The sequence below is a fragment of the Shewanella sp. 8A genome (genome assembly GCF_023475945.1).
Taxonomy (GTDB): domain Bacteria; phylum Pseudomonadota; class Gammaproteobacteria; order Enterobacterales; family Shewanellaceae; genus Shewanella; species Shewanella xiamenensis.
Window position 1 is genome coordinate 1 of sequence record NZ_JAMDJP010000032.1, and the last position, 49,238, is coordinate 49,238.

Sequence of the window (49,238 nt, forward strand, 5' to 3'; positions counted from 1 at the left end):
CCTTGCCATTCGCTAGTAGTTAACGTTTAATAACAGGATGTTATTGAACGGTGACCTTCCTACAGAGGACTTTCACCTCATTAGTTCATGCCCATGCTGGGCGTACACAAGCAAAGGCAGCATCGCCCTGCGGGCTGGACGCGCTAACGCGCGCCGCTGCTTTGGTAGTTAAACCCATAGAATTTTTAATCCGAAACTCAAAAATTAGAGTTGGGGATCTAACACGCTTTTGTCCCAAAGCGTGTTTCGTATTTCTTTAAAACTTACAGATTACGCTAATGCTAAAAAGGCTAGCCATGGTGATTAGCGAGACGGCCGTCCACCACATGGACGGGGCGGTCGAGCATCCACGGATTGACTTGCTGCGTGTCGGTGAGTGAACACCATGGCAAGCCTATGTTAGTGGATATCAGCCAACGAATCTAATCAGGTTGCCATAAGTTTGATAATGCTATGACTCACCTTTAGTGCATTAAATCTAACGCGCTTTAATGTCCCAAAGCGAGTTGCCTGAGTATGAGACTTTATTACTCTTCCACAATTGCACCTTTATCGGCCAAAGGATACACTGCGCCTCCGCGACATAATGGCACACCTTGTGTACTGCCTTTTAAAACGAGTTTGATTGAGAATTGGTTGCTATGGCTCTTGCCCCACACGCTGTACATCGCTTATATGAATATCGCAAATCCATTTCGACTAAGCCTTTTGGCGCTCGCGGCAAAAAACTCATCCGTTGTCCTTTGTGTTTATTAGGTGCGCAATTTTGTACTTGTTCGCTGCGCAGGCAGTTAACCACTCAGGCTAGCTTTCTGCTGATCATGTATAACGACGAGGTCATCAAGCCAACCAATAGTGGCCGCTTAATTGCGGATCTTATCCCTGATACCTATGCGTTTCTGTGGTCGCGCACCGAGCCAGCAGCTGAGATGCTAGCACTGTTAAGCAATGAGCATTATCAGCCGTTTTTAGTGTTTCCCGCCCAATATGCTAACCCTGGCCAAACCGTATTAAGCCAAGTACCCATGGCTACGCTGGCGAACGGCAAACGCCCTTTACTGATTATGCTTGATGGCAGTTGGCGAGAAGCCATTAAAATGTTTCGTAAAAGCGCTTATCTGCAAGATTTACCTATCTTGTCTTTTGATCCTAATACGTTAGCGACTTACGCACTACGTAAGGGCAGTCACGATTTTCAATTGGGGACGGCAGAAGTTGCTTCACTGGCATTGGCTGCGATGGGTGAAGAGGCAAATGGTAAAGCATTAACCGCATGGTTCGATCTGTTTGTCGAGTCATCTTTACTTGGGCGCAACCGTCGCTGCCGTGAAGATATTCTACCGATCAGCGAGTTTACCGATGCCTTTGAAGCGGCTTATCGCGCTGCGACGTTGGAGTTGTGATTTACAGAAAATCCCCTCGAGTGAGGGGATTGATGTGCTTTATCTGATGCTTTAGTCGATAAATTAAACGGCGACTTCTTTGCCATCGAGTTTACGGATCACCACAGTGGCCGCGCGAGGGCGAAGCACGACACCTGTAGGCGTGACTTCAGCAGCGTTGTTTGAATAAGGCCAGTTTCCCGGATGCTGGATGTTGGCAAATACCGAGGTATAATCAGGGCTTATAGCAAAACCTGTGACTTCACAATCGTTGGGACCTACAAAAAAGCGTTTTAACTCCATTTGGTTATTGCTCGTTAAACTCGCTTGCTTATTGGCACTATCAAGCAGCGTCGAAGGGACAATCGCCAGCATTTGATCGTTCGTTTCTTCGGCGACTTCTTCAGCACCATTATCGGTTTGTACCCATAAGATCCCGCGTTTATCAAAGGCAAGACCATCTGGGCTGGCAAACTGGTTTAGATCTGTTAAGCCAGATAAATTAGTCTCGGCATTACCATCACTTGGTGAGCCAAAGACAAAAATATCCCAGGTAAATTCAGTCTCTTTCTCAGCTTCATCCCAACGAATAATATGTCCAAAGTTATTTTTCAATCTTGGATTTGCGGGGTTTGCTTCGGTACGTTTCGAGTTATTTGTCAGTGTTAAATAGGCTGAACCTGTGAAAGGATCGACTGCGCACCACTCTGGACGATCCATCGGTGTCGCGCCCAGTAAGTCTGCTGCTCCAGCGGTATTGAGAATAATCTCAGCCAGACTAGCAAAGGTGTCACCTAAGGTTTTGCCATCAGTCGTTTGGCTAGCTAAGGTCAACGGTAGCCAAACACCAACGCCATTTTCACTAAACTTAGCCGCATATAATGTGCCTTCATTCATATATTTATCGCCAACTTCAAGGCGATTGCTGCTGTTGGCATCTTGTGGGTCCCAAGGTGCTGCCGACACGAATTTATAGAGGTACTCAAAACGCGCATCATGACCAGAATAAAATACCACGGGTTTACCTTCGCTCAACTTACCAAAAGTACAACCTTCGTGACGAAAACGCCCTAAGGCAGTGCGCTTAATTGCGCGGGATGTGGGATTGTATGGATCTATTTCGACGATATAGCCATGGCCATTGGCTTCATTGCGATAATCGTCCTGAGCGCTCGTTCCCTTTGGGGTCACATCAAAGCGGCTAAATTCATCAAGGCGTTCTTCATCTTGGCCGGCAAGATCATCCCAGCCATAACGACTGGAGGTTTTACTGATCCCTATGCGAATTTGATCTGGAGTGAGAGAGCCACGGTTAACAAAATATTCAGGCCAATTTTCCTCACATGTGAGGTAAGTGCCCCAAGGGGTATAACCATTACCACAGTTATTTAAAGTACCACGAGCTTGGCTACCATCGGGGGAGTATCGGGTTTCAAGCAGTGAAGAATAAGCTAGAGGACCGGCGATATCCATCACTGTCGCGCCGGTAAAACGGCGATTATGGCGATCGTTATAAATTACTTCCCATTGATTATTCGTCAATTTGATTCTAACCACTGACACTCCATGGGCATTAATTTCCTTGCGAACTTCATCGACAATGGTTCGTAATCCCGTTGTTGCATCGACCGTTGGACCATTGGGATGTAGGGCTATTTCATCAATATATTCATGGTTAATACACAATAAACCATCATCACCAGCGTCATTCAGTGGGAAAAAATGCATTCCGTCATGGTGCATACCGACAGCATTTGCTTGGTCATCTGCGGTATTACTGCCATCCGCTTTCCAAGGTGCAGCTTTAGAATTTAATGGTGTCCCCCAAGGTGCAAGGACTTGGGCGGTATACCCCTCAGGTACGACTACAGCATCTAAACGTGCGCCTTTGACTGAGGTAAAGTTAAGCTTAGCGCTACTTTTGCTAGGTGGTATTGGTGGCACGGGATCAACTGGGGTGGGGGAGGAGGAATTGCCAGAACCACATCCCGTCAATCCCATACCTGCAAAGGCGGTCATTGCCCCAAGACCTAATCCACTTTTGACAAAATTACGACGAGATAAATGTTTATCCAACACTTGGTTAAAAGGTTCGTTATTACTTTTATTATAGCGTGTAGGATCAAAGGTAGCCTTGCTCATATTTTACTCCAGCTAGTACGGATAATTAATTTCGTGACTAAGCCTAAAGTACTTATATGACACCAAAACGGCATTTATATTACAGGAATACTGCAATGACTAACCATAAACATTTGCAAGACTTAACTTAAAAATATCTTAAATACAGTATTGTGAATTATGGACTAATAAAATGGTTAATCTTCTTTCGGTTTTAGATAATGGCGCAATGAACGCGGATCCGTATGACCAGTTCGTGCCATGATATATAGTGTATCCTTATTGTTTTCATGTAGTTGTGTTACGCATCCGCTGCGTAAACTATGTGCGCCGTAGTATTGAGCGGGTAATCCTGCTTTTACGCAATATTGTTTAATAATTCGATAAATATCGTCTCCATTTAAGAATCCACTATTTCGGTTAAATGTGGTATTGGACTTGTTATTATCTTTCACTTGATAAGGTCTTAAGGTTTTTCCATCACGAGAGATAGAGCGAAATAAATGCCCATCACTAATCTGACTTTCATGTAACCATGCTTTTACTGCATGAAAAGCGGCGAAAGGTTCAGAATCAGGTAAATTTTTCCATTCTCTTAATCCTTGCTGATTACTTTTAGAAAATGGCAGGCGTACTTTTAATTTATCCCGCATAAAACTTAAATATTGCACCTTCAAATTCGCTAACTCAGAACGGCGAAATCCTCCTTGTAAACCGAGTTGAATAATAGCCTTATCCCTTGAACGCAGCAGAGGATGAGGTTGTTGCTCAACCGCTTGGAGCAGTAACTCTACTTCATCGTACATTATCGGTTGTTGATCATAATCTTGCACTCGGCGATTGTGATTACGACTCAAACCGCGCATGACTCGGAGCACCAGCGGGTGCTCAGTGGGTGACGGAAAACCCGCTTGTATGTGATAGTAACGAATCGCGGCTAACCGTGTGGTTAAGGTTTGCTTAGAAAGCTGCATCCCTGTGTCGGCCATTAGCAATTCTTTTTGATGACCAATAAAAGAAATTACGCTTCTGGGATCAGTCGGTAATGATTGTAATCTGTGTTCTAAGCAATATTGTGCAAATAGACTGAAGCTCGTTTGGTATACACGGCGAGTATTGCTGGATATTTCAAATTCAGTTTCGGCTGCTGCATTATAAAAGTCATTATGCACAGATTGGGGAAGTGCACTTTCTTCAAAAAATGCATTATCAGCTTGTGTAAGTTTTTTTGTTAAATGAGTATTTACCCCTACGGGTTGCTGATTAACATCTATTGGATAAAATCGATTCGTTTTTGACATTAGAGCGATTTTCACTGCCGATAAAACTGGCGCAATTATACGTAAATCTTTGCTATTACTACCAGTGATAATCGTCATTATCACTGGTAGTCGAGTTATATGAGGTTAAAATGCACAAATAGGTTATAAATAAAACAGTTTAGAGAGGGCTAGGGCAAAATAGAGTGAAATTTATTTTTATATGAAAATTCAACCATCATTTACCGTGATTCACATTATTGCTTAAATATTATTCCATAAATGGTGTTGAACTTAGTGTTGGCGATAAAACACTCTATTTGATATTTAATGCTTGCCATAAAGTAGTAAGGATTAATTAAAATATTTAAATATGGTTACACCATTTTATTGATTATTAATGTTGACTAAATTTAAGACAGAATGATTGTTGGTGCTGAGCTGGTTAAAATTTAGTCTTGTAAAAACATAATATTAGCCATGATTACCAAGATGAACCTTAGCCTTAACCGTACAGCTTTTAAGCGAGAAGAAGGTTATAGCAAAAACGATTGATAAAATGGTGTAACCATTCTTTTATTTTATGGTGTTTATCGTTATCATGGGCTTATCCGTTAACAACACGTTTTGCATAAATGACGACAGCCTATTTTTGGGAATATCATCAAGAAGCACCAACCTCGGGGCGAAAATTACGGTTATTGGATAAAGCAGAATTAGTATTTGCCTTACCGTTAATTTATCGTATGGTTCATCCTGATGTGGTTGGGGAAAAGGCTGGATGGTTTAACTTATTGATGCATTCACCTGCAAGTTATACTGAGCTAATCGCTAACATAAATATACTGGTTCAATTACGTAAGAAAAATCAAACGGTAGATGTTCAATTACAGCAAGTGAATCGAATGCTGAATCAATATTTTAGTGATTTAGGATGGCGCATGGTTCGCAAAGAACTTTCCCAGATAAAAAAGCGTCAGAAAAAGTCCCACATCGAAGTTAGTAAGGATATTATTCTACGCTTAAAGCGTTATATGGAACTTGAGCGTTTAGATAGTTTTGATCAAGCACTTGATACGTTATTATCAGAACATGCCGCTACTGTTTCTGCCGCAAATGAAGAAGAAACCTTTTAAATAATGTTCATATCAACCAACGGCTATGTTTACCATCTTCAATACGTGACTTTTTGGTTTAGTGACGTAAACTAAACTGAAGTTAGCGATGACGCTGGCGTTAATCGCACAACGTTGGACAATGCTTCTAGCAGAAGTTTGTGACATAGGGAAATCATATGCCAAAAAAGCTATCAGTACTTTGCCGAGTTGAACCTGGTTGTCTCGGGCCAGATGGCCGCGAACATATTGAAGCTTTTTGTACCTTAGCACAGCAGGCCATGAAGCATTTTGCTGTTGATTTAGTGACGTGGACCTTAGTGCCTCGTTACGATAAAACCATGCCAGAAATGGAATACACGGTTGATCATAAAAATTTGTCACGTTCTCAAGTTTCCCTATACTTCAATACATTAGGTCAAGATCTCGATACATTTGAAGAGGTCTTTAACGATAAGCTCACCGCATTTATCAATTTATATTTAGCCAGAAAGTCATAGCGACAAGGTCTAATCGTTCTCAGCATTTCTTCAGTCGCAGACCCTGTCTATATGATAGGGTACAAGGATTTTTCAATGTCTTATTCAGCACCTCAACCCGATGATGTATCAACCTTGATACCACTATTACAGCAACAATTTGGCTTTGCAGGATTTAGACAGGGTCAAGGTGAGGTTATCTCTCAGCTATTAGCTGGTCAGTCGAGTCTGGCGATTTTTCCTACTGGCTCAGGAAAATCGCTCTGCTATCAATTTACCGCGCTACAACTTCCCCATTTAACCTTAGTGGTTTCGCCATTGTTGGCTTTGATTAAAGATCAATTAAGTTTTTTACAACAGAAGGGCATTAAAGCGGCGAGTATTGATTCGACCTTAACACCAGAAATGACTCAACAGGTAATGCGTGAGGCTCGCTCAGGCGAGTTAAAATTGCTAATGGTTTCGGTGGAGCGATTTAAAAATGAGCGATTTAGGCAATTTATTCAATCAATTCCGATCTCTATGCTAGTTGTTGATGAAGCACACTGTATCTCAGAATGGGGACATAATTTTCGCCCCGATTATTTAAAACTCCCCGATTATCGGCGCGAACTAGCGATTCCATTGGTGCTGTTACTCACTGCTACTGCAACACGTAAAGTAAAGCTTGATATGGCGGCGCGTTTTGATATTAAGCCACAACACATTGTTCAAACAGGCTTTTATCGTGCTAACCTCGACTTGACAGTACTACCTGTAGCAAGTCAACACAAGTTGGCTGCACTACAACAGCAGTTACAACATGTTATCGGTGCAGGAATTGTCTATGTGACTTTGCAGCATACAGCAGAGGAGGTGGCCGCTGAACTTTGCCGTATGGGATTTGAAGCAAGCGCCTATCATGCTGGGTTTGAGGATGAGAAACGCCAGCAAATTCAGCAGGACTTTATGCAGGGCAATATCAACATCGTTGTTGCGACCATCGCCTTTGGAATGGGGATTGATAAAAGCAATATTCGTTTTGTGATCCACTATGACTTACCAAAATCTATTGAAAATTACTGCCAAGAAATTGGCCGCGCAGGGCGTGATGGACAACTTTCCCATTGCGTCACTTTAGCCAATTTGGATGGGATCAACACTGTCGAAAACTTTGTTTATGGCGATACGCCTGAACTGGCAAGTATTAAGGCTGTAATTAATAACATTCGCGAAGAAACCCACAATGGACGTTGGGAACTGCAACTTCATCAACTGTCAAATGTGAGTAATATTAGACAACTCCCTCTGAAAACGTTACTCGTGCAGCTTGAAATGCAAGGCATCATCAAACCACTTTATGCCTATTACGCCGATATTCGTTACCGTTTTATTGTGCCGCAAGAGCAATTTTTGCATCAGTTTTCACCCGAACGGCAGGCATTTTTAACCGATATTTTCGCCCACACTCAAATGAAGCGCATTTGGGGCAGTTTGGATTTTTCTTCACTGTATCAGGCTACGGGGGCTGAACGGACTCGAGTAATGGCTGCGTTAGAATATCTTGCGAGTCAGCAACTCATTGAATTAGAAGCAAAGCAAGTCACCGATGTCTATCAAGTCGATGAAAAAGGTTTATTACAGGAAAACCGAGCAGAGCGGCTCTATCAATACTTTGCTGATAAAGAAGTAAAAGAAATTGCTCGCATTGCACAGTTAGTACGATTTTTTGAGCTAACGACTTGCTTAAATTACAATTTAGCTCGCTATTTTGACGATAATGCAGCACCTCAATCCTGTGGTCATTGCAGTGTTTGTCGTGGCCATGTGGCTAAATTGACCTATTCTGAAGAGCCAATATGGCCTGATGATACGCAAATTCGTGCCGATTTAAACGAGTTAAAACTCGCAGCAGAAGCCAAAGGCTTAGCACCTTTGTCCTTAGATACCCAATGCCAGTTTTTAGCAGGCCTGACTCAACCTATCTTGACTCGTTTGCAATCTCGCAAACTCCAAGGCTTCGGACGTTTGGAAAAATGTAGATACGCCGATATCAAGCAAAGGCTACAAAAAGCGGGTACTTAAGGGGTAATGATTGAAGGCATATATGCTATATGCCTTTCGTGATCAGATGCATTTAGCTGGTTTAGGCAATCCTGCGATTTTTGTCGCCTGTTTAGCTGGGCCAACGGGAAACAGCGTATAGAGGTATTTGGAATTGCCTTTATCTGGGCCTAAGGTTTGGCCAATGGCTTTAACTAACACCCTAATCGCAGGGCTGGTTTTATATTCCAGATAAAAATCCCGAACAAAATTGACCACTTCCCAGTGAGCACTGGTCAGTTCAATTTGTTCTTCATGAGCGAGCAGCGGCGCCATATCCGGGTGCCAGTCGGCGATATTCTTCAAATAGCCTTGATGGTCGCGCTCAATTTCGACGCCGTTAAATATAAGCGGATTTACCACGTGATCACCTTATCGTGCTGTAGAGCTTGAGTGACAAACTCGTTGTAATCAATTTGACTAATGTTATTAAGACGTTCCGTTAAGCCGCGGGCGATGACATCGTCTTTCAGCACCATCACCTTAAAGGGGGATAGCGCCATGGCCCATTGGCGCAGTAATAATGCATTTACGCCATCACTCGAGAGTAAAATCGCATCCTCTTTACATGCATAACGCAGGCAAAGTTTGAGGGCATTGTCTCGGCTGGGCGAGGTTTGAATATGATGTAAAATCATTAGAATACTAAGACCTCATCGACGGCTTTTAAGTGAGCTGAAATCGCTTCATCGTTTAAGATAGTCACCGGAATCGACAGCAAACCATGGCTTAAGCCGTAGTCACCTAAGGACTGTTTGCAGGCAAACACCGATTCGATGTCGTACAACGGGAGCGCTTTTAACGCTGCAAGGTAATCTTTACCACCGATAAGTTCGGGTTGTTGGTCTTTAAGCAGATGAAGCACGCCTTCATCGACAAACACTAAACTCACTTCTTGCTCAAAACTGGCGCTTAACAGGGCAAAGTCTAGGGCTTCGCGGCCTTTAGTGGTGCCATGGGGCGCGCTTCGGAACAATATACAGATTTTTTTCATAACATTTCCGAAGCTTAAAAGCAGATCAAATGATCGGCTGATTCAATTCCCGTGACCAGTTCTCCCAGTCCACCCATAATAAAAGAACGTTCCACATTCCAGTGGCTTAGCCCGTTTTCCTGCGCCTCTTGCTGCGAGACGATGCCGCGCCGTAATGCCGCAGAAACACAGTTCACTAACGAGACTTGATGCTCGGCCGCCAGTTGTTTCCAGCCTTTAACCACATCATATTCATCGGATGCGGGTAAGTTAAAGTCCGTGGAGTTATACACGCCATCCTGATAGAAAAACACACAGACAATCTCATGTCCGCTTTGCAGGGAGGCTTGGGTGAAACGTAGGGCATTCACACTTGCCGACGTGCCATAGGCTGGCCCGTTTACTTGGATAATAAATTTGCTCATCATAAAAAAAATGGCCCTAAAAGTAGGGCCATTTTAGCGTAAGTTTCCCGAAAAGGGGATTAATCATTAATCATCGTTACCAATGCCAAGCAAATGCAAAATGGCGATGAATAGGTTTAAAAAGTCCAGATACAAGGAGATAGTGGCGCGGATATAGTTAGTCTCGCCACCATTCACGATACGGCTAGTGTCGAACAGGATAAAGCCGGTCATTAACAGCGCAAGACCCGCGTTAATCGCCATAAAGGCCACACTGTTACCCACGAAAATGTTAATCAGTGCAGCGGCGATCACCACAATCAATCCGGCGAACAGGAAACCACGTAGGAAAGAGAAATCTTTCTTAGTAGTGACTGCATAGGCCGAGAGCGCAATAAAGATAACCGAGGTTAATCCTAAAGCTTGCATGATAAGCTCAGAGCCATTGGTCATGCCAGCGTAGTGGTTAAGCATGTAACCTAATGAGGCGCCTTCCATACCAGTGAAGGCAAATACCCAGAAGATGCCCGCAGCCGAGTCAGCTTTGCGTAGGGTAACAAACAACAGCACTAAACCACCGATAGATAAACCGAGTGACATCAGTGGGCTGATGTTGAGCGCCATCGCTAAGCCTGCACACAATGCAGAAAAGGCGAGGGTCATGGCCAGTAACAGATAAGTGTTTTTAAGAAGTTTATTCACTTCTAAGGTGGATGCACTCGTTGAGTACAGGGTTTGCTGAGTCATATCTTTCTCCATTAGCTTTTGAATCCAAACTGATCATTTTGATTTTTAACGGGCACGAGAGTTCCCATTAATCTCGCAAATCCAGTAATCCTGTTTGCATAGTAACTAAAACAGCGCTTGGCTTAAAGGATTCACGCCACAAATAACAAGTTGTAAAGGCTGATTTTTCTGTGTTGTCTGATGATTCAGCCGTATTTCGTTACAACAGTGCAACACAAAGACTTTAAAACAAGCTTAATCCTGTGATCATACGGCAATATTACGCCAGCCATTCACGGTGTAATTTATCGGTATCGCCTAAATAATCCAGCACCCAGGCGAGGGCAGGCGACATTTTGTCGGCATTCCAAGCCAGACAGCAGGGGCTGGTTAGCTTAGGATTTTCAAGCTGTTTTTCGACCAAGGCGCCAGCTTTGATAAAGACGCTGGCCAAATGAACTGGCATATAGCCAATGCCGAGGCCCTCTCTAAAACAGTTAATCGCGCGGATCCAATCCGGCACCACGAGTCTGCGCTGATTCTCCAATAACCAGGTCATGCGCTTAGGAATTTCCCGCGAGGTATCTTCCAAACAAATAGAGGGGAAGGGACGCAATTCATCATCGGTCAATGGCCGGTCAATACTGGCTAAGGGATGGTTTTTACTCACCAAAAACGCCCATTGAATATCGCCCATGTCTTTATATTGGTATACGCCACCTACGGGAATGGCGGTGGTTGCACCAATGGCGATATCACTTCGACCGGTCGCAAGCGCCTCCCACACCCCGTTAAAGACCTCGATGCGGATGATAAGCTCAATATCATGGAAATGACGGTAAAAGTCGGCGATTAATACGCTAATTCTGTCCGCGCGGACTATGTTATCTAAGGCGATAGACAGTGTGGGTTGCCAACCATTTGCCACACGTTGAGTGCCACGTTTCATCTCATCCATTTGAGTCAGCAAGTTTCTGGCTTGCTTAACAAAATGCTCTCCCGCAGGGGTTAAGGTCACGCTGCGGTGGTGGCGCTCAAATAACACTACGCCAAGTTCTTCTTCGATTTGCTTAACGGCATAACTGACCGCTGAAGGGACCTTGTGCAGTCGATTGGCTGCCGCCGTAAAACTCCCCACCCGGGCCACGATATCAATGAGTTCTAACGCTTGTTCCGAGAGCATAGCTGACATCCATTGCAATGAAAATAATTGATAGCATCTGTCAAAAATAAACGTTTCCAATCAAATTAACAAGTATTTAGACTGCACGCCTTAAGTCTTTTGACATGATTATTTTATGAAAACATCTAGTAATATCTTTGTAAATATGAAGTTTTTTATATTCTTATTCTATTTAGCCTTGTTAAGCATGTTAGGCTTTATTGCCACAGACATGTATTTACCTGCTTTCAAAGCAATTGAAAGTTCGTTCAATTCTTCACCTTCACAAGTGGCGATGTCGCTCACCTGTTTCTTGGCTGGTTTAGCCTTAGGGCAGCTGATTTATGGCCCTTTGGTCAGTAAACTCGGCAAACGTTATGCCCTGATCTTCGGCCTTGGCATTTTTGCCGCGTCCAGTGTTGCAATTGCCAATAGCGACTCGATACTGATGTTGAATATCGCTCGATTCTTCCAAGCCATTGGCGCCTGTAGTGCTGGCGTTATTTGGCAAGCGATTGTGGTCGAACAGTATGATGCCGAAAAAGCTCAGGGGATCTTCAGCAATATTATGCCGTTAGTGGCATTGTCACCCGCATTAGCCCCAATCCTTGGCGCTTATATTCTGAACGATTTTGGATGGCGTGCAATCTTTATCTCATTGTGTGTGATTGCCTTTTTATTGGTGCTGATGACCTTATACTTCGTGCCGAGCCATGCAGCGCATCAGGATGCTAAGCCAAGCGCAGTTTCCTACAAGCAGATTTTGAAAAATACCCGTTATTTAGGTAACGTAGTGATTTTTGGTGCGTGTTCAGGTGCGTTCTTTGCCTACTTGACGGTATGGCCGATTGTGATGGAGCAGCATGGCTATCAAGCAACCGAAATTGGCCTTAGCTTTATTCCGCAAACCATCATGTTTATTGTGGGCGGATACGCGAGTAAGTTATTGATAAAACGTATTGGTGCCGACCGTACACTCAACGTATTATTGGCAATGTTTGGACTCTGTGTTATCTCAATTGTATTTTTCACCTTATTAATGAAGATGGAAACTATTTTCCCACTGCTGATTTCGTTCTCGATACTTGCAGCGGCGAACGGGGCGATTTATCCCATCGTCGTGAACAGCGCCTTGCAACAATTTACCCAAAATGCGGCTAAAGCGGCAGGATTACAGAACTTTTTGCAAATCACTATCGCATTTGGCGCCTCAAGCTTAGTCGCGCTCTGGGCAAGCTCAGGAGAAGTTGCCATAGGTTGGGCCATTTTGAGCTGTTCATTAGTGGTGATCTTGGGTTACCTGTTAAAAACTGAACAAACATGGGCCGATTTTGCCAAACACTTTACTGCGCCGGATCCAGCTCGCCTTGGGATCAATGTGGATAAGAAGCAAAATCAAGCAGATTGAATGTAATACGAGCAGTTAGCGCAAAATTATCAGTTAGTGCTTTACAGTCAGTAAACTAACTTATATTATGCGCATCGTTCGGAGGGGTGGCAGAGTGGTTTAATGCACCGGTCTTGAAAACCGGCGTGGGTTTATAGCCCACCCAGGGTTCAAATCCCTGCTCCTCCGCCATATTCTACGGAAAAGCCATCAGCAATGATGGCTTTTTTGTTTTTGGAATTTCGGGAGTTGAACCCTAGGGTTCCTAATTCTAAGCGCAGCTCCTTGGCAATATTCCACAGATAAACCATTAGTAATGATAGCTTTTCTGTTTTGGAATTTCGGGAGTTGAACCCTAGGATTCCTCATGCTAATCGCAGCTCCTCCGCGAGATCCCACGGAAAATCCATCAACAATGATGGATTTTTTTATTTATGGAATTTGACGCGGCCTTTTTCTTTCGCAATAGATTTAATTTCCCATTAGCTAGGGCGTGTTGACGTTTCGGGATTAGATTTTGTTCGTTCTGGCAAGCTCGTGCTCGCGAAACGAGGAATGATGTGTAGTTATTCTACTCAAATGACGAGTGACAAAGAGCAAGGGCTTGCCAGACGAACCCTTCGGGCAGCATTTGGCTGGCTTTTCTGCCGCGTTATCGTCCGTTTATGTAGAATAACTACACTGCACGGACGTTGCCTTGCATAAAAGCCAGCCTAATTGCTGCAAAAATAACCATGAAACGTCAACACGCCCTAGGATTTTCAAATAGCAAAGCAGCTTAGGATAAGTAAGGCTAGGCTAAGTGAGCTTATGCCTGATAAGACTTAGCGCAAAAGCTTCATAGGCAGGAACCGTTTCATTCCCCACCCATGTACTGTAGATGCAGGCGGGTTCACTCAATATGAGTCCAAGAGCATCAACATAGTCGGCGCCGTTGACCACCAAGAACTGCTTTTTATAGGGCAACAACACCATCTGCGGTGATTGCTTTAAAAAAGTCAGTGCCTCATCAAAACCGCTGAACCAGTGATTGAGCAAGGTATCGCAGCGCCTGCTATGGAATAGGGTACCTAAGTCTTCACCGATGTGTGCTTGCCCAGATAACACTCTTTGGCAGTGATTAAAATCAGTAAAACCGATTTCACGAGCCAATAGGCTTTGGCAATGCTTAAGCTGAATATCCTGCTGCGTAAAACCTTGCTTATTCATCAAGGGGGCGAATTTATCCAGCGCCATTGCATCACCAGCGTGGCAGGCTTTAAGGCGCTTTTTAGCGTGGATTTTGACTTCAGTTAAGGCGCGTGGTGCTGGGGTAATTTGTTGTATCACAAACAATTCTCCTAAGTTTTATTGGCATTTCCGCTAAGCCAAACCTAATCAATTGTTGTGTCATACATGTGATGCGTACATCGAGATATGAGTCAGAGTGATGTCATCTTCTGCGGATAGGTGTCTCTGCAACCTAGCGCCATTATTCGACTTCTTACCGTTTGAGTCAAGCTAAGCGCAGCTTAGTTTTCCACACTCTTCCTCACCTAATCGTTACATGCTCAGCCTTAATGTTAAAAATTTTATCACCCAACAACTAAAATCATATTGTATTACTATTAACTCGTAGTAATATTGTAGTATGAAATGATATTCACTCTACCTGCGTAAACCGAATAGGGCGCAGACAAAATGAATGGGGATGCAAATGTCGAATGTTTTAGGGGCTTACGCGTTAGGGCTTGATTACGGCTCTGATTCAGTACGCGCGTTATTGGTGGATACCCAAACGGGCGCAGAAGTAGCAACCAATGTGGTGTACTACCCACGTTGGAAGAAGGGGCTGTTTTGTGAGCCCGCGAAGAATCAATTTAGACAACATCCCCTCGATTACATCGAAAGTCTTATCGAGGTAGTGCAAGGATTATGGACAAAAGCCCCCAGTGGCGCCGCGCAAAGAGTCTGCGGGTTGAGTGTTGATACCACAGGTTCAACTCCCATTGCCGTCGACGAATCTGGCGTTGCCTTAGCCTTAAAACCAGAGTTTGCGAATAACCCCAATGCCATGTTTTTGCTTTGGAAAGATCACAGCGCCATCCTCGAAGCTCAGCAAATTACCGCCGCGGCAAATAATGCAAACGAAAATTACCTGAAATATGAAGGGGGAATTTACTCCTCCGAATGGTTTTGGGCCAAAGCGCTATTCGTACTGCGCCACGACACAGAAGTCAGACAAGCTGCCTATAGCTGGGTCGAGCACTGTGATTGGATCACCGCATTAATGACGGGCACCACACATCCAAAAGTCTTTAAGGCTGGGCGCTGCGCCGCCGGTCATAAAGTGATGTGGCACGAGTCATGGAATGGCTATCCACCGAATGACTTTTTCGTTGGCATCGACCCTTTACTCGATGGTTTAAGAGACAAATTACCCCTTGAAACCTGCACATCCGACACGGTTTGTGGCCTGCTAACACCAGAGTGGGCGCAGCATTTAGGACTATCGACCGAGGTTATCGTGTCTTTTGGCTCATTCGACTGCCACGCAGGCGCCGTTGGGGCCAATGTTAAGCCCGGCGTATTAACCAAGGTGATGGGGACCTCTACCTGCGACATTACCGTCGCCAGTTATGAAGATATTGGTGAGCGTTGTATCAAAGGGATTTGCGGTCAGGTCGATGGTTCCGTATTACCCGGCATGATTGGCCTTGAAGCGGGTCAGTCCGCCTTTGGCGATCTCTACGCTTGGTTTAGGGAACTCACCGCATGGCCGATGCAACAGCTCGACACTTCAGCGCTGTTTGATGACGACACCAGAGCCAAACTTATTCAGCAACTCGAGGCTGAAACCTTAACCGTGCTGGGCAATGCGGCCGCGAAACTCCCCGTTGGCGAGACGGGTATTGTCGCGCTGGATTGGATTAATGGACGTCGCACGCCCGATGCTGATCAATCCGTTGCCATGGCTATCACAGGCTTAACCATGGGCAGCCAAGCACCGCAAGTCTTCAAAGCCTTAGTGGAAGCCAGCGCCTATGGCGCACGGGCCATTATCGAGCGCTTCAAACAAGAAGGCGTTTGCATTGACCATGTGGTCACTATAGGTGGGATCTCGAAAAAATCCGACTTCATTATGCAAACCTGCGCCGATGTGTGGAATTGCAATATCGACGTACTCGAGAGCGAACAAAGCTGTGCCCTCGGCGCCGCCATTTATGCCGCAACCGCAGCCGGGGTTTATCCCGATGTGTTGAGTGCCCAAGCCGCAATGGCCTCAAGCGTTGCGAAAACCTATCAACCGAATCCTGAAAACGCACAGAAATATCAAGCGCTTTATCAAGCGTACTTAGCCCTTGGCCACTATGTTGATGGAGCAAAATAAGATGTCTTTTTTAGAGCTAAAACGCGAAGTCTACGAAGCCAACATGGAGCTTGAGAAACGCAAACTGGTGACTTACACCTTTGGCAACGTTTCACAAATTGACCGTCAACTGGGCGTGATTGGTATCAAGCCCAGCGGCGTGCCCTATGAAGATTTGAAGGTTGAAGACATTGTGATTGTTGACCTTGAGAATCAAATCGTCGAAGGGCGCATGCGTCCTTCATCCGATACCAAGACGCACACCTATTTGTATCGTCAGTGGCAGAGTATTGGTGGCATTACCCATACCCATTCAACCTATGCCACCGCGTGGGCGCAGGCGCAGATCGCGATTCCCTGCTTAGGCACGACACAGGCCGATTATGTGTACGGTGAAATTCCATGCACAGCAGTGATGCGCAATGATCAGATCAGCCGCGACTACGAAGAAGAAACCGGCGTGCAGATCCTCGATTGTTTCGCCGACCGAGATCCCAACGAGTCGCCCATGGTGATAGTGGCAGGGCATGCTCCGTTCACTTGGGGCGCGAATGCAGCTAAATCTGTGTACCACGCCGTGTTGCTCGAAGAAATCGCTCGGATGGCGTATCTCACCAAAACCTTATCACCAGGTATCAGTCAGTTAAAACAAGAGCTTATTGATAAGCATTATTTGCGTAAGCATGGAAAAGACGCTTATTACGGCCAAAGCAAGTAATTGCCAGTCGGGTCTCATTTCAAACTAGAGAGAGTAATATGAAAGCCTTCAAACAAAAACAAGTGTGGTTTATCACAGGGTCACAGGATTTATACGGCCCGAAGGTATTAGAGCAAGTCGCTAAAAACAGTGAGCAAATTGTTCATGGCTTTAATGAATCTTCCGCTATTTCGATAGAAGTGGTGTATAAGCCAACCGTAAAATCTCCACGGGAAATTCATGCCGTATGCCAAGCGGCCAACAGCGATGAAAACTGTGTTGGCGTCATTCTGTGGATGCACACTTTCTCTCCCGCCAAGATGTGGATTGCTGGCCTGAATGAATTAAGCAAGCCATTCATGCATTTACATACCCAGTTCAATGCCGAGCTCCCTTGGAGCGAAATCAATATGAACTATATGAACACCCACCAAAGTGCCCACGGTTGCCGCGAATTTGGTTTTATCGGCACTCGTATGCGTAAAGAGCGCAAAGTGGTTGTGGGTCACTGGCAATCGAGCGATGTACAGTCACAAATCGATGATTGGTGCCGCGCAGCAGCGGGTTGGCACGAGAGCCAAAACCTGCGTATCGCCCGCTTTGGCGACAACATGCGTCAAGTGGCCGTGACCGAAGGCGACAAAGTTGCCGCACAAATTCAATTCGGTTACGAAGTGCACGCCTATAGCTTAGGTGAACTTAATGAAGCGATTGCAGCCATTGCCGAAGGCGATGTAACCGCACAGCTCGACCGTTACGCCAGCGAATACCAAGTGGGTAACGAACTTTTTGGTGATGAATACCAATTAGACCGTTTAAGAAAAGAAGCCAAGATTGAACTCGGCTTAACCCAATTCTTAACCCAAGGTCAATTTGGTGCCTTTACCAACTGCTTCGAAAACCTGACTGGTATGACAGGATTACCGGGACTGGCTACCCAACGTCTGATGGCGAACGGTTTCGGTTACGGCGGCGAAGGTGACTGGAAAACGGCTGCCATGGTGCGCATTATGAAGGTCATGGGCCAAGGCCGTGCCGGTGGAACTTCATTTATGGAAGACTACACCTATAACTTTGGCGAGACAGATCAAGTTCTCGGCGCCCACATGTTAGAAGTGTGCCCCTCGATTGCTGCGGCAAAACCGCGTTTAGAAGTTCACCGCCATACCATTGGTGTGCGTTGTGACGTGCCACGTCTGTTATTCACTGGTAAAGCGGGCCCTGCAATCAATGTATCGACAATCGATTTAGGTAACCGTTTCCGTATCATTCTCAATGAATTAGATACAGTGACACCACCACAGGATCTGCCAAATCTGCCTGTCGCGTCTGCGCTGTGGGAGCCTCGTCCGAATTTAGCGGTTGCCGCCGCAGCCTGGATCCACGCCGGTGGCGCTCACCACTCGGCCTATAGTCAAGCCATCACCACAGATCAGATTGTCGACTTTGCCGAAATGGCCGGCGCTGAACTGGTTATCATCGATGCCGACACTAAGATCCGCGAGTTTAAGAATGAACTTCGCCAAAATTCCGTTTATTACGGTTTAGCAAGAGGGTTATAATTCTTGCGCAGGAACAAAGCCGCCTTCGGGCGGCTTTCATTTTTCTGGAACCATTCATTTCATAGGGTTAACACAGATGTATACAGAATTTGACGGCATTATCTTCGATATGGATGGCACCTTAGTAGACAGCGGTCAGTTGCATGAACAGGCATGGCGACAAACCTTGAATCACTTTGGGATCCCCGTGGAGCCTACACTAATGCGCTCGTTAGCTGGCGTGCCTACTATTGGCTCCTTAGAGATTCTGATCGCCCATTTTGGCGTCACACCAACGGCCAGTTGCGAAGCCATGAACGAGTATAAAGAAGCTCTAGTGCGCGACACTATGCATTTATATGTCAAACCGACGGCATTAGCCGAATTTGCCAAGCAGAATCAGGGCAAACGCCCAATGGCGGTCGGCACAGGCGCCTACACAGAGGAAGCAATTCAAATCTTAACCCTGTGTGGATTGTTGGAATTAGTCGATTATGTGGTGGGGGCTGACCAAGTCGCGTCACCCAAACCTGCGCCTGATACTTTTTTACGCTGCGCCGAGTTGATGGGCATAGCGCCAGAGCGCTGTATCGTATTTGAAGATGCGAAGGCGGGTATCCAAGCCGCCGAAGCGGCGGGGATGTTTGTGGTCGATGTGCATGCTGAATTACAGATTGAAAATGACTATTTCCTAGGCGCTCAATAGCCGTTGCGAGCTTGTCCAATCACTGGCTAAAACGCAAAATTAGGCTTTACAATGTAAAAGTTTGGGGTAAGGTAGGGACAATGAGTTTAAGGAAATTCCCATAAATTCTTAGCGTTAACAAAATTTTTATTACCTTTATCATGAAAGGTAGTATCATAACATTTGTTTATCAGCGTTAAGTACCTTATCCAGCTGATTGGATTGAGCACAGAGATAGAGAGTTAAAGAGGGCACTATGGCAAATCAGGCAAATAACCGTCCGCAGAATATCCATAACTGGGTGGCAAGCGAATTAGGTTCTCGCATTGTGGGCGGCTTTTATGCGCCAGGTGAATATATCCCTAACGAAAATGCTATCTGTGAAGAGCTGGAAGTATCACGCACCTCCTTAAGGGAAGCCTTTAAGGTGCTCACAGCAAAAGGGCTTATCGAGTCTCGCCCTAAGCTTGGCACTCGAATTCGTGAGCGTCGCCACTGGAATATGTTTGATCCGGTGATCTTAAACTGGTTTTCCCAATCGAAACCTTCACCCGAGTTTTATACTTCGCTCTATGAAATTCGTGCCGTATTTGAACCTGCTGCGGCGGAATTGGCTGCCAAGAAACGCACCCCAGAGCAGCTTGAGGTGATTGCGGCTGCTTATGCCAAGATGGAAGCGGCCGAATTAGGTACGGATGAAGTGTATACCTCGGATATCGATTTCCACATGGCGATTTTAGATGCGACCAATAACGAGTTTATGGTGTCTCTCGGCGTGTCGATTCAATCTGCACTGCTCGAAATCTTTAGACTCAGTAGCACAATTCAGGATGACTTTATCCAATCACTCCCAGGCCATAAGGCCATTTATACTGCGATTGCCGCAGGGGACAGTGAAGGCGCGAAAGCCGAGATGAATAAATTACTCTCGACGTCTCAAGATACAGTGCATAAAAATATCGTGCGTAAATAACGGCTTGCTTAAATTTTTAACGCCGCTTTACTGCAAATAAAAAAGGTGAACTTAGGTTCACCTTTTTTACTTTAGAGCGAGTAAAAAATAGGATTACTGCGGCTCGTTGATGCCTTCGCTTGTCATATGAATACGCTGTAGGGTGCCATCGGCATTGTAATGCAGCGGGTCAATTGCGACTGAACGTCTAAACTCACCGCCACCATTCTGCGAGGCGCCGGTATGATAGATAAAGTAGGATTTACCTTTAAATTCAATGATTGCTTGATGGTTTGTCGGCGAGTTGCCCGCCACTTCATTTAAGATGCCGTGGTACTTCCAGGGGCCCAGAATGCTATCACTGGTGGCATAGGCAATTTTTTCAGGGAAGCCTGAAGCGTATGAAAGATAATAGGTTTTATCTTTTTTATGTACCCAAAGTGCTTCGGTAAAGTTAGGAACATCAATAGCATGGATCGGGCCATCGAGTTCAATCATATTGGGTTTTAACTTGGCAAATCTTGGCTTAGTGTTGCCCCAAAACAGATAGGCTTGCTTGTCATCATCGATAAAAACAGCAGGATCGATATCATCCCAATCAATCTCAGTATCTGTGGTCATATCATTGGTGATAAGGGCGCTGCCGCGGGCATCCTTGAAAGGGCCGAGTGGACTATCTGCAACCGCGACACCTATGGCAAAACCATTGATTTTGTTGTGTCTTACCGTGACATACCAGTAAAACTTACCTTCTTTTTCGATCACATGGCTGGCCCATGCATCTCCTTTTGCCCAGCTGAAATCCTTCACCGATAACTTGCTACCGTGGGCCGTCCAGTTATGCATATCCTTAGAGCTAAAAACCAGCCAGTCATGCATTTCAAAGAAGGTACGATTGTCCTTTGCAACATCATGGCCAGTATAAAGATAGACAGTATCTTGGTGCACTATAGCGGCAGGATCGGCGGTAAATACATCCGTAAACAAAGGGTTCGCAGCAATTGCCGCTGTACTTGCCGTGGTGATCAATGCCAAACAAGCACTCACACAAATACTAGAAAATGCCTTTTTCATACTTCCTCTATTGTTTTTTGATATTTTAGTATTATAGTAATACCAATACTTTTACGTGCTAGCAATATTAAAGTACAAATTGTTAACCCAGGGCATAAAGGTGCGCCAACTCTCTGATAGTCGACTGTAATGCGGCTAATTGAATATGTCGGGCAGGGCACGTGCTTTGGAAAACGAAGGTGTCATATGAATAATAAAAAACCGAAAACACTTCGTTCGGCAAGCTGGTTTGGTAGTGATGATAAAAATGGCTTTATGTACCGCAGTTGGATGAAAAACCAAGGCATACCAGAGCATCACTTTCAAAATAAGCCTGTGATTGGGATTTGTAATACCTGGTCGGAATTGACGCCCTGCAATGGTCATCTGCGGGAATTGGCCCAAAGAGTAAAGAATGGTATTCGGGAAGCGGGTGGCATTCCGGTGGAGTTCCCCGTGTTTTCAAATGGCGAGTCCAATTTGCGCCCTAGCGCCATGTTAACGCGTAACCTTGCGGCTATGGACACGGAAGAAGCCATTCGTGGCAATCCCATCGACGGTGTTGTGCTGTTAGTGGGCTGCGATAAAACGACTCCGGCTTTATTAATGGGCGCGGCCAGTTGTGATTTACCGACAATCGTTGTTACCGGTGGTCCCATGCTCAATGGTAAGCATAAGGGCCAGGATGTCGGTTCGGGCACACTCGTGTGGGAACTGCATCAAGAATATAAAGCTGGCAACATCAGTCTCTCCGCATTTATGAATGCCGAAGCGGATATGTCACGCTCAACGGGCACCTGCAACACTATGGGAACAGCATCGACTATGGCCTGTATGGTGGAAACCCTTGGGGTGAGTTTGCCACACAATGCAGCCATTCCTGCGGTGGATTCTCGCCGCCAAGTATTGGCGCATATGTCGGGAATGCGAATTGTGGACATGGTCAAAGAGGATTTGACCTTAAGTAAAATTTTAAGCCGTGATGCTTTTATTAATGCCATCAAAGTCAATGCTGCCATTGGTGGTTCAACCAACGCCGTTATCCATTTAAAGGCGATTGCCGGCAGGATAGGTGTTGAGCTGTCACTCGATGACTGGCGCCATGGTTACGAAGTACCGACCATAGTGAATCTTAAGCCTTCGGGTCAGTACTTAATGGAAGACTTTTACTATGCAGGTGGACTGCCAGCAGTATTAAGGCAGCTGTTTGAACAAGATTTACTGAGCAAAAACACGCTCACCGTCAATGCTGCTAGCCTCTGGGACAATGTTAAAGAGGCGCCTTGTTATAACCAAGAGGTGATTATGTCACTTGAAAATCCCTTGGTCGAAAATGGCGGCATTCGCGTACTGCGCGGCAATCTCGCGCCTCGCGGCGCAGTGATCAAGCCCTCCGCCGCCAGCGCGCACTTGATGCAACACCGTGGTAAAGCGGTCGTGTTTGAAAGTTTTGATGATTACAACGCCCGCATTGGTGATCCCGAACTGGAGATAGATGAAACCAGTATTATGGTGCTTAAAAACTGTGGCCCTAAGGGATATCCGGGCATGGCTGAGGTTGGCAATATGGGATTGCCACCTAAGCTTTTGAAAAAAGGAATTAAAGATATGGTAAGGATTTCCGATGCACGCATGAGTGGCACCGCCTTTGGTACCGTTGTTCTCCATGTTGCGCCAGAAGCGCAGGCACTCGGGCCGCTCGCCGCAGTACAAAATGGTGACATGATAGCGCTCGATACCTATGCAGGGATATTACAGCTGGAGATCAGCGATCAAGAGTTACAGGCGCGCCTAGCAAAACTCGCGGCGGTGAAATCCATTCCAATCAATGGCGGCTATCTCTCGCTCTAAAGACCATGTGCTGCAGGCGGATGAGGGATGTGATTTTGATTTTCTCGTGGGATGTCGAGGTGCAGAGATACCCGCACATTCCCATTAAATATGAACTCGTTTTCTTTTATAATGAAACCAAATAATTATTTTAATAAAAGGTTGAGTTATGAAGTTGACTAATCAATACCCGAGTTTACAAGGTAAGACCATTTTTATCAGTGGCGGTGGTACGGGTATTGGGGCTTGCTTAGTACGGTCTTTTTTAGAGCAGGGCGCTAAGGTGGCATTTGTCGACATTTTAGTTGAGGAGTCGACTCAACTTGTCACAGGCCTTAAGCAGACTCAGCCTGACGCTAGCGTGAAATTTTATCACTGTGATCTTGTCGATGTAGCTGCGCTTAAAAGCGTCATTGCTCAGGTGGAAGACGATTTAGGCCCTATCTCAGTATTGATTAACAATGCCGCGTGCGATGAAAGGCATAGCATAGATGAAGTCACGCCAGAATATTGGGACCAATGCTTAAATACCAATTTGCGGCACTACTTTTTTGCCGTACAAGCGGTAAGACCGCAAATGCAGCGGCTCGGCGGGGGTTCTGTTATCAATTTTGGCTCGATGAGTTGGCACAATCGTCAAGCGGGAATGGCGGGATATACGGCCTCAAAAGCTGGTGTCATGGGCTTAACTCGAGGTTTAGCCGCCGATTTAGGCAAAGATAAAATCCGGATTAATACCTTAACGCCGGGTTGGGTGATGACAAAACGTCAACTCACACACTGGGTAGATAAAGATACGGCAAAACATATCGAAAATAACCAATGTATTAAAGAATATGTGATGCCCGAAGATATTGCTGCTATGGCGTTATTTTTAGCAGCAGATGATAGCAAACTCTGCACCGCACAAAATTTTATTGTCGATGGTGGTTGGATTTAAATATCACAATAAAATTTCAGTTCATTGAATAATGAGGTGAGTGCTGAGTTTATTTTTAAATAAAAGGTAAAGCACTCACCATGCAACTCTCCGTCTCTAAAAAAAATGTAGAACATGCCGCATTTGCGGATGAATTACAATTAGTCACGCTTACCAATAGCCACGGGCTTGAAGTGGTTCTGTCAAATTACGGCGCTAGCATTTGGTCGGTAAAACTTTATGGCAAAGATGAGCAACCTATTTCATTAAGTCTTGGCTATCAAGATATTAAAGATTGGGAGACTAATCCGTATTATTTTGGTATTACCGCAGGCCGTGTCGCGAATCGTATTGGTAAAGCACAATTTCCCTTAGCAGGTAAAACGATTCAATTAGTCGCCAATGAAGGCAATAACCAACTTCACGGCGGCCCTAAAGGATTAAGCCATTGCACTTGGCAGATTGAGACTTTGCAGGACAGTGACAGTGTGGCGGCGGTTTTCAGCATTACCAGTCCCGATGGCGATCAAGGATTTCCGGGTAATCTTGCCATTAAGCTAGAATACCGCCTCAATGAAAACAATGAATTAATCCTAAGTTATCACGCCACTTGCGATAAAACCACACCCGTCTGTTTAACCAATCATGCCTACTGGAATCTTGCCTCAAACAAACAGCAAGGTATTTTGGAGCATGAGTTAACCATCCATGCCAGCCATATTCTTGCCCTAGATAATGAACAGATCCCAACCGGCGAATTAATCCTAGTCGACGATAGCGCCTACGATTTTAAACAACCAAAGGCTATTGCCACGGATATTAAGCAATTAGCTAATGGTTATGATCATTATTTTGTGATGGATAGAAATCCTGACAATAAAAACAGTTTGCAGACTATTGCGGTATTAAAAGATCCGCTTTCCGGCCGAGAACTCGAAATTAGCACCACAGAAGTTGGCGTGCAATTTTACAGTGGCAACTTTCTCGATGGCAGCCATATTGACCATGAAGGTTATAGCATTAATCAATTCCATGGGCTCTGTTTTGAAACCCACGGTTATCCGAATGCGGTAAACATTGACCATTTCCCGAGTGTAATGCTCGAGGCAAATACTCAATATCAACAAATTACGGTACATAAGTTTAAGAATATTTAATTCAATAAAGGCGAAATAATATTTATTTATACGAGTTAGCCTGCTGATTTTAGCAGGCTGGGGATCTCTGTTACCTAAAATTATAAAGGGAATAATAATGAAACATAATAAAATCATTACCGCATTGGGATTATGGGCTGTGAGTGCAACTTGTGCCTACGCCACTACGGTGGGCTTTTCACAGGTTGGATCCGAGAGTGGTTGGCGAACGAGCTTCAGTGAAGCTGTTAAAGCTGAGGCCAAACAGCGGGGTATAGATTTAAAATTTGCCGACGCTCAGCAAAAACAAGAGAACCAAATCAAAGCCGTGCGTAGCTTTATCGCCCAAGGCGTGGATGCCATTATTATCGCGCCTGTAGTGGAAACAGGCTGGAAGCCAGTGCTGAGAGAAGCGAAACGCGCCAACATCCCTGTAGTGATAGTAGACCGTAATATCAAGGTCGATGATGATTCCCTATTCCTCACCCGTATCGCCTCCGACTTTACCGAAGAAGGCCGCAAGATTGGCCAATGGCTCATGGATAAAACCCAAGGCAACTGTGATATCGCCGAATTACAGGGCACAGTCGGGGCAACCGCAGCGATTGATCGCGCCACTGGTTTTAACCAAGTGATTGCCAATTATCCCAATGCCAAGATTGTTCGCAGCCAAACCGGCGAATTTACCCGCGCTAAGGGTAAAGAAGTGATGGAAGGTTTCCTCAAGGCCCAAAATGGTCAGCCACTGTGCGCCGTGTGGGCGCACAACGATGAAATGGCCCTGGGTGCAGTGCAAGCCATTAAAGAGGCGGGTTTAAAACCGGGCAAAGATATCCTGATTGTCTCTGTGGATGGTGTGCCAGATTACTTTAAGGCCATGGCCGATGGTGATGTGAACGCCACGGTTGAACTTAGCCCTTACTTAGGTGGCCCAGCGTTTGATGCTATCGATGCGTATCTTAAGGGTAACAAGGAGCAGCCTAAGCTTATCAGCACCACGGGCGACGTATTTACCCAAGAAACCGCTGCCGCCGAGTACGAAAAGCGTCGCCAGCAATAGTCAGATTGACGCTTTCTTGGGGAATAGCTATGAGCCTTATTTTAGAACTCAAGCAGATCAGTAAGCACTATCCGGGCGTAAAAGCCCTTGAGGATGTGAGTTTGCGGTTATTTGCGGGGGAAGTTCACGCCCTGCTCGGCGAAAACGGTGCGGGTAAATCGACGCTGGTGAAAGTGATGACGGGCGCCCAATCAAAAGATATGGGCGACATCCTCTTTCTGGGTGAGCCGCAACATTTCAACACACCAATGGATGCGCAAAAGGCGGGGATCAGTACGGTTTATCAGGAGGTGAACCTAGTGCCTAACCTGACCGTGGCACAAAATTTGTTCCTTGGTTACGAACCGCGCCGCCTTGGTCTTATTCATTTCAAAAAAATGTATGCCGATGCGCGCGCAGTGTTGACCCAGTTTAAGCTGGATATCGATGTTAGCGCGCCGCTGTCGGACTATTCCATCGCGGTGCAACAACTCATTGCCATCGCCCGTGGTGTTGCTATGTCGGCCAAGGTATTAGTGCTCGATGAGCCTACGGCGAGCTTAGATGCCAAAGAAGTGCAAGTGCTGTTTGGGATCTTAAATCAGCTCAAAGCCAAGGGTGTGGCCATCGTCTTTATCACTCACTTCCTCGATCAGGTTTACCAGATAAGCGATCGCATTACCGTGCTGCGTAACGGACGTTTTATTGGCGAATATCTTACGGCCGAGCTGCCACAGCCTAAGCTGATTGAAGCTATGCTCGGGCGCTCACTGCAGGAGCAATTGGTCGATAAGCAGGAAAAGGAACGCACGGTTGCCAGCGCCGATGCAGTGTTGTTATCCCTTGAAGGTGTGTCGGTAAAAGGCTCGATTCAAGCGATGAATCTTACCGTACCTAAGGGGCAGGCGGTCGGACTTGCGGGTCTTTTAGGATCGGGGCGCAGCGAAGTCTGCAACGCCGTATTTGGGCTGGATTTAGTCGATAGCGGCAGTATTCATTTGGCGGGCCAGAAACTCAAGCTGTCGCAACCCGTGGATGCGATCAGCGCCGGGATAGCCCTGTGCCCTGAAGATCGTAAGATTGACGGCATTATCGGCCCTTTGTCTATCCGTGAAAACATCATACTCGCGCTGCAAGCGCGTATCGGTTGGTGGCGTTATTTATCTAAAGCTCGGCAGCAGGAAATTGCCCAGTTCTTTATCGATAAATTACAGATTGCGACACCGGACGCAGATAAACCCATAGAGCAATTAAGTGGCGGTAATCAGCAAAAGGTGATCCTCGCCCGTTGGTTAGCCATAGAGCCGATTTTATTGGTACTGGATGAGCCGACCCGTGGCATCGATATTGGTGCCCACGCTGAAATCGTCAAGCTTATCAGAAGCCTGTGTGATGAAGGCATGTCACTATTGGTCGCATCGTCCGAGCTTGATGAGCTTGTGGCCTTTTCAAATAAAGTCGTGGTGCTACGCGACAGATATGCAGTACGTGAACTTTCAGGCGCGGAATTAACCTCGCAGCACGTCATGCAAGCGATTGCGGAGGGATAAATGAAAAGCTCTGTCCAAACCCTATCGACCGAATCATTTTCGTCTGAGTCGAACTCATCTGAACGACAACGGATGCAGGAAAGCCACAAAACCATGGTTCAAGAAAAAAACACCCGTTACCAAGCGGGCAAGTCGACCTCCATTGGTCGATACCTCTGGCCACTCTTGGCTTTAGGTATTCTGTTACTTGCCAATCTGTTTATTGATAGCAATTTCTTTAATATCAGCTATCAAGACGACAGACTCTATGGCTCTTTGATTGATATCTTAAATCGCAGTGCACCCGTGGCGCTGCTCTCCATTGGCATGAGTCTCGTGATTGCCACTGGCGGTATTGACCTGTCGGTTGGTGCCGTAATGGCGATTGCGGGCGCCGTTTGCGCGAATCTACTGTTAGTGCCGGATTTAAGCTTAGTCATCGTCATTGCTGCAGGCCTGAGTATTGGGCTCTTAGCCGGTTGTATTAATGGCGGTCTGGTGAGTTTCTTAGGCATTCAACCGATTGTCGCAACCTTGTTGCTTATGGTGGCAGGGCGCGGTGTTGCTCAGCTTATCAACCAAGGGCAAATTATCACCTTCCAGCACCCAGGCTTTGCCGCTATTGGCGTGGGCCAGTTTTTAGGCCTGCCGATGCCAGTGTGGATTGTGATTGGGATGCTGATCTTTAGCCAATTACTGCTACGTAAAACCGCCTTAGGGCTGTTTATCGAAGCGGTGGGCTGTAATGCTAAGGCGAGTCGTTACCTTGGGATCAACGATAAATCCATCAAACTGTTCGCCTATGCCATTGCGGGTCTGTGCGCGGCATTGGCCGGGATGATCAGCACCGCCGATATCCAAGGCTCAGATGCCAATAACGCAGGCCTGTGGCTTGAGCTCGATGCCATATTAGCGGTGGTTATTGGCGGCGCCGCACTCACCGGTGGGCGTTTCTCCTTAGTCTTGTCGGTTGTGGGCGGGCTGATCATTCAAACCTTAGCGACCACGATTATCGTCAGTGGTTTACCCGCTAAATTTAACTTGCTGATCAAGGCCATCGTTATCCTGACCGTGCTGCTGTTGCAATCGGATAAATTTAGGCGCCAATTGTCGGCGCTATTCAAATCCAAGCGCCAAGCGGATGCAAAACCAGCAGAAAAGGGCACAAGTGCAAAAGTCAGCACAGCGACAGGAGAAAAACCATGATAGCAAGACGTTTTATCCCGCTGTGGATCACCGCATCATTGCTGCTGACGATGTTTCTGGTCGGCACCTTTCAGTTTGACGGTTTTGCCAGCGGCCGAGTAGTCACCAACCTGTTGCGTGATAATGCTTTTTTACTTATCACCGCATTAGGCATGACCTTAGTGATTATCTCCGGGGGCATTGATCTTTCAGTTGGCGCCGTCATCGCCTTAAGTGGGGTTGTCAGCAGTTTATTGATCACTGAGTACCAGTGGCATCCATTGTTGGCCTTTGCGGTTATCTTGCCCCTTGGCACGCTGTTTGGTGCACTCATGGGCACTATTATCCATGTGTATAAGTTGCAGCCTTTTATCGTGACGCTTGCGGGCATGTTCCTTGCACGGGGCTTAGCGACGACGCTCAGCGAAGAGTCGATTGCCATTGACCATCCATTTTACGATGCGGTGGCAGAGATGAGCATTGCACTACCAGGCAATGCTGCGCTCGATTTAAGCTCACTGATCTTTATTCTGTTTTTTGTGATTATCGCCATTGTGATGCATTACAGCCGTTTCGGCACCAATGTGTATGCCATTGGTGGCAATCAACATTCTGCTGAACTAATGGGGATTTCCATCGCTAAAACCACCATCAGTATTTACGCCATCAGTAGCTTTCTGGCAACGCTGGCAGGCATTGTCTTTACCTTTTACACCTTCTCTGGCTATGCGCTTGGCGCCATTGGTGTCGAACTGGATGCCATTGCGGCCGTGGTGATTGGCGGTACGTTACTGACGGGCGGCAGTGGATTTGTGGTCGGCACTGTACTTGGAGTGATTTTGATGGGGGTGATCCAAACCTATATCACCTTCGATGGCAGCTTAAGCAGTTGGTGGACCAAAATAGTTATCGGACTCTTATTGTTCTTTTTCATCCTATTGCAGAAACTCTTGAATGGACGCAAAAAATCACATGGATAATCGTCAACCTAACCTGTCGGTCTTTCGGCGCTTGCTTTTGAACTGTGGCTTACTCGCCGCATTGGCATTGCCATTAGCGCAAGCCGTGCCCGTACTTGAAATTAGCCGCGCACAATCCCACAGCGCCACGGCGCAAACCCTCGATGCGAATGCGCCCTTTATCGAGAGAAGGGCGGATCCTTGGGTGATCCGCGATGATGACGGCAGTTATTATTTTATTGCCTCAGTACCTGAGTTTGACCGCATCGAACTTCGCCACGCGAAAACCATTGACGGTTTACACCAAGCAACGCCTAAAACCCTGTGGCGCAAGCATGAAACCGGCCCAATGAGTATCGATATTTGGGCGCCTGAGCTGCACAAAATCGATGGTCGCTGGTATATCTATTTTGCGGCCAGCAATAAGGATGTGCGTTTTCATAACCGCATGTTTGTCTTAGGACTCGAGGGTGACTCGCCGATGACGGGGCAGTGGCAGGAGCTTGGCAAATTGCAATCGGCACAGGATGCCTTCTCACTCGATGCGACCAGCTTTAGCCTCAAGGGCGAGCGATATTTTATTTGGGCGCAGCAGGACAAAGCCAAGCGTTACAACACCGGTTTAGTGATTGCCAAAATGCTATCGCCAACTCAACTCTCTGATAACGAAACCATTATCAGCGAGCCCTTATTGGATTGGGAACGTTTAGGCTTTAAAGTCAACGAAGGCGCTGCGGTGTTGGTTAAAAACGGTAAAGTCTTCGTGACCTATTCCGCCAGTGCCACGGACGACCGTTATGCCATGGGGCTATTATGGGCCGATGAAAATGCCGATTTACTCGATCCCAAGAGTTGGCATAAATCGCCAAGCCCAATCTTTACCACTGAGCCTAGCCTGAATCGTTTTGGTCCTGGCCATAATAGTTTTGTGCTGGCAGAGGATGGTAAAACCGAGCTGATGTTTTACCATGCTCGTAATTACCTTGAGCTGCAGGGGACACCATTGACTGACGGTAATAGACACACTTACTACCGCGCCATTCGCTGGTCGGCGGACGGTTTCCCAGTATTTGATAATCAGCAGAGCGATAGCCAAACCCTGCATCAGCAAGACACGCAATCCCGCGAATAAGCGAAATGCGTTTAACAGACACGAACCGCACACTTAAGTAATCGAAATAGACAGGTTTTCCATGATAAGAGCAACAAACAGCCCCCTAGTCGAGCAGCGCGCCGATCCCTTTGTGTATCGACATAGCGACGGTTATTACTACTTTACGGGCTCTGTTCCGACCTACGATCGGATTGAACTGCGTAAATCCAAGACCTTAGACGGCTTGAAAGACGCCCAAACCTTCGATATCTGGTTTAAACACCAAAGCGGCCCGATGAGCCGCCACGTATGGGCACCCGAGATCCATTATATCGACGGCAAATGGTACATCTACTTTGCGGCCAGCGAAGAAGAAAATATTTGGGCCTTACGCCCCTATGTGCTTGAGTGCCAAGGGCAAGATCCCTTGAATGATGAATGGATTGAACTTGGCATGATGCAGGCGGCCGATGGTGATAATAAGTCATTTATCGACTTTTCCTTAGATGCGACCATTTTTGAAAACAACGGTAAGCGTTACTTCTGCTGGGCGGAGAAAACCGGCGGTCAATTTGCGGCATCCAACCTTTATTTAGCGGAAATGGCATCGCCCATCAAGTTAAAGACGGCGCAATTCATGCTCACCACCCCAGATTACGATTGGGAACGAGTCGATTTTTGGGTTAACGAAGGGCCTGCAGTGCTTAAACATCAGGGGAAAATTTTTATTACTTTCTCGGCCAGCGCCACAGGTGCTTGTTATTGCATGGGTTATATGGAGGCCGATGAGCATGCTGATTTGCTCGATCGTAACTCATGGAAGAAAACCCGCCAGCCAGTGCTGTGCACTGATGTCGACAAGCAAATCTTCGGCCCTGGTCATAACAGTTTCACCGTGGCTGAAGATGGCGTAACGCCCATCTGTGTGTACCATGCCCGTGATTATGAACATGCAGAGGGCGACCCAAGTGTGGTACCTAACACAGATACCCGTCCATTAGCCCAAATCATTAAAGATCCACTCTATGATCCCAATCGCCATGCTCGGATGTTAGCGGTGGCATTTGATGAGAGCGGGCGCCCCTTGTTCAACCTCTACTAATTCATTTACCACCACAAATGATTCGATAACCGCGGGGCATGCTTCAGCAGCCCCGCTTTTTTATGCCTGACTGAAGCGCGATTGTTTAGGCTCGCACGCAAAACAAGCTATTCCAATCGCTATTTCAATCACTTAACCGATTCAATCTTTGAAGCTAAAGATGTTATATTGCCGCCCGAGCATTCACATTGTGGGTAGGAGTCCTGCCTGAATGTGGGAGTGAATTTCAGTGATGATGATTTTGCCAAGATCGAGGAGTAGGGATATGGCGATAAATAAGGACAAGCTTAGTGCGGATATTGAAGCTGGATTGGAAAACTTAGCTCAGGAACTCGCTCTGGCACTAGCAGAATATTACGATTGGTGGCTGTCACACTATCCGGTGCAGACCCTCTACGGTTTTTGCCTATACAGCACGCCCTTAGTGGAATATCTAGGCGTTACGCTTTTCACTGAGGAAGGTTTGACTGCCGTCACAGAGCAATATCAAAACGATCATCGTTTTCGACATAAATCCCTCGCAGAGCTTAAGCAAACGCTGCGTTGGTCGGCCTGCGACTCTCCACATCACGATGAAAATGAAGATATTTTTGAGGCAGTTAACGACAAACTGCAATTGCTGCAAGAGGACGCTGAAGCGCTTGAGTCCGAAGAGGCATTTGATGCTTACCTCAAAGCCTTGTACGCCATATTAGTCAGGGCGCTCAATGAGGTTAAAGCTATGCGTCCGCTAAACCCGCAGGCAATATTGTTCTCCGTCTGGTTTGGCGATCAAAGCGATGCTGATATCGATTATTTTGTTCAAAGTTGCAATGAGAAAGAGATGATTACTGATTTTTATCAGCAATGGCGCTAAATTTTGCCAGCAAAAATTTTCAACTAAACTGACTTATTTAGCCTGCAGCCGACTAAATCTTACCCGATATGGACTGATATTTACGGATAGTGACTGATAGCGGCATAGAGCCACCAGCAAACATCTGGAAATGCTTAGCGCAGAATCTATGGGTAAGGGGATAAAGAAACAAGGGAAAGCGCCTTACTTCCCCTTGTCTGAATGAGCGTTTTTAGCCCAAGTTCACATATTGCGCTCGGGATGCTCGGCTTATTGAGTCGAGCTTGGCTCACTTTTTAGCAGACGCACCTCATATAAACCTCCGGCAATCGAGTCCGGTTTTGCCACAAATTTCACCCTGAAGGGCACTGTGCTATCTAAAAGCATGTCGGCGGGAATAGGGTAGTCGACGTTGTAAAATGTCGGGCCCTTATCGGCACTCAGTGTGACCTCGGCTAGGCGCTTATCGTTGATCAAAATATCAAAACGTCGCCCAGCATCCAAACCAAAGTAGGTTAAGCGCAATACGGGTTGCGATTCACCTTTGGCATCGAGTTGATAACTAAACCAATCCTGGGCATGGCGCCAATGGCGATTACCATTAAGGCCCGCTTCACTCTTTGATGCCTTAAAGAAATGATCCGACTCAGGTTGTTGCTCACCGGGCTGCACACTATCTAAGGTTTGCGCCATCAGCTTGGCTTCCATCTGGGCTTTTTGAGCTAACGCTTGCTGTTTCTGCTGCCATTCATCGGGAGCACTCTGGCCAAAATACAAGGTATAGCGGCGGTCATGCAGGCGAAAGAAGGGGATCAGCGTGATTGGGTTCGCTTGATTTGTACGGGCTTTCCCCGTGGTAAATTGCAGCTGACTCATGGGCTCACGGCGGATATCGGTTAAAAAGCGTGTTCCATCACTGATAAAAATCGGCGCCTGACTGGGTTCACACATAGGGCCACTGGCAATATGCCCCATACGACTGGCATCGCCGATAAAGTTTAAGGCGTCATTGGCAATAGGCGCGGTTTTTGCCGCTAACACAATTGGCCCATAAAGCACTGAGTAATAGGCGGTTTTATCGGGAAGCTGCTCAAGACTAATGTCCATGGGTAAGGTGATAGTCACGCTATCGCCCTTACGCCAGTGCCGTGTTAAAGGAATATATTGCCCTTGAGTCGGTGTAAACCTTTGCGGCTCGCCATTAATGCTCACGGTCACGTCCCCCTTAGCCCATGTGGGATAGCGCAGATTGAGGGTAAAGTCCGCCTCCTGATGGATAATCACCTGCGAAGTATTGTCATCGGGAAACTGAGTTTTTTGGCTAAGGCTGATGCCCTTGGCTTTCCAGTTGACCTCGGAATCGACAAACAGGTTCACAAACAGATTGTTGTCCTCCTCGGCATAGATGAGCTCGCCGTATTTAGCATGGTTTTCGATACCGGAACCAACACAACACCACATACTTTCCTGCGCCGAGGAATAGACGCGGTAATGGTCTGGGCGCATTGGCGTAAAATACACTAGGCCGCCAGTTTGCGGATGCTGGGACGAGAGAATATGGTTGTAGAGCGCGCGCTCGTAGTAATCGATATAACGTAAATCACGTTTGTTTTCATAGAGTAATTTAGACAGTTTCAGCATGTTGTAGGTATTGCAGGTCTCAGGGCCTTCTACCGAATCGAGCATACTGCTGAAGTCTTCGCTAGGATGAAAATGCTCGCGCACACTGTTGCCACCGATGGAAACGCTGCGCTGGTGAACCACTTGCTGCCAAAAGTAATCGGCGCTCTCTAACCACGCCTTGTTATGACTGAGCTCGGCAATACGTGCCACACCCACAATTTTCGGAATTTGTGTATTGGCATGTAGGCCCGTCAGTTTATCTTGATGCTGCAACAGGGGTTGTAACAGGCTTTGATCCGTATAGCGATTCGCAAGATTTAAGTATTTGTTTTGACCAGTAATGCTGTACACATCCGCTAAGGTTTCATTTAAGCCACCGTATTCGGTGCGCAGCATAAGCTGCAGCTGCTCATCACTCAGATTGCGACTTAAATCCAGCATCCAATCGGCAAAACCGACGAGCATTTTCTTCGCCGTAGGATTTTGAGTATAAAGATAGGCATCACGCAGGCCCGCAAATACCTTATGCAGGTTATACCAAGGCACCCATGATTGGTTGAGCGTAAACAGATCCGCTTCAATATGACCAGCGGCAACCTGCTGCCATAGTTTGTCTCCATGAGGGATACCGCCCACGTAACCATTGCCATGGGCCTGTTGGCACTTTTCCAACTCGGCCACCATGTAGTTGAGTCGCTCAAGCACCGCCCGATCGCCCGTAGCGGCATACATTAAGGCCAATGCCGATAGATAATGCCCACCGATATGGCCATCGAGGCCCGTATTTTCCCAATTGGGGTAGTTGTCGGCCGTAGTCGCAATTCCCGCTTCCTTACGGTAAGGGGCAAGGAGTCGCTCGGGATCCATCGACATGATGTAAGCCAAATTGGTCTGCTGGGCATGCAGAAACGGCCCGGCTGTTAGGCGCACATCGTTTAGGGGAATGGGGGTAAGGCTAGCAAAACTTGGCTGGGATACGAATGGGCAAGTTAATGGCAATAACAGGCAAAGGCCAAACAATCGGGCAGTGTTGATCTTGGCTCCCTTTATGCGGATTTGGATTTAACGCTTTGGGTTTTATGTGATACGGCGTGATAAAAAAGCCCCTGGGTAGGGGCTTATGGTGTTATCGCAGATAGATTACGCCGATACTTGGGGCGCAGCAGTCTTAGGCGTTACGGTTTCAGAGGCTTCTGTGCTAGAGGCTAGAGCCTTAGACGTCAGGTTGGCATCCGTTTGGTTAAAATTTGCCTGATCAGGTAAAGCCTGTTTGATTTCTTCATAAACGCGGTCCGAAATCTTATATTTGAACATCAGTAAGCCCATCAGCGCGTGGAATGCGCCAGGGATCACCGTCAGCATTAACGAAATGCCGGTCAACGCAAACTCGCTTTGGGTTTCACCGGGTTGATAGTTGAAGTAGGTAAGCAGCATACCGACTACAAATCCCGCTGCGCCCATACCCGCTTTTTGGGCGAATGAGATCCCGCCAAAGGCAAGGCCAGAGACCCTGTGGCCCGTTTTGACTGTGCCATAATCCACCGACTCGGAAATCACCGACCAGAAGACAGGCGCATGTAAATCCACCACAAATGAAATCGCAAAGTAAAGTACGAAGGCCAGCACTATGTCCCCCGGTTGCACGGCAAAGAACATAATGACGCTTAAGATCCCAACCGCGATTTGGCTGTAACGGAAGAGTTTAAGTTTGCAGTAACGCTTAGTGATCCAAGTCGAAGCCACCATGGCCAGAATCGCTGCGCCCACACCGGTCGATAGAAATGCTGAGAGCATTTTGGCGTCGCCGCCCAAGTAGTAGGTGGCGTAGTAGGCTGCTACCGATCCGCGGATCACATAGCCAATGGTGCCAATCACACAAATCGCGGTTAACACTAACCATTGATCGTTTTTAAACAATAATCGCAGTTGCATGGCGACAGGCTTAGTTTCAACCTTATAAGCCACGCGCTCTGTGGTCGTGAAAAAGCAAAATAAAAACAACAGTGTTGCCATTAATGCCATCACGCCCATGGCTTTTTGATAGCCCGCGGCAATGTTCTCACCGCCCCAGGCCGACGCTAACATAGGCACGATAATGGTCACTAAAAAGGCGGCAATCTTTGCGAAGAACAAACGATAACCGTTGGCGGATAACCGCTCTTTTGGATCGTCGGTGATCACGCTGATAATCGAAATATATGGGATAGTCACAGTGGTGAAGATGATAGTGACCAGAATATAGGTCGAGTAGGCCCAGATAAGCTTGGCATTGTAATCCCAATCCGGGGTTGAGAAGGTTAAGAACACCGAAATACCAAAGGGAATCGCCATAAACAGGAAGTAGGGGCGATATCTTCCCCAGCGGGTGGTTACTTTATCGTTAATAATGCCCATTAAAGGATCAGTAATGGCATCGATAAGACGGACCAGCAGGAACAAAATCCCGACATCGGCGGGCTTTAACCCAAAAATATCGGTATAAAAGAAGGTAATAATTAACATCATTGACGAAATCACCACGTTAACGGCCATGTCCCCGGAGCCGTAACCGATCTTTTCAATGACTGACAATTTATGAGAACTCATCAGAAATCCTTATTATATTTATTATAAACAGTGAGTTATTGTGTTATTTTGCAATTTACAGCATCCGCAATGTTAACACATTTTTCTCCTGTTAATTTTTTTGCATTTGATTGTTACTTCCTTGTCCGATAGTATGATAACTTAATTCATCATACAATAGCATAATAGCTATTTTATTAAATAGGATGAGGTAATAAGGAGAATTAATGCCAGCCATAAGAATCACACCGAAAACAGCCCTAAAACGTCACCTTAAGATGCTCAATTACGCGCTGCTAGGCATGTTGGCAACTCTAGGCCAAGTGAGTGCCAAGCAGGTGAGTATTCACGATCCTGTGATGGCAAGAGAGGCCGGACAGTATTATCTCTTCAGCACAGGCCCCGGTATTACCTATTATTCCTCAAAGGATAAGATCCATTGGGAATTAGCTGGGCGGGTATTCGAAACCGAGCCTAGCTGGGCAAAGGACGTTGCGCCAGAGTTTAACGGACATTTATGGGCGCCGGATATTATCGAGCATAACGGCTTGTTTTATCTGTATTATTCAGTATCAGCCTTTGGTAAAAACACCTCAGCCATTGGTGTGACAGTCAATAAAACCCTCGACAAAAACTCAAAGGACTATCAGTGGACAGATAAAGGCATCGTTATCCAATCTGTGCCTAATCGCGATGCATGGAACGCCATCGATCCCAATATTATTGTCGATGAAAAGGGCACGCCTTGGATGAGCTTTGGTTCCTTCTGGCAAGGGTTAAAACTGGTCAAACTCAACCCAGACTTTATCTCCATTGCCAAGCCTGAAGAATGGCAAACGCTAGCCAAGTTAGAACGCCCCGCATTGTTTGCTGAAACCGAACCGGGTCCTGCACAAATCGAAGCGCCTTTTATCTACAAAAAAGATGACTATTACTATCTTTTTGTTTCCTATGGCCTTTGCTGCCGTGGGGATGACAGCACCTATCACTTAGCCGTGGGCCGAGCCAAAACGGTGACGGGGCCTTACCTCGATAAAGAGGGCAAAGACATGGCACAGGGCGGTGGCTCAGTATTACTGCATGGCACTAAGGACTGGCCTGGATTGGGCCATAACAGTGTTTATAACTTCGATGGTAAAGATTACTTAGTCTTTCATGCCTATGAATCCGCCGATAATGGCTTACAAAAACTCAAGATGGCGGAACTGAGCTGGCGCCAAGGTTGGCCCGTGGTCGATCCTAAGGTGCTCAATCAATACCAGAGCGTATTAGTTGCACCCGAAGGAACATAATAATGACTCATTCTATCAATAAAGTAATGGTCGCCATCTCCCTTGCGATGGGACTTGGCTTCACCAGCTTGGGAGCGGTTGACCTACATGCAGCAGAGAGTGCGAAGGGCGCGGATGAAAACCGCATTACCGCAGCCACTTTCGCCAATCCGTTATTTCGCAACGGTGCCGATCCTTGGCTCGAATACCACAATGGTAACTATTATCTCACCACCACCACGTGGACCTCTGAGCTGGTGATGCGTAAATCGCCCACCATTGCTGGGCTTGCCGATGCGCCAGCCCACAATATTTGGAGCGGCACCGATAAGTCTAACTGCTGCAATTTTTGGGCATTCGAATTCCACCCTCTACAAACTGCGCAGGGACTACGTTGGTATGTGATTTACACCTCGGGCGTGGCAGAAAACTTCGATGGCCAGCGTAACCATATTCTCGAGAGTGAAGGCAGTGACCCCATGGGGCCATACAAGTTTAAGGGCACGCCAATGCCCGATCACTGGAATATCGACGGCAGCTATTTGGAGTATAAAGGCCAGTTATATTTTCTCTGGTCCGAATGGCACGGCCAAGATCAAGTGAACTTGATTGCCAAGATGAGCAACCCTTGGACCATCGAGGGTGAACATAAGGTGATTACCGCACCTATTCACGACTGGGAAAAATCAGGCTTAAACGTCAATGAAGGCCCAGAGATCATTCAGCACGAGGGCAGAACCTTTTTAGTTCACTCGGCAAGCTTTTGTAATACTGAGGATTATTCCTTAGCCGTGGTTGAACTCACTGGTGACGATCCCATGGATCCCGCCGCATGGACTAAGTACGACAAGCCTTTCTTTAGCAAAGCCAATGGCGTCTATGGCCCTGGGCATCATGGTTTCTTCAAGTCACCCGATGGGAAAGAAGATTGGCTTATATACCATGGCAACTCCTCGGCTTCCGACGGCTGTAGTGGCACCCGTGCGGCACGTGCTCAACCCTTTACATGGGATAACAAAGGCTTGCCTAAATTTGGTGAACCGATGGCGGATAAAAAACAATTGCCCGTCCCAAGTGGCGAGTTTGGTCCGATAACCACCCAAGTGGAAGGCGTAAAATACCGCATCGTAAGCCGTGAAATCGGTCAATGCCTAGTGACTAATGCTAAAGGTCAAGTCAGTGTCGGCAAGTGCGACGATGACAACAGTCAATGGGTTATCGACCCGAGTAACGATGGCCTATATCGCTTTGCCAATGTGGGGCAGGGAACCTTTTTAACTCAGGCTCAGTGCCAAGATGAGTCTTCAACGGCACTGAATACGGCGCCTTGGGTCGCCTCCCGTTGCCAGCGTTGGTCGGTGGATTCCACCCGTGAAGGCTGGTTTCGCTTTGCCAACGATCGCTCCATCGGTAATTTACAGGCGAAAAACTGTAGCAAAAAGGCCAGCGCGGAAGTGGTCGCGGGGGAAAACCGCGTCAGTGAATGCACAGATTGGCGAATTGAGCCTGTGTCAACATTTGCCATAGTCAACGCTCACAGCGGCAGAGTGGTCAGCGCCGAACAATGTCAGCTCAAACCTAATGCCAATGTGGCTCAGTTTGAATACACCGGCGATGCCTGTCAGCAGTGGCAAGCAGTGCCGACGACGGACGGCTTTTATCGCCTGCAATCCATCCAACTTTCAAACAACAAGGCGCAACAATGCCTTGTGACCAACGAAGGTAATCTGCAGCTAGGGGCTTGTAATGCAATCGACAGTGAGTTCCGCAGCGAATTGATGCCCAATGGCTCATTAAGGCTGGTGTCCCGTAAGGGCGGTTCATCCATGAAAGTGGTCAATGGTTCCTATACCAATGGCGATAATATTGTGGAAGACGTATGGAAAAACACCATTTCACAACAGTTTTACTTTAGAGAGGTGAAATAATTCATCCCTTTGAAATAACTGAGCATCACCACGGCGGTGGTCATACCCAAACAACCTGAAGATATAGGATTCAGCGGGAGTTTAACGCACTTTGGGCAAGACGGTTATTTGAGAACCTAGTGAACTAAGTTAAAAATAACCAACACAGCATAAAATATGTTAAAACCCGCCGGGACGGAGAGCCTAGGGCACTCCATTTCTGTGTTACATCAATTCAAAAGGTGGTCGATTTTTTCATTGATGCGCCTTGAATTGAAGCCCCTAGGCACTCTGAAACTCGTATCTTCAGGTAGCTTGGGTATAAACGCTTGCTTGTAATGTCGTTTAAGTTGAGGTCGCTTAACGGCATCTTGGTTGAGCCTAGTTTGCTCGGCACCAGAGCAGTAATTGTGTATGCAATTACTGCTCTTTTTTATCCCGGCTCTTTTTATCCAGTCATGGCCTGCCATAACAGTCGTATAGCCAGTAGCGTGAGAATCAAATCAAAAGCTAAATTGAAATGTTTGTCCGTTACTCGAGTAAGCATCTTAAAGCCTAGCCATGTTCCAATACCGCCACTGATAATCATACAAACGAACAGTGGCCACCATGGGAGTATAGGGATATCGACCCCCTCAAAAACGATAATTTTCACCCCATGTTGTAAGGACATAATCATTGCAAAGGTGGCTACGGTACGAAATCGATCAATCTCTAACTGCTTGATAAACGCCGCAACCAAAGGGCCAGTTGCCCCAACGAATAATGAGATAAAGGTCGTTATCCCACTCGCAATTAACATGCCCATAGTACCCAGTACTACACGAGGTATTTTGGGGCCCCAACAGGAGTACAAGATAAATAGGGCAATGGTGAGATACATCACCGTAGGGGGGATCGCCACTAAGACTAAGCTGCCCAGCGCGGCACCAACGAGCGCCCCCGGTAAGAATACCCTGATAATTCGCCATTGAATATGTTGCCATCCCAATAGGGCTCGTCCTAAGTTAGAGCCCAATTGCACTACGCCGTGTAGGGGAATAATCACTTGAGGCGGAAGCACTTGCGCCATCACGCCCAATAACATCACACCTCCGCCAATACCAAAACAGGCGGTAAAAAATGCAGTAAAGGCCGAGGCTAAGGTTAACAGCGTGAATATATCGATAGGGATCAGATTAAAATCGAACCAAGCGGTGTGCATAGCCAATATTCAAGGAAGAAAAGAAATATAAACTAGCAAAGCTTGGGCTCAGACAAAAGCAATTTGATGGATAAGCATTAGAAAGATCGAGTAAAAATCTTGCCATTTATCTGATATAAAAAGAAAAAGCTAATCACAGGATTAGCTTTTTCGGTTTAAACAACAGTGGTCAATTAGAAGGAGTAACGCGCACCGAGGGCAAACGTTCGGGTGTAGATACTATTCGTGCGGTTATAGAGTACTGAGTCCTCATAGTATTCTTGATAGATATCATCAAGAATATTTGTCGCATCGAAGGTTAGTACAAATTCATCTGTTACGTTATAGCTAAATTGGAAGTCAAGCGATTGCTCCGGCTTACGATAAATGCCACGAGGCATTGCGAAGCTACCTGCGTCATAAGCAGATAAGAATTTGTCACGCCAGGTGTAAGAGAGGCGAGCACTATAAACGTCTTTATCATAAATCAATACAGCACTCATTGAGGTATCTGATACACCAAATAAATCTCGTGTTGTAGTTGCAATTTGCTCACCACTTTCACTATCAAACTCTGGGATGTCTTGGCTAGAATCTAAGAAGGTTGCACTCACTTGAGTACCTAAACCATCTAGGTAACTAGGCATATTTTCAGGGAAATACACCGCACCAAGTTCATAACCACTTAGTTTTCCATTCGAAGAGTTTTCTGGTCGGCTTAAAAGATATTTTTTTGTTTCACCATCAACTTCACGAGTGATAGTCGATACTGAGTTAAATACAAAACCTTCAATATCACGACGGAAATAAGTACCGAAAATAGAAGATCCCTCACCAAAGTAATATTCCAATGAGAAATCATAGTTTTGTGAAGTAGTTGGTTCTAACTTAGAGTTACCACTTGAAGCTTGACCGAATCCAAGCTTTGTTAAGTCTTCTGTATAGGAAATCGCAGTGGTTAAATCACCAAAGGCGGGGCGACGAATCGTTTCAGTGTAGGCAAAACGTGCAACCAGTTCATCCGTTAACCAGAAGCGTACCATTAAGCTTGGTAATAACTCCGCACTTCCATTGGTATCGGTGTCATGCACGAGATAATATCGAATGTCATCAACGACATCCTCAGTAGCATATTTTTTGCGTTCCCAAAAATCCATATCCGCATCGGCTTTCTCGTAACGTAGGCCGATTTGACCATCGACTTGCTTACCCCATAACTCAGTTTCAAAATCACTTTGGATATACGCAGCGTATGATTTTTCAGTGATGTCATAGTTAGTATACATAGCAAGAGCTTGTTCATCTGCACCGTACATCGTTTCAATAGCAGAACGATTAGCATACAGATAGTTACCGTTAGCGATAGCCCAGCTAGTTGGTACATTTCCACGGCCATCAAAGAAGTCAGTAGTTACGGTAAACATGTTCGGGTCAAGATCACTAAATAGAACATTAGTGTTTAGTGAGCCTGCATCGTACAATCCGTGTTTTGCACCACGTTGCTCAGCACGTACACCAAACTTCATCTTAGTGAAGATACCGTAGTCGAGGTAATAGTCACCATCGAGTGTCCAAGTAACTGAATCCCCCTCGTCTTTGGCACCGCTATCGTATACGTTTGCAGTTTGCCACAAGGATAATTGCGTTAAATCAGATTCATTAATAGCAGTGTCAGGGTTATCTAAATAAACCCAGCTAGGGACACCACCACTTTTGTCGTTATAGTCAACATCAACGCCGTAGAAAGTTTGAGTGCTATTCGCGCTTACACCACGCATCGCCAGAAATTGTGATTCATAGGTACTGGTTTGATAGACAACTTCAGACTTTAAGATCAAATTGTCAAAGTCCCACTTACCTCCTAAGGCAAATACGTAACTATCTGTTTCGTTGTGGCTATGATCTGAACTGCTAAAGCCGCCAACGTTATATGCAGTTCGCGATTTAACCACATTGGTACCATCATAAACTTCGATACCATCTTTGATCACTTGCTGCCAATTAGCCGAGGAATCAACATTGCTAAAGAGCATAGAGTTGAAGTTATCATTGCGATAACCGTTATAGAATGCTTCAAAAAGGTACTCGGAAGTGTCAGTTGGTGCCCATTGCAATGAGAAATTTAGTGCTGGACGCTCACGTTCACCGTTATTCATATTTTGAAACACAGCATCACGCATGAGCAGATATTCTTGACCGTTGATCAAGGCTCCTTCAGATGTATCAAGACCATGAGCTAAACCGCGGGTCCAATAAATATCAGGGATTTGTGTACCCGTTTCTGCGTAGTAGGGCAAGGACGCACCAGGAGCGACAACTTGATCGTTGTAATTGGTACGAATATAAGAAACGTTAACTAATGCACCGACTTCACCGATGCTGGTATCCCAGCGGTCGCTAATTAAGGCACTGAAATTGGGATCGATAGTGTCAGGCTGATCAGAGTAAATCCCTTTGGCTGCTACCGAAATTTTTTCTTCTTGAAAATCAAAAGGTCTATGGGTACGAATGTCAATTTGGCCTGCGATACCACTGGCGACTTGAGAAGAGGAGCGTGTTTTAAAGACTTCAACACTGCCGAGTAATGCCGCTGGTACGTCTGCAATTGCCACTTCACGGCCTGCGGCGGTGAAGATTTGGCGGCCATTCACTGTGGTTGTCACATCCGTTAAACCCCGAATGCTTACAGTATTGGCTTCACCTGAGGCGCGGTCGGTGACTTGAACACCCGTTACCCGTTGTAAGGCTTCAACGACGTTATTATCTGGGAATTTGCCAATATCTTCGGCAATGATGGCATCAACAACTTGAATATTTTGACGTTTGAGTTCTACCGCCTTATTTAAACTACCGCGGATCCCCTGAACCTGAATGATCTCCATCTCTTCGTTATTTTGCGCTTTACCGCTAGAAGAGGGCTGTGCCGTTTCTTCCGCCTGAGGCGATTGTGTCGCTTCAGGTTCTGCTGCATACGTCGCTTGACTAGCAAGAGCAAGCAGAATCGCACTTGCCAAATAAGTCTGTTTAAACATCTAGTTAATCTCCGGTAGTTTTATTATTTGACCCGGTAGCCTAAGACACCATCTGACGTCCCGGTCTTTTTTATTCCACTTCAGAGTCACGGACATCCCCACAGTGTCCCTGAAAATTTAGAATTTTGTAGCGTACTTTGCACCATGGCATCTGATGATGCTTCAAGTGCTCAATTAAGATCTTATCAAAGTGTTAAAATCATATTGTATGACTATTGACCTGTCAACATTGCTATTTCATTTTGATAATAAAGAGAGAGTGCATTTCTTAGAATGAATTATGGACAAGGAAAAAATTGAATTTTTAAAACAAAACAGAGAGATAGTTTACAGTTTGACGGTAGGTAAATTGGTGAGTATGCGGCAAAATCAATATAAATCGCATTGTATATTTAGCTTTAATGCCTCATTTTTTGCAAAAAATTATAAATCTCTTTCACAAGATGGCTAAATTTGCCCAACGCGCCGAAAATGTAAAGTTAGCTTTATAACTAAGCTCTTGAGCTAAATTAAGCCACTGTTTTTTTGTTTTTAATGTGGAATTTATCTGGTTACGCTCATTAACACTGAATTTAAGTCGTTACAGCTTACCGGATCATAGTTAATCTGATTTTGGTCCTTTGACTTTCAACGACCTGAACGGTATCCTTACCTAACTCTATATTGTGTTTCTGTATATAGCTAAAAATCAAAATTTTACTCATTTTACCTGTTGTAAGGATAATTTCTGTAATGAGCTTTAAGCCGCATTAGTTTAACCCCCTTCATTTTGGATCGCTCAGATCCGTTCGTAGTATCTACCCTTCGGTAGCTTTTGTTGTACCTCCATAAATCTAATATTGATTCGTCACGTTGACGAAAAAGCTCTTGTCTTTGCACATCTGTGTATATGGCTAGCGTTAGCTTTTGTTATTGATTTAATTTTAATCAGAGTGAGTAACATGATTCAAACCATGAAAAAAGAGTGGTTCTCCAATATACGCGGAGATCTGTTAGCCGGTATTGTGGTAGCGCTGGCGTTAATCCCTGAGGCAATTGCCTTTTCTATTATTGCAGGTGTCGATCCTAAGGTCGGCCTATATGCTTCATTCTGTATCGCTGTGGTTATTGCCTTTACTGGTGGCCGTCCTGGCATGATCTCTGCCGCAACAGGCGCGATGGCACTGTTAATGGTGACCTTAGTAAAGGAACATGGCCTTGAGTATTTACTCGCGGCGACCTTATTAACCGGTGTGCTGCAAATTGCTGCGGGTTACTTAAAACTCGGTAGCTTGATGCGTTTCGTCTCCCGCTCTGTGGTGACGGGTTTTGTGAATGCACTGGCGATTCTGATCTTTATGGCCCAGTTGCCCGAACTGACCAATGTGACTTGGCACGTATATGCGATGACGGTAGCTGGCCTCGGTATCATTTACCTATTCCCACTCATCCCTGTGATTGGTAAATCCGTACCTTCGCCTCTCGTGTGTATTGTCGGATTAACGCTTTTTGCGGTTTATATGGGGTTAGATATTCGTACTGTCGGCGACATGGGACAACTGCCTGATACTTTACCTATTTTCCTCTGGCCTGAAGTGCCCTTGACCCTTGAAACTCTGATGATCATCTTCCCTTACTCGGCCGGCCTTGCCGTGGTGGGCTTGCTGGAATCTATGATGACCGCCACCATAGTTGATGACTTAACCGATACCCAAAGCGATAAGAATCGCGAGTGTAAGGGCCAAGGTATTGCCAATATCGGCGCGGGTTTAATGGGCGGTATGGCTGGTTGCGCTATGATTGGTCAGTCGATCATCAACGTTAAATCGGGTGGTCGCGGACGTTTATCATCCTTCGCTGCAGGCGTTTTTTTACTTGTGATGGTGGTGTTTTTAGGAGAGTGGTTAAAGCTTATTCCTATGGCGGCACTGGTTGCCGTGATGATCATGGTGGCTATCGGTACATTCTCTTGGGATTCAATCCGTAATCTTAAGCATCATCCTATGTCAACCAACCTTGTGATGGTGGCGACGGTTGTGGTCGTGGTCGCTACCCATAACTTAGCAATTGGGGTATTTGTAGGTGTATTACTCGCGTCCCTATTTTTTGCTAATAAAGTGGGACGTTTTATGGTGGTTAAGAGTACAACGACTGCTGCTGACACTGGTCGCCATTATCAGGTTATTGGACAAGTCTTTTTTGCTTCATCAGATAAGTTCAGTAATTCATTCGATTTTAGGGAAGTGGTTGATAAAGTGACTATCGACTTATCTCAAGCACATTTTTGGGATATTACCGCGGTATCGGCCCTCGACAAGGTAGTGATTAAATTCCGCCGCGAGGGGACTGAGGTTGAGTTGATTGGCCTTAACGAAGCCAGTGCCACCATAGTCGATAAATTTGGGGTACACGATAAGCCAGAAGAAGTTGAAAAAATGATGTCTGGTCACTAAGCCATTAGCAACACAACAACAAAGGAATAAAACGATGACAAATGTGATTGCTTGTATTGACGGTTCAAATGTGACATCCGCTGTATGTGATGCCAGTGGCTGGGCCGCCTTTCAACTGAATGCCCCTGTAATCCTATTACATGTATTGGATAAGTCAGCCTATCCGATAGAGTCAGATCTGTCGGGAAATATTGGCCTAGGTACACGGGAGCACTTGCTCAATGAAATGGTTGAGCTCGAAGCGCGCCGGGGCAAGCTGGCACTCGAGCAGGGTAAGTATATGTTGCAAGATGCGCAAACGCGCATCGTGGAGGCACAACCTGCAGTCGTGGTTAAAACCTTGCAGCGTCACGGCGATTTAGTCGAAACCCTGTTAGAGCAAGAATCCCATGCCAGATTGGTGGTGATGGGGCGTCAAGGGGAGCAACATCAAGATCAAGCGCAGGCGATTGGCAGCCATCTAGAAAACGTCATTCGCACAGTTAAGCAGCCTATTTTAGTGGTGATGACAGAGTTTGAAGCACCGAAACGATTTATGATTGCCTACGATGGCAGCATTACTGCGAAAAAAGCCCTTAATCAAGTGCTAACAAGTCCACTCTTAAAAGGGCTTGAATGTCATTTGGTGATGGTGTCTGATGCTCAATCACAGGCGACAGCAGAACTGGCGTTGGTGACCGAATCTCTGATGGCGGCGAATTTCAATGTGGTTACCGCTGTTTGTCAGGGAGAAGTTCAAACGGCTCTTGAGATCTATCAACTTGAGCATCACATCGATCTTATGGTGATGGGGGCCTACGGCCATTCGCGGATAAGAGAGTTTTTTGTGGGAAGCAATACCACAAAGATGATCAGTAAAAGCCATATCCCATTATTATTATTGCGCTAACAGCTATTGATATTGCACTAATCAGTATCCAAGACGCTGGTTAGTGCATAGTAATAGAGATAGGTTCTGACGCTTAAGTTTGGAGGTGAAATGAACGAGCAGCTAAAGCAACAACTGCATTTACAGTTACAGCAAATGCTGGAAAGTTTGTTAGCGCAGATTGCAGCACAAACGAGTGATGTGCAAGTTGTCGAACTTGACCAATCACGACTCGGACGTCTTTCACGTATAGATGCATTGCAAGGACAGCAAATGGAATTAGAAACTGCGAGACGCAAGCAGCATCAGTTACAAGTTATTGAAGGTGCATTATTGCGCATAAATAGCGATGAATATGGCAGCTGTTTTGTCTGTGGTGAAGATATCGATTTGAATCGGCTTATGTTTGATCCTACCGTGACTCGCTGCATTAACTGTTCGTAGAAATATTAATGTTAGGCTAAGGCTCTTTAGATAAGGAAAATTTATCATACCTATTGATGTTACGTTAATACAGTAAGGCTAATTTTAAACGTCAATACATACAATAGTCAGTATCAATCACGTTTTATATTTTCCATAATCTCGCAGCTCTTTAACATCTATCGAGTAGGGGGAAACAATTGATTGCTTAACTGAATTTATTGCCCGATAAATAGAAGCTTCTCCAAGGTGATACTCCTTGGCAAGCTGACCAATAGTGGCCCCCTCAGCTCTTTTATCATAAATTGCTTGTTTTAAGGTGTCCGTAAGTTTTACAGGCCTACCAAATTTAACTCCATTTTCATGTGCTTTTGCGATACCTTCAGCTTGCCTCTCTGTCCGCAAGTCATTTTCAAACTCAGCAATAGCAGCCAACATATTGAACATGAGTCTCCCAGTCGAAGTGCTCGTATCAATGTTCTGATCGATAACGAGCAAATCAATACCTTCACTTTGAAAACGCGAAGCAATCTGGGCTAAGTGGACGACTGAGCGAGCAAGACGATCGAGTCGGGTTACCACTAGGGTATCCCCTTCACGTAAATAACTCATGCAAGATTGAAATTCAGACCGTTCAGCCGTCCTCCCACTGCGTTTTTCTTGATATATCTTATTGCACTCAGCTCGATGTAACTTGCCCAGTTGCACTTCTAAGCTTTGACCCGTGGAACTCACTCGAGCATAACCAACTTTGGACATAAATCACCATATCTCTTTAAAGGTTTTGATAATGCACTTATGATAGTAGTTTTGATAGGTAATAACCAGAGCTATCAAATAGTATACATTTTGATAGGGTGCATTTTTGACTTTTATCGCCCAACTGGTGTAAATTGAGCGAATCGAACGATTCGTTTAAAGGTGATAAATGAACACTCTT

At 46.0% G+C, this 49,238-nt stretch carries 41 protein-coding genes and 1 tRNA gene; 27 read left to right on the plus strand and 15 right to left on the minus strand.

Going from position 1 to position 49,238, the window contains the following annotated elements; genetic code table 11:
* Positions 1–641: 641 nt before the first annotated feature.
* Entirely contained in the window at positions 642–1,403 is a 762-nt protein-coding gene (locus M0413_RS18630; RefSeq protein ID WP_140907314.1) for a tRNA-uridine aminocarboxypropyltransferase, read from the plus strand.
* A 63-nt stretch (positions 1,404–1,466) separates the two neighbouring features.
* On the opposite strand, the gene M0413_RS18635 is transcribed toward M0413_RS18630, so the two are convergent.
* Together M0413_RS18635 and M0413_RS18640 are read right to left on the minus strand one after the other, a co-directional pair.
* On the minus strand, positions 1,467–3,524 hold the full coding sequence (locus M0413_RS18635) for a PhoX family protein (protein WP_249555239.1): 2,058 nt from the start codon (positions 3,522–3,524) through the stop codon (positions 1,467–1,469).
* A gap of 176 nt (positions 3,525–3,700) precedes the next feature.
* Positions 3,701–4,882 carry a tyrosine-type recombinase/integrase gene (locus M0413_RS18640; protein ID WP_390901415.1) on the minus strand — a complete coding sequence of 394 codons (1,182 nt, stop codon included), beginning with the start codon at positions 4,880–4,882 and terminating at the stop codon, positions 3,701–3,703.
* A gap of 515 nt (positions 4,883–5,397) precedes the next feature.
* Between M0413_RS18640 and M0413_RS18645 the strand changes: the two genes are divergently transcribed.
* From M0413_RS18645 to M0413_RS18655, 3 genes are all read left to right on the plus strand, one after another.
* The gene (locus M0413_RS18645; protein ID WP_037418942.1) at positions 5,398–5,898 is read left to right on the plus strand and encodes a hypothetical protein; all 501 of its coding nucleotides are present in this window, start codon (positions 5,398–5,400) and stop codon (positions 5,896–5,898) included.
* Positions 5,899–6,056: 158 nt separating this feature from the next.
* Positions 6,057–6,377 carry a hypothetical protein gene (locus M0413_RS18650; RefSeq protein ID WP_172588399.1) on the plus strand — a complete coding sequence of 107 codons (321 nt, stop codon included), beginning with the start codon at positions 6,057–6,059 and terminating at the stop codon, positions 6,375–6,377.
* Positions 6,378–6,452: 75 nt separating this feature from the next.
* Complete coding sequence (locus M0413_RS18655; RefSeq protein ID WP_249555241.1) at positions 6,453–8,420, plus strand: RecQ family ATP-dependent DNA helicase; 1,968 nt, start codon at positions 6,453–6,455, stop codon at positions 8,418–8,420.
* A 42-nt stretch (positions 8,421–8,462) separates the two neighbouring features.
* On the opposite strand, the gene M0413_RS18660 is transcribed toward M0413_RS18655, so the two are convergent.
* From M0413_RS18660 to punR, 6 genes are all read right to left on the minus strand, one after another.
* Positions 8,463–8,801, minus strand: coding sequence for a TusE/DsrC/DsvC family sulfur relay protein (locus M0413_RS18660; RefSeq protein WP_037418950.1), 339 nt, complete (start codon positions 8,799–8,801; stop codon positions 8,463–8,465).
* Positions 8,795–9,076 (minus strand): sulfurtransferase complex subunit TusB, encoded by a 282-nt coding sequence (tusB, locus tag M0413_RS18665; RefSeq protein ID WP_037418953.1) that lies wholly within the window; start codon positions 9,074–9,076, stop codon positions 8,795–8,797. Before tusB ends, M0413_RS18660 begins: the two co-directional genes overlap by 7 nt.
* The gene (gene tusC / locus M0413_RS18670; RefSeq protein ID WP_011622737.1) at positions 9,076–9,432 is read right to left on the minus strand and encodes a sulfurtransferase complex subunit TusC; all 357 of its coding nucleotides are present in this window, start codon (positions 9,430–9,432) and stop codon (positions 9,076–9,078) included. The genes tusB and tusC overlap by 1 nt, the downstream gene beginning before the upstream one ends.
* Before the next feature lie 14 nt (positions 9,433–9,446).
* Entirely contained in the window at positions 9,447–9,836 is a 390-nt protein-coding gene (gene tusD, locus M0413_RS18675; protein WP_186295897.1) for a sulfurtransferase complex subunit TusD, read from the minus strand.
* Positions 9,837–9,902: 66 nt separating this feature from the next.
* Complete coding sequence (locus M0413_RS18680) at positions 9,903–10,562, minus strand: Bax inhibitor-1/YccA family protein (protein WP_037418955.1); 660 nt, start codon at positions 10,560–10,562, stop codon at positions 9,903–9,905.
* A 259-nt stretch (positions 10,563–10,821) separates the two neighbouring features.
* Positions 10,822–11,724 (minus strand): DNA-binding transcriptional activator PunR, encoded by a 903-nt coding sequence (punR, locus tag M0413_RS18685; RefSeq protein ID WP_039977075.1) that lies wholly within the window; start codon positions 11,722–11,724, stop codon positions 10,822–10,824.
* A 115-nt stretch (positions 11,725–11,839) separates the two neighbouring features.
* Here punR and punC point away from each other — a divergent pair, with 115 nt between their 5' ends.
* Positions 11,840–13,111, plus strand: coding sequence for a purine nucleoside transporter PunC (gene punC / locus M0413_RS18690; protein WP_099458090.1), 1,272 nt, complete (start codon positions 11,840–11,842; stop codon positions 13,109–13,111).
* An 80-nt stretch (positions 13,112–13,191) separates the two neighbouring features.
* A tRNA-Ser gene (locus M0413_RS18695) sits at positions 13,192–13,282 on the plus strand.
* Positions 13,283–13,888: 606 nt separating this feature from the next.
* On the opposite strand, the gene M0413_RS18700 is transcribed toward M0413_RS18695, so the two are convergent.
* The gene (locus M0413_RS18700; RefSeq protein WP_249555243.1) at positions 13,889–14,419 is read right to left on the minus strand and encodes a hypothetical protein; all 531 of its coding nucleotides are present in this window, start codon (positions 14,417–14,419) and stop codon (positions 13,889–13,891) included.
* Between the two features lie 367 nt (positions 14,420–14,786).
* On the opposite strand from M0413_RS18700, the gene M0413_RS18705 reads away from it, so the two are divergent.
* From M0413_RS18705 to M0413_RS18725, 5 genes are all read left to right on the plus strand, one after another.
* Positions 14,787–16,460 (plus strand): ribulokinase, encoded by a 1,674-nt coding sequence (locus tag M0413_RS18705; RefSeq protein ID WP_249555245.1) that lies wholly within the window; start codon positions 14,787–14,789, stop codon positions 16,458–16,460.
* 1 nt (position 16,461) lies between these two features.
* Entirely contained in the window at positions 16,462–17,157 is a 696-nt protein-coding gene (locus M0413_RS18710) for an L-ribulose-5-phosphate 4-epimerase (protein WP_011626173.1), read from the plus strand.
* A 38-nt stretch (positions 17,158–17,195) separates the two neighbouring features.
* Positions 17,196–18,698 carry an L-arabinose isomerase gene (gene araA / locus M0413_RS18715; RefSeq protein WP_249555247.1) on the plus strand — a complete coding sequence of 501 codons (1,503 nt, stop codon included), beginning with the start codon at positions 17,196–17,198 and terminating at the stop codon, positions 18,696–18,698.
* A gap of 76 nt (positions 18,699–18,774) precedes the next feature.
* A complete protein-coding gene (locus M0413_RS18720; RefSeq protein WP_069454964.1) occupies positions 18,775–19,383 on the plus strand; it encodes an HAD family hydrolase in 609 nt (202 codons plus the stop codon).
* Between the two features lie 235 nt (positions 19,384–19,618).
* Complete coding sequence (locus M0413_RS18725) at positions 19,619–20,335, plus strand: FadR/GntR family transcriptional regulator (protein WP_037418975.1); 717 nt, start codon at positions 19,619–19,621, stop codon at positions 20,333–20,335.
* Positions 20,336–20,428: 93 nt separating this feature from the next.
* Here the strand turns inward: M0413_RS18725 and M0413_RS18730 are convergent, their stop codons facing one another.
* Positions 20,429–21,388, minus strand: a complete 960-nt coding sequence (locus tag M0413_RS18730) for a glycoside hydrolase family 43 protein (RefSeq protein WP_249555248.1) — start codon at positions 21,386–21,388, stop codon at positions 20,429–20,431.
* A gap of 186 nt (positions 21,389–21,574) precedes the next feature.
* Here M0413_RS18730 and M0413_RS18735 point away from each other — a divergent pair, with 186 nt between their 5' ends.
* The 10 genes from M0413_RS18735 (at position 21,575) to M0413_RS18780 (ending at position 33,015) form a co-directional block, all read left to right on the plus strand.
* On the plus strand, positions 21,575–23,218 hold the full coding sequence (locus tag M0413_RS18735) for an IlvD/Edd family dehydratase (RefSeq protein WP_249555250.1): 1,644 nt from the start codon (positions 21,575–21,577) through the stop codon (positions 23,216–23,218).
* A gap of 148 nt (positions 23,219–23,366) precedes the next feature.
* Positions 23,367–24,137, plus strand: a complete 771-nt coding sequence (locus M0413_RS18740; protein ID WP_055647349.1) for an SDR family NAD(P)-dependent oxidoreductase — start codon at positions 23,367–23,369, stop codon at positions 24,135–24,137.
* An 80-nt stretch (positions 24,138–24,217) separates the two neighbouring features.
* Positions 24,218–25,273 carry an aldose epimerase family protein gene (locus M0413_RS18745; RefSeq protein WP_249555252.1) on the plus strand — a complete coding sequence of 352 codons (1,056 nt, stop codon included), beginning with the start codon at positions 24,218–24,220 and terminating at the stop codon, positions 25,271–25,273.
* Positions 25,274–25,370: 97 nt separating this feature from the next.
* Positions 25,371–26,312: an ABC transporter substrate-binding protein gene (locus M0413_RS18750; protein ID WP_144346532.1), complete on the plus strand. Its 942-nt coding sequence runs from the start codon at positions 25,371–25,373 to the stop codon at positions 26,310–26,312.
* Positions 26,313–26,341: 29 nt separating this feature from the next.
* Positions 26,342–27,841, plus strand: coding sequence for a sugar ABC transporter ATP-binding protein (locus M0413_RS18755; RefSeq protein ID WP_249555254.1), 1,500 nt, complete (start codon positions 26,342–26,344; stop codon positions 27,839–27,841).
* The gene (locus tag M0413_RS18760; protein WP_144374645.1) at positions 27,842–29,026 is read left to right on the plus strand and encodes an ABC transporter permease; all 1,185 of its coding nucleotides are present in this window, start codon (positions 27,842–27,844) and stop codon (positions 29,024–29,026) included.
* Positions 29,023–29,985, plus strand: a complete 963-nt coding sequence (gene yjfF / locus M0413_RS18765) for a galactofuranose ABC transporter, permease protein YjfF (RefSeq protein ID WP_047536264.1) — start codon at positions 29,023–29,025, stop codon at positions 29,983–29,985. The genes M0413_RS18760 and yjfF overlap by 4 nt, the downstream gene beginning before the upstream one ends.
* Positions 29,960–31,096 (plus strand): glycoside hydrolase family 43 protein, encoded by a 1,137-nt coding sequence (locus tag M0413_RS18770; RefSeq protein WP_413740179.1) that lies wholly within the window; start codon positions 29,960–29,962, stop codon positions 31,094–31,096. Before yjfF ends, M0413_RS18770 begins: the two co-directional genes overlap by 26 nt.
* A 61-nt stretch (positions 31,097–31,157) precedes the next feature.
* The gene (locus M0413_RS18775; RefSeq protein WP_249555258.1) at positions 31,158–32,159 is read left to right on the plus strand and encodes a family 43 glycosylhydrolase; all 1,002 of its coding nucleotides are present in this window, start codon (positions 31,158–31,160) and stop codon (positions 32,157–32,159) included.
* 265 nt (positions 32,160–32,424) lie between these two features.
* Positions 32,425–33,015 carry a DUF4303 domain-containing protein gene (locus M0413_RS18780; protein ID WP_249555260.1) on the plus strand — a complete coding sequence of 197 codons (591 nt, stop codon included), beginning with the start codon at positions 32,425–32,427 and terminating at the stop codon, positions 33,013–33,015.
* Positions 33,016–33,264: 249 nt separating this feature from the next.
* Here M0413_RS18780 and M0413_RS18785 read toward each other — a convergent pair whose 3' ends face one another.
* Together M0413_RS18785 and M0413_RS18790 are read right to left on the minus strand one after the other, a co-directional pair.
* Positions 33,265–35,637 (minus strand): beta-L-arabinofuranosidase domain-containing protein, encoded by a 2,373-nt coding sequence (locus tag M0413_RS18785; RefSeq protein WP_283771978.1) that lies wholly within the window; start codon positions 35,635–35,637, stop codon positions 33,265–33,267.
* A gap of 120 nt (positions 35,638–35,757) precedes the next feature.
* On the minus strand, positions 35,758–37,203 hold the full coding sequence (locus M0413_RS18790) for an MFS transporter (RefSeq protein WP_144346524.1): 1,446 nt from the start codon (positions 37,201–37,203) through the stop codon (positions 35,758–35,760).
* A 206-nt stretch (positions 37,204–37,409) separates the two neighbouring features.
* Between M0413_RS18790 and M0413_RS18795 the strand changes: the two genes are divergently transcribed.
* Complete coding sequence (locus M0413_RS18795; protein ID WP_249555264.1) at positions 37,410–38,474, plus strand: arabinan endo-1,5-alpha-L-arabinosidase; 1,065 nt, start codon at positions 37,410–37,412, stop codon at positions 38,472–38,474.
* 2 nt (positions 38,475–38,476) lie between these two features.
* Positions 38,477–40,381, plus strand: a complete 1,905-nt coding sequence (locus M0413_RS18800) for a family 43 glycosylhydrolase (protein ID WP_249555266.1) — start codon at positions 38,477–38,479, stop codon at positions 40,379–40,381.
* Positions 40,382–40,808: 427 nt separating this feature from the next.
* Here the strand turns inward: M0413_RS18800 and M0413_RS18805 are convergent, their stop codons facing one another.
* A complete protein-coding gene (locus M0413_RS18805; protein ID WP_037419019.1) occupies positions 40,809–41,564 on the minus strand; it encodes a sulfite exporter TauE/SafE family protein in 756 nt (251 codons plus the stop codon).
* Positions 41,565–41,737: 173 nt separating this feature from the next.
* Entirely contained in the window at positions 41,738–44,575 is a 2,838-nt protein-coding gene (locus tag M0413_RS18810) for a TonB-dependent receptor (RefSeq protein WP_099458046.1), read from the minus strand.
* Positions 44,576–44,855: 280 nt separating this feature from the next.
* On the opposite strand from M0413_RS18810, the gene M0413_RS18815 reads away from it, so the two are divergent.
* The 4 genes from M0413_RS18815 to M0413_RS18830 all read left to right on the plus strand — a co-directional run bounded on the left by M0413_RS18815 (position 44,856) and on the right by M0413_RS18830 (position 48,319).
* Positions 44,856–45,026 (plus strand): hypothetical protein, encoded by a 171-nt coding sequence (locus tag M0413_RS18815; RefSeq protein ID WP_249555268.1) that lies wholly within the window; start codon positions 44,856–44,858, stop codon positions 45,024–45,026.
* Between the two features lie 490 nt (positions 45,027–45,516).
* Complete coding sequence (locus M0413_RS18820) at positions 45,517–47,007, plus strand: SulP family inorganic anion transporter (RefSeq protein WP_011787801.1); 1,491 nt, start codon at positions 45,517–45,519, stop codon at positions 47,005–47,007.
* 34 nt (positions 47,008–47,041) lie between these two features.
* A complete protein-coding gene (locus M0413_RS18825; RefSeq protein WP_011787802.1) occupies positions 47,042–47,896 on the plus strand; it encodes a universal stress protein in 855 nt (284 codons plus the stop codon).
* Between the two features lie 90 nt (positions 47,897–47,986).
* Positions 47,987–48,319, plus strand: a complete 333-nt coding sequence (locus tag M0413_RS18830; protein WP_011787803.1) for a TraR/DksA family transcriptional regulator — start codon at positions 47,987–47,989, stop codon at positions 48,317–48,319.
* A 117-nt stretch (positions 48,320–48,436) separates the two neighbouring features.
* Here the strand turns inward: M0413_RS18830 and M0413_RS18835 are convergent, their stop codons facing one another.
* Entirely contained in the window at positions 48,437–49,057 is a 621-nt protein-coding gene (locus M0413_RS18835; RefSeq protein ID WP_011787804.1) for a recombinase family protein, read from the minus strand.
* Positions 49,058–49,238 lie beyond the last annotated feature (181 nt).

Coding starts and splice junctions, on each gene's coding strand:
- M0413_RS18745 (WP_249555252.1), top strand. CDS start 24,218: ATGCAACTCTCCGTCTCTAAAAAAAATGTAGAACATGCCGCATTTGCG.
- tusD (WP_186295897.1), bottom strand. CDS start 9,836: ATGAGCAAATTTATTATCCAAGTAAACGGGCCAGCCTATGGCACGTCG.
- punC (WP_099458090.1), top strand. CDS start 11,840: ATGAAAACATCTAGTAATATCTTTGTAAATATGAAGTTTTTTATATTC.
- M0413_RS18805 (WP_037419019.1), bottom strand. CDS start 41,564: ATGCACACCGCTTGGTTCGATTTTAATCTGATCCCTATCGATATATTC.
- M0413_RS18630 (WP_140907314.1), top strand. CDS start 642: ATGGCTCTTGCCCCACACGCTGTACATCGCTTATATGAATATCGCAAA.
- M0413_RS18835 (WP_011787804.1), bottom strand. CDS start 49,057: ATGTCCAAAGTTGGTTATGCTCGAGTGAGTTCCACGGGTCAAAGCTTA.
- tusC (WP_011622737.1), bottom strand. CDS start 9,432: ATGAAAAAAATCTGTATATTGTTCCGAAGCGCGCCCCATGGCACCACT.
- M0413_RS18680 (WP_037418955.1), bottom strand. CDS start 10,562: ATGACTCAGCAAACCCTGTACTCAACGAGTGCATCCACCTTAGAAGTG.
- M0413_RS18650 (WP_172588399.1), top strand. CDS start 6,057: ATGCCAAAAAAGCTATCAGTACTTTGCCGAGTTGAACCTGGTTGTCTC.
- M0413_RS18815 (WP_249555268.1), top strand. CDS start 44,856: ATGGACAAGGAAAAAATTGAATTTTTAAAACAAAACAGAGAGATAGTT.
- M0413_RS18635 (WP_249555239.1), bottom strand. CDS start 3,524: ATGAGCAAGGCTACCTTTGATCCTACACGCTATAATAAAAGTAATAAC.
- M0413_RS18760 (WP_144374645.1), top strand. CDS start 27,842: ATGAAAAGCTCTGTCCAAACCCTATCGACCGAATCATTTTCGTCTGAG.
- punR (WP_039977075.1), bottom strand. CDS start 11,724: ATGCTCTCGGAACAAGCGTTAGAACTCATTGATATCGTGGCCCGGGTG.
- M0413_RS18720 (WP_069454964.1), top strand. CDS start 18,775: ATGTATACAGAATTTGACGGCATTATCTTCGATATGGATGGCACCTTA.
- M0413_RS18730 (WP_249555248.1), bottom strand. CDS start 21,388: ATGAAAAAGGCATTTTCTAGTATTTGTGTGAGTGCTTGTTTGGCATTG.
- M0413_RS18640 (WP_390901415.1), bottom strand. CDS start 4,882: ATGACGATTATCACTGGTAGTAATAGCAAAGATTTACGTATAATTGCG.
- M0413_RS18770 (WP_413740179.1), top strand. CDS start 29,960: ATGGACGCAAAAAATCACATGGATAATCGTCAACCTAACCTGTCGGTC.
- M0413_RS18755 (WP_249555254.1), top strand. CDS start 26,342: ATGAGCCTTATTTTAGAACTCAAGCAGATCAGTAAGCACTATCCGGGC.
- M0413_RS18810 (WP_099458046.1), bottom strand. CDS start 44,575: ATGTTTAAACAGACTTATTTGGCAAGTGCGATTCTGCTTGCTCTTGCT.
- M0413_RS18710 (WP_011626173.1), top strand. CDS start 16,462: ATGTCTTTTTTAGAGCTAAAACGCGAAGTCTACGAAGCCAACATGGAG.
- M0413_RS18825 (WP_011787802.1), top strand. CDS start 47,042: ATGACAAATGTGATTGCTTGTATTGACGGTTCAAATGTGACATCCGCT.
- M0413_RS18790 (WP_144346524.1), bottom strand. CDS start 37,203: ATGAGTTCTCATAAATTGTCAGTCATTGAAAAGATCGGTTACGGCTCC.
- araA (WP_249555247.1), top strand. CDS start 17,196: ATGAAAGCCTTCAAACAAAAACAAGTGTGGTTTATCACAGGGTCACAG.
- M0413_RS18705 (WP_249555245.1), top strand. CDS start 14,787: ATGTCGAATGTTTTAGGGGCTTACGCGTTAGGGCTTGATTACGGCTCT.
- M0413_RS18830 (WP_011787803.1), top strand. CDS start 47,987: ATGAACGAGCAGCTAAAGCAACAACTGCATTTACAGTTACAGCAAATG.
- M0413_RS18780 (WP_249555260.1), top strand. CDS start 32,425: ATGGCGATAAATAAGGACAAGCTTAGTGCGGATATTGAAGCTGGATTG.
- M0413_RS18750 (WP_144346532.1), top strand. CDS start 25,371: ATGAAACATAATAAAATCATTACCGCATTGGGATTATGGGCTGTGAGT.
- M0413_RS18725 (WP_037418975.1), top strand. CDS start 19,619: ATGGCAAATCAGGCAAATAACCGTCCGCAGAATATCCATAACTGGGTG.
- yjfF (WP_047536264.1), top strand. CDS start 29,023: ATGATAGCAAGACGTTTTATCCCGCTGTGGATCACCGCATCATTGCTG.
- M0413_RS18735 (WP_249555250.1), top strand. CDS start 21,575: ATGAATAATAAAAAACCGAAAACACTTCGTTCGGCAAGCTGGTTTGGT.
- M0413_RS18820 (WP_011787801.1), top strand. CDS start 45,517: ATGATTCAAACCATGAAAAAAGAGTGGTTCTCCAATATACGCGGAGAT.
- tusB (WP_037418953.1), bottom strand. CDS start 9,076: ATGATTTTACATCATATTCAAACCTCGCCCAGCCGAGACAATGCCCTC.
- M0413_RS18645 (WP_037418942.1), top strand. CDS start 5,398: ATGACGACAGCCTATTTTTGGGAATATCATCAAGAAGCACCAACCTCG.
- M0413_RS18800 (WP_249555266.1), top strand. CDS start 38,477: ATGACTCATTCTATCAATAAAGTAATGGTCGCCATCTCCCTTGCGATG.
- M0413_RS18795 (WP_249555264.1), top strand. CDS start 37,410: ATGCCAGCCATAAGAATCACACCGAAAACAGCCCTAAAACGTCACCTT.
- M0413_RS18740 (WP_055647349.1), top strand. CDS start 23,367: ATGAAGTTGACTAATCAATACCCGAGTTTACAAGGTAAGACCATTTTT.
- M0413_RS18775 (WP_249555258.1), top strand. CDS start 31,158: ATGATAAGAGCAACAAACAGCCCCCTAGTCGAGCAGCGCGCCGATCCC.
- M0413_RS18655 (WP_249555241.1), top strand. CDS start 6,453: ATGTCTTATTCAGCACCTCAACCCGATGATGTATCAACCTTGATACCA.